Consider the following 56,123-nt stretch of genomic DNA (forward strand, 5'->3'; position numbering starts at 1 on the left):
CCCGGGGAACGGGCGAAGGGCGGGTAGGGGACGGCCCCGCGCAGCGGCACCCGGAACGCCGAAGGGGCGCCGCGGCACGCGCGACGCCCCTTCGGGTACGGGTTCAGCTCTTGTCGGCCTCCGGCGCCGACTTCGTCAGCCCCACCGGCTTCGCCTCGGCCTCGGCGGCAGCCTCCGGCTTGGCGTCCTTCGGCCCCGCGGGGGCCTCAGCGGCGTCCCCGGCCCCGGCCCCGGCCCCGCCGGCAGCCGCCGGCTTCGCGTCCCCGGCCGCGTCGGCCGGAGCCGCCCCGTCCCCGGAACCCCCGGAGGGCTCCGGCTCGACGACCTCCTCGCGGCCCGGCCGCAGCTTCGCCGAGAGGACGAAGTAGACCACCGCGAGGACGAAGACCACGATGGCCGTCCACACGTTCAGCCGCAGGCCCAGGATGTGGTGCGCCTCGTCGACCCGCATGTACTCGATCCAGACCCGCCCGGAGCAGTACGCGGCCACGTACAGGGCGAACGCCCGCCCGTGTCCGAGCTTGAAGCGGCGGTCGGCCCAGATGACGAGGGCGGCGACGCCCAGGCACCACAGGGACTCGTACAGGAAGGTCGGGTGGTAGAGGCCGGCGGCCCGGTTCGGGCCCTCGCTGATCTTCAGCGCCCACGGCAGGTCGGTGGGACGGCCGTACAGCTCCTGGTTGAACCAGTTGCCCCAGCGGCCGAAGGCCTGGGCGATGGCGATGCCGGGGGCGAGGGCGTCGGCCCAGGCCGGCAGCGGGATGCCGCGCAGCCGGCAGCCGATCCAGGCGCCCACCGCGCCCAGCGCGATCGCGCCCCAGATGCCGAGGCCGCCCTCCCAGATCTTGAAGGCGTCGACCCAGTCCCGGCCCTCGCCGAAGTAGAGCTGGTAGTCGGTGATCACGTGGTAGAGGCGACCGCCGACGAGGCCGAAGGGCACCGCCCACACCGCGATGTCCGCGACCGTGCCCGGCTTTCCGCCGCGCGCGATCCACCGCTTGTTGCCGAGCCAGACGGCGACGAAGACGCCGATGATGATGCAGAACGCGTAGCCGCGGAGCGGGATCGGCCCGAGATGGAGCACGCCGGTCGACGGACTGGGGATGTAAGCAAGGGTCATGGCAAGGCTGACGCTACCCTGCCGGGCGGTGGCCTCCGCAACCCGCCCGGCAAGCTGAAACCAAAACCACACACGGCGGTCGCCGCGGCTCAGTCCTCCGTCGTCCCCTTGGACACCGTCTTCGATCCGGCCGCGCCCGAGGCGCCCGCCTTCGGCGAGGAGCCGGACTTCCCCGAGGCCGAGGCCGAGGCCGACGGAGAAGCGGAAGCGGAAGCCGACGGCTTCGGGGTCACTCCCGCGTTGGCCTCGACCTTCTCCTTCAGCTTCTGCGGGGTCAGCGGGTTGGCCTGGTCGCCGAAGATGTCCTTGCCGTCGAGCAGGATGGTCGGGGTGCCCTTGAACTTTCCGGTCCGGAAGGCCTCGTGCGACTTGGCCACCCAGCTGTTGTGGGTGCCGCCCTCCACGCAGGAGCGGAACGCGGGGGTGTCGAGTCCGTCGACCTTCTTCGACAGTTCCAGCAGCTTGGCGTTCTTGCCGTAGGCGTCGTCCATCTCCTGCGGCTGGTTCACGAAGAGGACGTCGTGGTAGGCGCCGAACTTCCCGGCGTCCTGCGCGCACGCCGCCGCGTTCGCCGCGTTCAGGGAGCCGGTGCCGCGCATGTTGCCGTCGATCAGGGTCACCAGGTGGTACTCGATCTTGAGCAGGCCCCGGTTCTCCAGGTCGTGCAGAGTGTCCCGGTAGTTGTCCTCGAACGCCTTGCAGGCGGGGCAGCGGAAGTCCTCCCAGACCGTGAGGGTGGACTTGGCGCCGTCCTTGCCGGTCTGGATGGCGAGCGCGTCCTTGCCCGTGGCGCCCGAGGGGGCGGCGACGGGGCCCTTGGCGGACTTGTCGCCCTTGCCGGTGTTGGCCGCGATCACGCCGACGACGGCGGCGAGGCCGAGCACGCCGACCACCGCCCCGCCGACCACGAGGGCGCGCCTGCGCTTGTCCTTCCTCTTCTGCTGCTCGCGCTCCGCCTGGAGTCGCTCCCGGGCCGATCGTTTCGTCACATCGCGGTTCGCACCGTCGTTCTTCTCGCTCACGTTCCGCCAAACGAAGCGGGGAGGCACTCGCGTGCCTCCCCGCTCCCGATTCCACCCGATCGGGCTACAGAACCCCGATCCGGGCCCGTCCCGCGTCAGGACCTGCGTACGCCTTCCGCAAGGTCGCCCGCCAGCGCCCGCACGGCCTCCAGGCCCGCGGGCAGGTCCGGGGCGTCCAGCAGCAGCTTCACGAAGGCCGAGCCGACGATCACACCGTCGGCGAAGCCCGCGACCTCCTTGGCCTGGACGGCGTTGGAGACGCCGAGCCCGACGCAGACCGGCAGGTCGGTGGTGGCGCGGGTGCGGCGCACCAGCTCCTGGGCCTCGTTGCCGACGGACTCGCGGGTGCCGGTGACGCCCATGAGGGAGGCGGCGTAGACGAAACCGGAACCGGCCGCGGTGATCGTGGCGAGCCGCTCGTCCTTGCTGCTGGGGGCCACGACGAAGACGGTCGCCAGACCGTGCTTCGCCGCGTGCTCGCGCCACAGCGCGGACTCCTGGACCGGCAGGTCGGGCAGGATGCAGCCCGCGCCGCCGGCGGCGGCCAGCTCGGCGGTGAACCGCTCGACGCCGTAGCGGTCGATGGGGTTCCAGTACGTCATGACCAGGATCGGGACCCCGGTGGCCTCGTGGGCCTCGCGCACGGTCCGCATCACGTCCGCGATCTTGACGCCGCCGCGCAGGGCGATGTCGTCGGCGGTCTGGATGACGGCGCCGTCCAGGACCGGGTCGCTGTGCGGCAGGCCGATCTCGACGACGTCCGCGCCGCCGGCGATGACGGCCTTGACGGCCTCGATGCCGCCGTCGACGGTCGGGAAGCCGGCCGGGAGGTAGGCGACGAGGGCGGCGCGGTCCTCGGACTTGGCCTTGGCGAGCGTGTCGCTCAGCAGCTGGACGCGTCCGGAATTCTGATGGGTGGTGCTCACTTGTTCTCCCCCTCGGTCTCCGTGCCGTCGTACAGCCCGAAGTAGCGGGCCGCCGTGTCCATGTCCTTGTCGCCGCGGCCGGACAGGTTGACCACGATCAGGCCCTCCGGGCCCAGCTCCCTGCCCAGGTCGAGGGCGCCCGCGAGGGCGTGCGCCGACTCGATGGCCGGGATGATGCCCTCGGTGCGCGACAGCAGGCGCAGGGCCTGCATGGCGGCGTCGTCGGTGACGGCGCGGTACTCGCCGCGGCCGCTGTCCTTGAGGTAGGAGTGCTCGGGGCCGATGCCCGGGTAGTCCAGGCCCGCGGAGATCGAGTAGGGCTCGGTGATCTGGCCCTCCTCGTCCTGGAGGACGTAGGAGCGGGAGCCGTGCAGGATGCCGGGCTCGCCCGCGGTCAGGGTGGCCGCGTGCTCGCCGGTCTCCACGCCGTGCCCGGCGGGCTCGAAGCCGACCAGGCGGACGCCGGCGTCGGGGATGAAGGCGTGGAAGAGGCCGATGGCGTTGGAGCCGCCGCCGACGCAGGCCGCGACGGCGTCGGGGAGGCGTCCGGCGCGCTCCAGGATCTGGCGGCGGGCCTCGACGCCGATGACCCGGTGGAAGTCGCGGACCATGGCCGGGAAGGGGTGCGGGCCGGCGACGGTGCCGAAGAGGTAGTGGGTGCGGTCCACGTTGGCGACCCAGTCGCGGAAGGCCTCGTTGATGGCGTCCTTGAGGGTCCGGGAGCCGGACTTCACGGAGATGACCTCGGCGCCGAGCATCCGCATGCGGGCCACGTTCAGGGCCTGGCGCTGGGTGTCGATCTCGCCCATGTAGATGGTGCATTCGAGGCCGAAGAGGGCGCAGGCGGTGGCCGTGGCGACGCCGTGCTGGCCGGCGCCGGTCTCGGCGATGACGCGGGTCTTGCCCATGCGCTTGGTCAGCAGCGCCTGGCCCAGCACGTTGTTGATCTTGTGCGAGCCGGTGTGGTTGAGGTCCTCGCGCTTGAGGAAGATCCGGGCGCCGCCGGCGTGCTCGGCGAAGCGGGGGACCTCCGTCAGCGAGCTGGGGCGGCCCGTGTAGTTGACCATGAGGTCGTTGAGCTCGGCGGCGAAGGCGGGGTCGCCCTTGGCCTTCTCGTACTCGACGGCGACCTCGTCGACGGCGGCGACGAGGGCCTCCGGGATGAACTTGCCGCCGAAGTCGCCGAAGTAGCCCTCGGCGTTGGGGACGCGACCCTCCGGGTCCGGGATGAAGAACGAGCTGGTGGACATGCCACTACTCCTACGTGGTGCGGTATGCGATGCCGACGGGTGGCTGGGATGCACCGTATTGCGCCGTCGGTCCGTCGCCCGCGCACCCCGCTGGAGGGGGTGGGGGTACGGACGGAGCGGCCCTGGCCGGGAGCCGGCGGGCGGCTCGGGGCAGGGGCCGTACGCGGTCGGCCGCGCCCGGCGCCCAGGGGGCCGGGCGGGCGGAGCCGTCGTTACGACGCGGCTCCGCCGCGCCATCGCATGCCGTTGACCTGACCGGGCTCGGAGCCGATCACGTAGCGCACCCGCCGCCCGTGGACGCGCCGGGCCGGGGCGCGGCAGCCGCGGGGGCGGCAGCCGCGCGCCAGGGGCGCGTGCGCCGTCGGCACGCCGGCCGGGCCGTGGCCCGGTCGGGTGCGGACGGAGGGGCGGGAGGGGGCCATGGGAGGGGTCAGCTCCGCCCGTGGCGCAGGGCCGGGTGGGCGCCGGCGGCGACGAGGTCGGCCACGGCCGCCTTCGGGTCGCGGCCGGTGACCAGGGACTCGCCGACGAGGACGGCGTCCGCGCCCTCGTTGGCGTAGGCGATCAGGTCGTGGGGTCCGCGGACCCCGGACTCGGCGACCTTCACGATGTGGGCCGGGATCTCGCCGACGACGCGCTCGAAGGTGGAGCGGTCGACCTTGAGGTCCTTGAGGTTGCGCGCGTTGACGCCGATGATCTTGGCGCCGGCGGCGACGGCCCGCTCGATCTCCTCCTCGTCGTGGACCTCCACGAGCGGGGTGAGGCCGATGGACTCGGCCCGCTCGATGAGGGAGACGAGGGCCTCCTGGTCCAGCGCCGCCACGATCAGCAGCACGAGGTCGGCGCCGTAGGCGCGGGCCTCCCACAGCTGGTAGGCCGTGACGATGAAGTCCTTGCGCAGGATCGGGATGTCCACGCGGGCGCGGACGGCCTCCAGGTCGGCCAGGGAACCGCCGAAACGGCGCTGTTCGGTGAGGACGGAGATGACCGCCGCACCGCCCGCCTCGTAGTCGGCGGCGAGCCCGGCCGGGTCGGCGATCGCGGCCAGCGCGCCCTTGGAGGGGCTGGAGCGCTTGACCTCGCAGATCACCTTGACGCCGTCGCCGCGCAGGGCCGCGACGCCGTCCTTGGCCTGGGGCGCCTTGGCGGCACGCTCCTTGAGCTCGTCGAGGCTCACGCGGGCCTGCCGTTCGGCAAGGTCTTCGCGGACCCCTTCGATGATCTCGTCGAGCACACTCACGCGAGCGGCCCCCTTCCGGGTCGATGACGTTCGGCCGCCTTGCGGACACGTACCACTGCAAGGTCAGCACTCAAATGGTATCCGCAGGTCGCCACGGCCTCCGCACGGACTTCTCGGCGTCCCAGGGTCTGGACACTCGGAATATGGGGTTCCTCCAGTCGCGCTGCGGGCCCTTCCAGGGCTCACGGCGCCAAAGCGGATCCGATCGGTAGGTTCCGGACAATCGAGAAGCCCAGCACCAGGGTGCCGATCGCCCACCACCAGCCCGGCCGCAGGACGATCCGGGGCGCCGGGCCGCCGCGGAAGGCCCGCAGCAGCCACAGCGCCGTGAAGACCGCGAAGACCAGGTAGCCGGTGACGGCCACGGCGTTGTCCCCGAGGGCCGTGAGCAGGTCCCCGCGCGCGAAGGCGTGCGCGCTGCGCAGCCCCCCGCAGCCGGGGCACAGCAGGCCGGTCAGCCGGAACAGCGGGCAGACCGGGTAGTGGCCGGGCTCGTTCGGGTCCACGGCGCCCACGTACGCGAAGGCGGCCACGGCCCCGGCCAGGGTGAGCGCCGGAGCGGCCAGCCGCCGGGCCCGGGAGGCCCGTGCGGGGGCCGGGCCCGGCGGTGCCGGCGGCCACGGCGCGGCGGCCGGGCCGGGGGGAGTGCTGGAGGCGTCCACCCGCTGATTCTCTCCGCTCATGACAAAAGGCGCAGCCCGACCGGGCCGCGCCTTCCGTGCGCCAGGGGGCAGGCTCAGGCCTTCGCGGCGAGCTGCTTGGCGGCGATGACCTCGGCGAGGTCACGGTAGGCCGGCTTCGGCATGCCCATGCCCGCGGCCTTCATCGCGAGGCCGACGACACCGCCGAGCGCGACGACGACCAGGCCCGCCCAGAACCCGATCGGGTTCGCCAGCACCATGAAGGCGCCGGAGATGCAGAAACCGATGAAGGAAATGACGACACCGGTCCAGGCGGCCGGGGTGTGTCCGTGGCTCGTGCCCGCCATGAGTTGCTCCTCGTTGATCTGTCGGGCGTGACGTCTCGCACGCTCGGTGCCATTGTCCCGCACGCGGGGTGCGGATTCACCGGCGGGTGGCCCGTTCCAGGGGGTGAGCCGCAGGCCGGGCGCGGCCGGGCGCTCAGCCCGTGGGGTCCTCGCCCCGGTCCAGGGCCTTCCACAGGTCCTCCGGCCGGTCGGGGTCCACCGGCGCGGGCGTACGCCTGCGGGGGCTGCCGTCCCGCTCGTAGCGGCCGCCCATCGCGGGCCAGCTGCGGCCGAAGCGCAGCGCCAGCAGCCCGGCGAGCAGGATCAGGGCCGCACCCGCGGCCGTGATGTACGGCCAGGCCGTATGGCTGAGCTCCACCACCCGTGCGGCGGTGTCGGCGGTCGCCACGGCGGCCCGCTCGTCCAGCGCCCGGCGGTCGTCCGCGGCGGCCACCGCCGACAGGGCGGCGCCCAGGCCGCTCAGCGCGAGCAGCGCCGAGACCAGCAGCCGGCCCCGGCCCCGTACGGCGAACACCGCGACGAGGGCGGCGAGGCCGACGATGGCCAGGGCCGCCGGGAGGCCGGTGACGGCCCGCCCGTCGGCGGTCAGCGGGAGCGAACCGCCCCCGACGGCGGCGCTGCCCCGGGCCCAGACGCGGCCGGAGGCGAGCAGGACGACGGTGGCGCCGAGCGCGCCGAGCAGCAGGGCGACGGCCACCGTGCGGCGGCCCGCTCCGCCCTCGGGGGCGTCGGCGTTCGGGGACAGGGGTACGGCACTCACGTACCCCACTATCCCCTACGCCCTCAGCCTCGGTGGAGGCGGTTCGCCGCTCCCACCGCGCGGAGCACCGCGGCGGCCTTGTTGCGGCACTCCCGGTCCTCCAGCTCGGGCACCGAGTCGGCCACCACACCGGCCCCGGCCTGGACGTACGCCGTCCCGTCGCGCAGCAGGGCGGTACGGATGGCGATGGCCGTGTCGGAGTCCCCGGCGAAGTCCAGGTAGCCGACGCAGCCGCCGTACAGGCCGCGGCGCGAGGGCTCCAGCTCCTCGATGATCTGCATGGCACGCGGCTTGGGCGCGCCGGAGAGGGTGCCGGCGGGGAAGCAGGCGGTGAGCACGTCGAAGGCGGTCTTCCCCTCGGCGACCCGCCCGGTGACCGTGGAGACGATGTGCATGACGTGCGAGTACCGCTCGATCGACATGAAGTCGACGACCTCCACCGAGCCCGGCTCGCAGACCCGTCCGAGGTCGTTGCGGCCGAGGTCGACGAGCATCAGGTGCTCGGCGCGCTCCTTGGGGTCGGCCAGCAGCTCGTCGGCGAGGTCGTTGTCCTCCTGCGGCGTGGCGCCGCGGTGCCGGGTGCCGGCGATGGGGTGGACCATGGCCCGCCCGTCCTCGACCTTCACCAGCGCCTCGGGGCTGGAGCCGACCACGTCGAAGCCGTTCTCGAAGCGGAAGAGGTACATGTACGGGGACGGGTTGGTGGCCCGCAGGACCCGGTAGACGTCCAGCGCGGAGGCCTCGCAGGGGGTCTCGAACCGCTGCGAGGGCACCACCTGGAAGGCCTCGCCGGCCCGGATGCGCTCCTTCACGTCCTCGACGGCGGCCTGGTACTTCTCGCCGCCCCACAGGGCCTCGAAGGCCGGGAGCTCGGACTCGGGCAGCGCGGCGGGCGCGTAGGGGGCGGGCCGGGCGAGGTCGGCCTCCATGGCGTCGAGCCGGGCCACGGCGTCCGCGTAGGCCTCGTCCACGCCCGTGTCGAGGTCGTTGTGGTTGATCGCGTTGGCGATGAGCTGGACGGTGCCGTCCCAGTGGTCGAGGACCGCCAGGTCGGAGGTGAGCAGCATGGTGAGCTCGGGGAGGTTCAGGTCGTCCTCGGCGTGGTCGCCGATGCGCTCCAGGCGGCGGACGATGTCGTAGCCCAGGTAGCCGACCATGCCGCCGGTGAAGGGGGGCATGCCGCCCGCCAGGTCGCGGGGGGTGTGCAGGGCCTCGACGGTGGCCCGCAGGGCGTCGAGGGGGTCGCCGTCTACGGGGACGCCGACGGGCGGGGTGCCGATCCAGTGGGCCTGCCCGTCCCGGACGGTGAGGGTGGAGTCGCTGCGCACGCCGACGAAGGAGTAGCGGGACCAGGAGCGGCCGTTCTCGGCGGACTCCAGCAGGAAGGTGCCGGGCCGTTCGGCGGCCAGCTTGCGGTAGAGCCCGACCGGGGTGTCCCCGTCGGCGAGCAGCCGGCGGCTGACGGGGATGACACGGCGGTCGGCCGCGAGCTTGCGGAAGGTCTCGAGATCCATGGGGTGGGACCCTAACTGCCTAGTCGGCGTCGCTGAGCAGGACATCGGCGTCGAAGCAGGTGCGCGCGCCGGTGTGGCAGGCGGCCCCGACCTGGTCGACCTTGACGAGCAGGGTGTCGGCGTCGCAGTCGAGCGCGACGGACTTCACGTGCTGGTAGTGGCCGGAGGTGTCGCCCTTGACCCAGTACTCCCGGCGGCTGCGGGACCAGTAGGTGCAGCGGCCGGTGGTGAGGGTGCGGTGCAGGGCCTCGTCGTCCATCCAGCCGAGCATGAGCACCTCTCCGGTGTCGTACTGCTGGGCGATGGCCGGGACCAGGCCGTCCGCGGAGCGCTTGAGGCGGGCGGCGACGGCGGGGTCGAGGGGGGACGTACTCATGGGGCCATTGTGCCGCGCCGCGATGGCCGTTACGGATCTCCGTCCGCCTGATGGGCAGCCGCGGGCCGGGTCCCGGCCGTAGGCTGGCCGGTATGTCTACCCATGCGAAGCGCGAACGTCTGCTCCTGGCCGACCTGTTGGAGGCCGCCGGGCCCCAGGCCCCGACGCTGTGCGAAGGCTGGACCTGCCGGGACCTGGCCGCGCACGTGGTGGTCCGCGAGCGCCGGCCGGACGCGGCGGGCGGGCTGCTGCTGAAGGTCCTCAGGGAACGCCTCGACCGGGCGATGGCCGAGTACACGGCGAAGCCGTACGAGGAGCTCGTCCAGCTGATCCGCACCGGCCCGCCGAAGCTGTCGGTGTACGCGCTGAAGCAGGTGGACGAGGCGGCGAACGCCGTGGAGTTCTACGTGCACGCGGAGGACGTCCGCCGGGCCCAGCCGGACTGGTCGCCGCGGGAACTCGACCCGGTGTTCGCGGACGCGCTGTGGTCCCGGCTGGAGAAGCTGGCCCGGCTGACGGGCCGCCGCTCGCCGGTCGGGCTGGTGCTGCGCCGCCCGGACGGGCGTACGGCGGTGGCGCACAAGGGGGTGCCGGTGGTGACGGTGACGGGCGAACCGGGTGAGCTGACGCTCTTCTGCTTCGGCCGCCAGGCCGCCGCCTCGGTGGACCTGGAGGGCGACAAGGAAGCCGTCTCCCGCCTGACGACGGCCCAGCTGGGCATCTGAATTCTTCACGCGCCGCTCGCGCGGTTCGGCCGTGGCCGGCCTCACCGGCTTCGCGGCGCTGCGGCGGACTCCGTCCGCCGGCGGGCCGGACCGCGGCCGAAGCACCGCCTCCGGTCCGGGGGCGCGGCCCCCGGGCGCGGTACCGCCGGGCCGGTGAAATCGGGCATGGCGCCCCGGGGGAAAAGGTTTCCGCGCTCCGCCCCGTTCCTACGCTCCGTCACGGACGCCGACCGTTTCGGCGTCGTCACCGTGAAAGGAACGGAAACCCCCCATGCGTCTTCGCACCACCGCCGCCGCCCTCGCCGGAGCCCTCGCGCTGGTCCTCCCCGCCGGAGCCCAGGCCTTCGCCGACGACGGCAAGGTCCTCAACTACGTGTACGTGGACCAGAGCCACGCCGAGAAGAACGCCCAGCTCAGGGACACGGGCGCGGACAAATGCCACGCCCTGCCGTCCGCTTCGTCGGAGGTCGTCGAAGCGGTGAACGAGACCGACTCGGTGGCCCTGATCTTCGCGGAGGCGGAGTGCGGCGGCGAGCCGGTCGCCACCCTCCAGCCGGGCGAGAAGGCCGGCGACTTCCACGCCGCCTCCGTGGTCTTCCAGAAGGCGCACAAGCCGGAGCAGCAGCAGGCGGACCAGCAGGAGCAGCAGGGCCGCCAGGAGATGCAGAACGAGCACCCGGACGCCTCCGACTCGGTCGACGACTTCCGCTAGGCCCGCAGACCGGACGGGGGGACCGGGGGCACTCCCCCGGTCCCCCCGTCCGGCACGTGCGCGGCGGCGGTCAGCGGACCGGGTGGCCCGCCTCGCGCAGGGTCGCCTTGACCTCGGAGATCCGCAGGTCTCCGAAGTGGAACACCGACGCCGCGAGCACCGCGTCGGCGCCCGCCGCGATGGCGGGCGGGAAGTGCTCCAGCTTCCCGGCGCCGCCGGAGGCGATCACCGGGACGGTGACGTGCCTGCGGACGGCGGCGATCATCTCGGTGTCGTAGCCGTCCTTGGTGCCGTCGGCGTCCATCGAGTTGAGCAGGATCTCCCCGGCGCCCAGCTCGGCCGCCCGGTGCGCCCACTCGACGGCGTCCATGCCGGTGCCCCGGCGGCCGCCGTGGGTGGTGACCTCGAAGGATCCGCTCTCGGTGCGGCGGGCGTCGACCGACAGGACGAGGACCTGGCGGCCGAAGCGCTCGGCGATCTCCTGGATCAGCTCCGGGCGGGCGATGGCGGCCGTGTTGACGCCCACCTTGTCCGCGCCGGCCCGCAGCAGCCTGTCCACGTCCTCGGCGGTGCGGACGCCGCCGCCGACCGTGAGCGGGATGAAGACCTGCTCGGCGGTCCGCCGGACCACGTCGTAGGTGGTCTCGCGGTTGCCGGAGGAGGCGGTGATGTCGAGGAAGGTCAGCTCGTCGGCGCCCTCGGCGTCGTAGAGCTTGGCCATCTCCACCGGGTCGCCGGCGTCGCGCAGGTTCTGGAAGTTGACGCCCTTGACGACCCGGCCGTTGTCCACGTCCAGGCAGGGGATCACGCGTACGGAGAGGCTCATCGCACGGTCTCCTTGAAGGCCTCGACCTCCACCTCGACGACCATGCCCGGGTCGACGAAGCCGTTGACGATGATCATGGAGGCGGCGGGGCGGACGGCATCGAAGAGGGTCTTGTGGGCGCGGCCCACCTCGTCGACGTCACGGGCGTGGGTGAGGTACATCCGGGTACGGACCACGTGCTCGGGGCCCAGGCCGGCCTCGGCGAGCGCCTTGAAGGCGACCTCGAAGGCCTTGACCGTCTGGTCGTACGGGCCGCCCGCGTCGGCGGCGGTGCAGCCGGAGACCAGCACCAGGCCGTTGGGGAGGGCGACGGCGCGCGAGTAGCCGATCACGTCCTCGTAGGGGCCGCCGGAGGAGATCCGGCGCACGCCGGAGTCGGAGGAGCTCATGCGCGGACCGCCTCCAGGGCCTCTTCCAGGGTGAAGGCCTTGGCGTACAGGGCCTTGCCCACGATGGCGCCCTCGACGCCCGCCGGGACGAGCGCGGACAGGGCCCGCAGGTCGTCCAGGGAGGAGATGCCGCCGGAGGCGACGACGGGCCGGTCGGTGGCCGCGCAGACGTTCTTCAGCAGCTCCAGGTTGGGGCCGGTGAGGGTGCCGTCCTTGCCGATGTCGGTGACCACGTAGCGGGCGCAGCCCTCGGAGTCCAGGCGGGCCAGGGTCTCGTAGAGGTCGCCGCCCTCGCTGGTCCAGCCTCGGCCCTTGAGCGTGGTGCCGCGCACGTCCAGGCCGATGGCGATCCGGTCGCCGTGCTCGGCGATGGCCTTGGCGGCCCACTCGGGGGTCTCCAGGGCGGCGGTGCCGAGGTTGACGCGGGTGCAGCCGGTGGCGAGGGCCGCGGCGAGCGTGGCGTCGTCGCGGATGCCGCCGGACAGCTCGACCTTGATGTCCATGGCGCGGGTGATCTCGGCGACCAGGGCGCGGTTGTCGCCGGTGCCGAAGGCGGCGTCCAGGTCGACCAGGTGCAGCCACTCGGCGCCGGACGCCTGCCAGGCGAGGGCCGCCTCCAGCGGGGAGCCGTAGGAGGTCTCGCTGCCGGAGACACCGTGCACGAGGCGTACGGCCTGGCCGTCGCGGACGTCGACCGCGGGGAGGAGTTCGAGCGTGGGTGCGGTCATCACAGGGTCTCGATCCAGTTGGTGAGGAGCTGGGCGCCGGCGTCGCCGGACTTCTCGGGGTGGAACTGGGTGGCCCACAGGGCCCCGTTCTCCACCGCCGCGACGAAGCGCTCGCCGTGCGTGGCCCAGGTGACCTTGGGGCCCCTGATCCTGGGGTTGGTGACCTCCAGGGTCCAGTCGTGGGCCGCGTAGGAGTGCACGAAGTAGAAGCGGGCGTCGGCGTCCAGGCCGGCGAAGGCCTGGCTGCCGGCGGGCGCCTCGACGGTGTTCCAGCCCATGTGGGGGACGACGGGCGCCTTCAGCGGGCCGACCGTGCCGGGCCACTCGTCCAGCCCCTCGGTCTCGACGCCGTGCTCGATGCCCCGCTCGAAGAGGATCTGCATGCCGACGCAGATGCCCATGACGGGACGGCCGCCGGACAGGCGCCGGCCGATGATCCAGTCGCCGCGGGCGTCCTTGAGCCCGCGCATGCAGGCGGAGTAGGCGCCGACGCCGGGCACGAGGAGGCCGTCGGCGTCCATGGCCTTGTCGTAGTCGCGGGTGATCTCGACGTCCGCGCCGACGCGCGCGAGGGCGCGCTCGGCGGAGCGGACGTTGCCGAAGCCGTAGTCGAAGACCACGACCTTCTTGGTGAATCGAGAGGGGCTCGTTGCGCTCATTCCCAGATTCCTTGGATTCGCAGGATCCCCGCGGCCAGGCACATGGCGGAGCCGAGGGCGAGCAGAATGATCACCGACTTGGGCATCTTCTGCTTCTGGAAGGAGTAGACGCCCCCGGCCAGGAACAGGCCGAGGACGATCAGGATGGTGTTGAGGCCGTTCACGTCTAGAGGGCGCCCTTCGTGGAGGGCAGGATGCCGGCCGCGCGCGGGTCGAACTCGGCGGCGTAGCGCAGGGCGCGGGCCAGCGCCTTGAACTGGCACTCCACGATGTGGTGGGCGTTGCGGCCGTACGGGACGTGGACGTGCAGGGCGATCTGGGCCTGGGCCACGAAGGACTCCAGGATGTGCCGGGTCATCGTCGTGTCGTACTCGCCGATCATCGGCGCCATGTTCTCGGGCTCGGTGTGCACGAGGTAGGGGCGGCCGGAGAGGTCGACGGTGACCTGGGCGAGGGACTCGTCCAGCGGCACGGTGCAGTTGCCGAAGCGGTAGATGCCGACCTTGTCGCCGAGGGCCTGCTTGAAGGCGGCGCCCAGCGCGAGGGCGGTGTCCTCGATGGTGTGGTGGCTGTCGATGTGCAGGTCGCCGTCCGTCTTGACCGTGAGGTCGAAGAGGCCGTGGCGGCCGAGCTGATCGAGCATGTGGTCGTAGAAGCCCACGCCCGTCGACACGTCGACCCGGCCGGTGCCGTCGAGGTTTATCTCGACCAGGACCGAGGTCTCCTTCGTGGTGCGCTCGACCCGTCCGATGCGGCTCATGCCTGCTGCTCCTTCTTCAGTGCGCGAACCGCTTCCAGGAACGCGTCGTTCTCTGCCGGCGTGCCGGCGGTGACCCGCAGCCAGCCCGGTACGCCGTTGTCCCGGACCAGGACGCCCTGGTCGAGGATCTTCTGCCAGGCGGTGTGGGAGTCCTCGAACCTGCCGAACTGGACGAAGTTCGCGTCGGACTCGGTGACCTCGTAGCCGATGGCCCGCAGCTCGGTGACGAGGCGGTCCCGCTCGGCCTTGAGCTGCTCGACGTAGCCGAGCAGGGTGTCGGTGTGCTCCAGGGCGGCCAGCGCGGTCGCCTGGGTGACGGCGGACAGGTGGTACGGCAGGCGCACCAGCTGGACGGCGTCGACCACGGCGGGGTGCGCGGCGAGGTAGCCCAGGCGCAGGCCGGCGGCGCCGAAGGCCTTGGACATGGTCCGGGAGACCACCAGGTTCGGGCGGCCCTCGATCAGCGGGAGGAGGGAGTCGCGGTGGCTGAACTCGACGTACGCCTCGTCCACGATCACCAGGGAGGGCTTGGCCGCCTGGGCGGCCTCGTAGACGGCGAGGACCGTCTCCGCCTCGACGGCGGTGCCCGTGGGGTTGTTGGGCGAGGCGATGAAGACGACGTCGGGGGCGTGCTCGGCGATTGCGCGCTCGGCGGCCTCCACGTCGATGGTGAAGTCCTCCCGGCGGGGGCCGGAGATCCAGCCCGTGCCGGTGCCGCGGGCGATGAGCGCGTGCATCGAGTACGAGGGCTCGAAGCCGATCGCGGTGCGGCCCGGGCCGCCGAAGGTCTGGAGCAGCTGCTGGAGGACCTCGTTGGAGCCGTTGGCGGCCCAGACGTTCTCCATGGCGACCGGGTGCTTGCCGGTGCGGGAGAGGTACTTCGCGAGCTCGGTGCGCAGCTCGACCGCGTCCCGGTCGGGGTAGCGGTTGAGGGTGCGGGCGGCGTCGGCGACGCGCTCGGCGATGCGCCGGACCAGGGGCTCGGGGAGCTCGTACGGGTTCTCGTTGGTGTTCAGCTGGACGGGGACGTCCAGCTGCGGGGCGCCGTAGGGGGTCTTGCCGCGGAGCTCGTCGCGGATGGGCAGGTCGTCGATGCCGATGGTGCTCACTGGTTCGGCACCTTCCATCCGAAGCGGGCCTTGAGGGCGGCGCCGTGCGCGGGCAGGTCCTCGGCCTCGGCGAGGGTGACCACGTGGTGGGTGACCTCGGCGAGGGCGTCGCGGGTGTAGTCGACGATGTGGATGCCGCGCAGGAAGGACTGCACGGACAGGCCGGAGGAGTGGCAGGCGCAGCCGCCGGTGGGCAGGACGTGGTTGGAGCCGGCGCAGTAGTCGCCGAGGGAGACCGGCGCCCAGGGGCCGACGAAGATCGCGCCGGCGTTGCGGACGCGGGCGGCCCAGTCGGCGGCGTCGGCGGTCTGGATCTCCAGGTGCTCGGCGCCGTAGGCGTCGACGACCTTGAGGCCGTCCTCCAGGCTGTCGACGAGGACGATCGCGGACTGCTTGCCGGCGAGGGCGGGCTTGATCCGGTCCTCGACGTGCTTGGTGGCCGCGACCTGCGGCTCCAGCTCCTTCTCGACGGCGGCCGCGAGCTCGGCGGAGTCCGTGACGAGGACGGCGGCGGCCAGCGGGTCGTGCTCGGCCTGGCTGATCAGGTCGGCGGCGACGTGCACCGGGTCGGCCGTGGAGTCGGCGAGGACGGCGATCTCGGTCGGGCCGGCCTCGGTGTCGATGCCGATCTTCCCGGTGAAGTAGCGCTTGGCGGCGGCGACCCAGATGTTGCCGGGGCCGGTGACCATGTTCGCGGGGGCGCACTCGTCCGTGCCGTACGCGAACATCGCGACGGCCTGGGCGCCGCCGGCGGCGTACACCTCGTCCACGCCGAGCAGCGCGCACGCGGCCAGGATGGTCGGGTGCGGCAGGCCGCCGAACTCCTTCTGCGGCGGGGAGGCGAGCGCGATGGACTCGACGCCGGCCTCCTGGGCCGGGACGACGTTCATGACGACGGACGACGGGTACACGGAGCGGCCGCCGGGCGCGTACAGGCCGACGCGCTCGACGGGAACCCACTTCTCGGTCACGGTGCCGCCGGGGACCACCTGGGTGGTGTGCTCGGCGCGGCGCTGGTTGCGGTGGACGATCCGGGCGCGCCGGATGGACTCCTCCAGGGCGGCGCGGACGGCCGGGTCCAGCTGCTCCAGGGCGTCCTTGAGGGCCTGCGCGGGTACCCGGACCTGCGTGAGCTCGACCCCGTCGAACTTCCGCGCGTATTCGATCAGCGCCGCCGTGCCACGATGATGGACGTCCTCGCAGATGGGCCGCACCTTGTCCAGGGCGGCTTCCACGTCGAACTCGGCACGGGGCAGCAGATCGCGCAGGGCGCCACCCTCGGGGAGGGTGTCACCGCGCAGGTCGATACGAGAGATCACCTCCCAATTCTCTCAGACCGGCTCCCGTCACCGTCCGCCCGTATCAGTGGCTGATACACGCCCCGGACGTCGGCGCCTGCCTCTAGCGTTCCCTTACACGTGGATGACGGCGGGGGGCTGCCATGGCAGAGGCGCGGGTACGGGCGTACGCGGACGGGCGTCCGGACGATCTCACGGAGCCCGAGCGGCGCATGTGGGAGACCTTCCGGGCGGGCACGGTGTGCGATCTGAGCGCGCACTCGGCCGAACGGGACGATCCGCACGAGGGCCCGGCCTGGGGTCCCGAGCGGCGGGTCCGGGCGGAGGTGGTGGCCCACCTGCTGCTCGCCGGGCCCGCGCCGGTGCCCGGCCGGGTCGGCTGCCTGAAGCTGCGCGGCGCGCGGATCACGGGCCGGCTGGACCTGTCCGGGGGCACCGTCTCCCCGTACGTGGAGATCCGCTCCTGCCGCTTCGACGGCGAGATCCAGCTCTCCGAGACCCGTTTCGGCACCCTGCGGCTGGACAACTGCGCGATCCCCCGGCTGGAGGGGGCGCGGCTGCACACCGAGGGCGATCTGCACCTGGCGCGCTGCCGGGTGGCGCGCGGGATCCGGCTGACCGACGCGCAGATCGGCACCGACCTGCTGATCAGCAGCACGGTCGTGCAGCGGGACGGGCGGGGGCGGGCGATCGCCGCCGACGGGCTGGCGGTGGCCCAGGACTTCCAGGCGGAGCTGCTGGAGACGAACGGCGAGGTCAGCCTGCGCGGGGCCCGGGTCGGCGCGTCGATGAGCCTGCGCGGGGCCCGGCTGCGCAACCCGTACGGCCGGCGCGCCCTGAACGCGCCGACCCTGACCGTCGAGCGCACCCTCTACCTGACCTCCGCCGCGCTGGGGCCCGCGACCGGGGACGCGGACCGCCCGTACGACTGGAGCCGGACCCCCACCCGGGGTGTTCCGGCGCGGCCGTTCGAGTGCCGGGGCGGGCTGCGGCTGGACGACGGCCGTTTCGGGGACTCCGTCGACTTCTACGCGGCCCGCTTCGAGCTCCAGCCGGAGCAGGAGCTCTCGCTGCGCCGGATCCAGACGCCCGAGCTGCGCTTCGTCGGGGACGCGCCGGAGCAGGGCCGGGTGGTGCTGTCCGGGGCGAAGGTGGTGCGGCTGGTGGACCGCTCGACGAGCTGGCCGGGGCCGGGCCGGCTGCTGATGGAGGGCTTCGCCTACGAGACCCTCGCGCCCCGGGGGCACTTCCCGCTGGAGCGCCGGCTGGAGTGGGTCGGGGCGGCCAGCCCGGACTACTCGCCGGAGCCGTACGAGCGGCTCGCGGCGGTGCTGCGGGCCCGCGGGGAGGACGCCGACGCCCGCGAGGTGCTGCTGGCCAAGGAGCGGCGCCGGCGGGGCACGCTGTCGCCGGCGGGGCGGGCCTGGGGGCACCTCCAGGACTGGACGGTGCTCTACGGCTACCGGCCGGGGCGGGCGGCGCTGTGGATGGCGGTGCTGTGGGCGGCGGGCACCCTGCTGTTCCTGCGGCACCGCCCGGAGCCCATCAAGGCGGACGAGCACCCGGCCTGGAACGCCGCCCTGTACGCCCTCGACCTCCTCCTGCCGGTGATCGACCTGGGCCAGGAGGGGCAGTGGAAGACGGAGGGCGTCTGGCAGTGGGGGTCGGCCGCGCTGGTCCTGCTGGGGTGGATCCTGGCCACGACGGTGGCCGCGGGCGCGTCCCGGCTGCTGCGCCGGGGGTGACGGCCCGGCCGCCGCGGCCACTACCCTGTGGGTCGTGACCACCGTTCGCCTGCCCCTCTTCCCCCTGAACTCGGTACTGTTCCCGGGCCTCGTGCTGCCGCTGAACGTCTTCGAGGAGCGGTATCGCGCCATGATGCGCGAGCTGCTGAAGCTCGGTGAGGACGAGCCGCGCCGGTTCGCCGTCGTCGCGATCCGCGACGGCCGGGAGGTGGCGCCGACCGCGCCCGGGCTGCCCGATCCGACGTCCCTGCCCGAGAAGGGCCCGGCGGCGGGCTTCGGCGCGGACCCGATCCAGGCGTTCCACCGGGTGGGCTGCATCGCGGACGCGGCGACCATCCGGGAGCGGGAGGACGGCAGCTTCGAGGTCCTCGCCACCGGTACGACGCGGGTGCGGCTGCTGTCCGTGGACGCCTCGGGGCCCTTCCTCGTCGCCGAGCTGGAGGAGCTGCCGGAGGACGCCGGGGACGGCGCGGGCGCCCTGTCGGAGGGGGTCCTGCGGGCCTTCCGCAGCTACCAGAAGCGGCTGGCGGGGGCGCGGGAGCGGTCCCTGGCCTCGACGCCGGACCTGCCGGACGAGCCGTCGGTGGTGTCGTACCTGGTGGCGGCCGCGGCCGTGCTGGACATCCCGGCGAAGCAGCGGCTGCTCCAGGCGCCGGACACGGCGACGCGGCTGGCGGAGGAGCTGAAGCTGCTGCGCGCGGAGACGGCGGTCATCCGCCATCTGCCGTCCCTCCCGGCGGTGGAACTGACCCGCGCCCCGACGAGCCCGAACTGAGGCCATGGCCAAGAAGAAGCAGCAGACGGCGGGTACCCCCGCCATCACCTCCCTGACCGCGTCGGGCGTCGAGTTCACCACCCACGCGTACGAGCACGATCCTTCGCACCCCTCGTACGGGGAGGAGGCGGCCGAGGCCCTCGGGGTCTCCCCGGAACAGGTCTTCAAGACCCTGGTCGCGGAGGTCGACGGGGCCCTGACGGTCGCGGTGGTGCCCGTCTCGGGCTCCCTGGACCTGAAGGCCCTGGCGGCGGCGGTGGGCGGCAAGCGGGCCGCGATGGCGGATCCGGCGCTGGCGGAGCGCACCACCGGGTACGTCCGGGGCGGCATCTCCCCGCTGGGGCAGCGGCGGCGCCTGCCGACGGTGCTGGACGCGTCCGCCTCCGGGCACGGCACGATCTGCGTCTCGGCGGGGCGCCGGGGGCTGGAGGTCGAACTGGCCCCGGCCTCCTTGGCCACCCTCACCGGGGCCGTGATCGCCCCCATCGCCCGGGCGTAACGCGTACGGCTGGGCGGCCGCTGCGCGGAGCGGTCCCCTACCCGCCCTTCCACCGTTCCCCGGGCTCCGCCCGGACCCGTTGCGCTCAAACGCCGCGCGGGCTGGATGTGCGCAGCACAGTCCAGCCCCGCCGGCGTTTGAGGCGAATCTTTCAGCCCCGCCGGCGTTTGAGGCGGAAACGGTGAAAGGGCGGGGCGGGGAGAAAAGCTCTCAGCCCTGCGGCGGCTTCGCGTCCGCGTGGACGTGGGGCGGCGGGTACGTGCCCTCCCAGGGGACGACCGGGGCCGGGTCCCGGGGCCCGAAGGCGGCGGTCAGGCACAGGTGGACGAGGGCGGCGGCCATCGGCCACCCCAGCAGCACCCCGTACGCCAGCAACTGCATCGGCGCGTCGAACGGCACCCCCACACCGGCCTTGGCCGCCGACGCGGCCACGTCGGAGCCCGGCCCCAGCCACAGCCCCATCCGCCAGCCCAGCAGCGCGGCGAAGCACGAGCCGACCGTGAGGCCGACGACCTGCGGGACGCCCCCGCGGCGCCGCCAGAGGAAGAGCGCGAGCGCGCTCAGCGCGCCCAGCCCCAGCGACAGCAGGAAGAAGGTGCCGTCGGCGCCGATCCGCGACTCGCCCTCGGTGTTCTTCAGGAAGACGGCCTGGCCGTTGGAGACGTACTGGACGCGCGGCGCGAGCCAGACCCACAGCAGCGCGAGGAGCGCCCCGCAGACGCCCACCACGAGGGCGACGGCGGCCCCGTCCCGGATGTCCGCCGGGGTGACGGCGGGCTCCTGGTCGGGCAGGTCGACGGGCGGCAGCGGCGGGGTCACGGCTTCGGTCACCCCCACATCGTGCCAGGTGACCCCGGCGACCGCGTCAGCGGACCGCCGCCCGCCGGTACGCCCAGGTCGCGACGGCGAGGGAGACGACCCCCACCGCCCCGCACACGCCGAGGTCGGCGAGGACCGCCGCCCAGTCCGGATGCGGGTCGAAGGTCCGTGCGAAGGCCTCCACCCCGTACGTGGACGGCAGCAGGTTCCGCGCCCAGACGATCACCTCGGGCATCCGCTCGGCCGGCAGCACCCCGAGCAGCAGCGCCGCCGACATGCCCAGCTGTCCGGCCAGGGTGGCCAGCTCCTGCCGGGGTGCCAGCAGGCCCAGCGCCGCGCCGAGCCCGGCCAGCGCCGCCCCGGCCAGCGGCACCACCGCGGCCAGGATCCACAGCCCGCCCATCGGCAGCCCGAACAGCACGCACCCGAAGACGGCCGTCACCAGCGTGCCCGGCAGGGTGAAGGAGGCGTACGCGGCGGCCGCGCCCAGCACCACCGCGGCGGGCGGCACCGGCAGGGTGGCGTAGTGGTCGAGCCCGCCGCTCGCCCGGAGCTGGCCGAAGTACTGGGCCAGGAGGTTGAGCGCGACGAAGGCGACGACCAGGACCGAGGATCCGGCGACGACGGCCCGCGCCTCGGAGCCGCCGTCCACCACGCCCCGCATCAGGACCATGATGCCGACGGACTGGAAGGTGGCCACGAAGAGCAGCGGTATGCGGGCCACGCGGGCCCGGGACAGCTGGGCCCGGTAGACGGCCGCGAGGGCGGGCAGCAGCCGGGCCCGGGGGGCGAGGACGGCGACGGGGGCGGCAGCGGTGGTCACGACTTGACCAGACCCTTCATCCGGCCGCCCAGCGCGAGGTAGACGTCCTCCAGGCTCGGCGTGGCCAACGTGAAATCGTCGAGGGCGGCGAAGGCCGGTCCGCCGGTCACGGCGGCGACGGCGGCGCGGGCCTGGTCCTGGCCGAGCCGCAGCACCCAGCGGCGTCCCGACTCGGCGGCCAGCGGCGCCAGCGCGGCGACCTCGGGCACCTCCAGCGGTGCGGCGGTGCGCCACACCAGTTCCAGGCGGACCTCGTCGGAGACCCTGGACTTGAGGCCGGCCGGGGTGTCGCAGGCGATGACCCGGCCCTGGTCGATGACGGCGACCCGGTCGAGGACCGTCTCCGCCTCGATGACGTTGTGGGTGACCAGCAGCACGGTCGCCCCGTGCGCGGCGCGGCGCCGGTCCACGGCCGCCCAGACGGCGCGGCGGGCGACGGGGTCCATGCCGGTGGTGGGCTCGTCGAGGACGAGCACGGGCCGCTCCCCCACGAGCGCGGCGGCGAAGCAGGCGAGCCGCCGCTGTCCGCCGGAGAGCTTCTTCAGGGGGCGTCCGGCGATCTCGGTCAGCCCGAGCTCCTCCAGCACCTCGTCGCGGGCGGTCCGGGCGGCGCGGGCGGTGAGTCCGCGCAGCCGGCCGGTGGTCTCGGCGGCCAGGGAGACGGTGAGCTCGTCGAGGGCGGTGGACTCCTGGCCCAGGTAGGCCAGGAGGCGCGAGGCCCGCTCGGGGTGGCGTACGAGGTCGTGGCCGAGCAGGGTGACGGAGCCGGAGTCGGGCCGCATCAGTCCGGTCAGCTGGCGGACCAGGGTGGACTTGCCGGCGCCGTTGGGGCCGAGCAGTCCGAAGACCTCGCCGCGCCGGACCTCCAGGCAGATCCCGTCGGTGGCCCGGGTCTCGGGCAGGGCGGGCGCGCCGCGCCGGCCGCGTACCGCGGGGTAGGTCTTGACCAGGTCACGCACCGCGCAGACCACCCCGGAAGCCGACCCTGCGGCCTCTGCCGTGGTGTGCCCTGCCTGTGCTGTGCCCGTACTCACGAGGGAGCAGCCTACGCGGCTTCCGCCCCTACTCGGCCGCCGGGGTCATCGGCGCCACCGATGCGGAGGCTGTCGCTCCGCCCACGTGCTCGGCCGCGGCGCGCACGTCGATCTCCCTCCAGAACCCGGCGCGGATGGCGTAGCGGTCGTGCTCGTCGATCTGGTCGTCCTTGTGCGCGAGGAGCCCGAAGCGGGCGGCGTAGCGCAGCAGCTCCCCGTCGATGCGGTGCGGGACGCGCGGGTACATGGTGGCGAGCTTCTGCAGGTGGACGGATTCCGGGAGGCGTTCCATCCAGCGGCGGGCGAAGACCTGGCCGACCTCGAAGGGGTCGCCGCCGACGGTGGTGATGTCCTCCTCGCGGTCGGCCCAGCGCTGCTCGGCGCTGGTGAGCTGGGCGAGGGTGGGCAGGGAGGCCGTCTCGGCGGGTTCGCCGAGGGGGCCGGGGCGGTCGATCCAGCCCTTGTCGGAGGACCAGCGCAGGGCGCTGCCGGCCGGGCTGGGCGCGCCGTGGGCGTGCGCGGGGGCGCCGTGGCCCTGGCCGGGGGCGCGCAGGCCCGCGAGGTCCTTGGGGGTGGGGACGGCGGGTTTGGCGCCCTCGGTGGCGGGCGCCGGTACGGCCGCTCCGTTCGCGGCGGGCTCGGGGGCGGCCGGGGCTCCGTTGCGGGCGGCCTCGGCGAGTGCGGCCTCGGGGAGCGGGGCGGAGAGGATGGCGGCGATCTCGGGGCGCGGGGCGGGCGCCGGGGCGCAGAGTCCGGCGAGGTCGCGGGCGCGGACGGCGCGGGTGATCCAGGCCCGGTCGAGGACGCGGCGTTCGTCGGCCTCGGCGACGAGGTCCTCGGACTGGTTGTAGTCCCCGTCGGCGGCCTGGACGGCCCACAGGTGGACGGCGACCCCGTGTTCCTTGGCGGACATCAGTCCGGGCAGCAGGTCGCCGTCGCCGGTGACGAGGACCACGTCGGAGCAGGCCCGGTTGCGGGCGAGCTCGGTGAGCTCGGCGTGCATGGCGGCGTCGACGCCCTTCTGGGCCCAGCGGCCGTCGCTGCGGGTCAGGGCGCCGAGGCGGACGGTGACGCGGGGCATGACGCGCAGCCGGCGGTGTTCGGGCTGGGGCACCCGGTCGGGGGCGCCGTCGAACCAGTAGATCCGCAGGAGCGGCTGCTGGGTGTCGGCCTCGGCGCGTTCGCGCAGGCCCTGGATGAGGGCGGAGTGGTCGACGGTGATGCGGGAGCGCGAGGGTTCCCCCGCGAGGAGGCTCGCGGCCGCGCCCAGCAGGTATCCGGCATCCACCAGGACGACGCAGCGGTCCACGCGTTCCACCCTCTTCCGTGGGGGTCCTCGACAGGTTTTCCCCGAGTCTGCCCGACCGCAAGGGCGTTGACGGCCGGAACTGGATCAACGGCGTGGCGTATCTCCCGGGAGGCCCGGCGAGGCGCACCGCTACGCACGGCAATGATCCAAAATGCGCCGTTTGTTGCGGTGTGTGAGGGTGAAGGCGGCCCTGGCCCCTACACCCCCCACGGAGGCATCCCATGGCCAAGAACAAGAACCAGAAGCAGCCGGCGAAGCAGCAGCCGCGCTCGGGCGGGCAGGACATGGCGAAGGGCTCGACGGAGACCTCCGAGGACCGCCCCTCGCAGTCGCCCAGTCCGCTGGACATGGCGCACAAGAGCAAGTCGAAGCGCTTCGGCCACAACTGACGCCTCCGCGCGAGCGGTGATCGCGAAGGGGGCCCGCCCCGGCACTGCCGGGGCGGGCCCCCTTCCGCGTACGGGTGCCGGGCGCTTCGCCCGTCCGGGCTAGCCGGCCAGGCAGGAGGGGCCGAGCAGCACCTTGAGGTCGCCGAAGAGGGCCGGGTCGGGCTGGACCCGGTGGCGGTCCAGGCGCAGCACGGTGGTGGTGCGCGGCCCCTGGAGCTTGATCCGCACCTCGGTGTTGCCCTTGTGGTGGCGCAGGATCTCGCCCAGTCGGGTGACCATCGGCGGGGTGACCTTGACGGTGGGGATGGTGAGGACGACGGGGGCGTTGGTGCCGGCGGAGGAGAGGTCGGGGACCATCATCTCCATCGCGACCAGGCGGGGGACGTCCTCGCGCTTGTCGAGGCGGCCCTTGACGAAGACGACGGTGTCCTCGACCAGCTGGGTGGAGACGAGCTGGTAGGTGGCGGGGAAGAACATGCACTCGATGGAGCCGGCCAGGTCCTCGACGGTGGCGATGGCCCAGGCGTTGCCCTGCTTGGTCATCTTGCGCTGGAGGCCGGAGATGATGCCGCCGATGGTGACGACGGCGCCGTCGGAGTGCTCGCCGCCGGTCAGCTGGGAGATGCCGGCGTCCGTCTTGTCGGAGAGGACGTGCTCCAGGCCGAAGAGCGGGTGGTCGGAGACGTAGAGGCCGAGCATCTCGCGCTCCTGGGCGAGCAGGTAGGACTTCTCCCACTCGACGTCGGAGAACTCCACGTCGAGGCCGAAGCCGGGCTCGCTGCTCTCCTCGTCACCCATTCCGCCGAAGAGGTCGAACTGCCCCTCGGCCTCCTTGCGCTTGACCGCGACCACGTTGTCGATCATCGATTCGTGGTGGGCGACCAGGCCCTTGCGGGTGTGGCCCATCTCGTCGTAGGCGCCGGCCTTGATCAGCGATTCGACCGTGCGCTTGTTGCAGACGACGGCCTCGACCTTGTCGAGGAAGTCGGGGAAGGAGGAGTACTTCCCCTTGGACTTCCTGGTCTTGATGATCGAGTCGACGACGTTCTGGCCGACGTTGCGGACGGCGGTGAGGCCGAAGAGGATCACGTCGTCGCCCTGGGCGGCGAAGTTGGACTCGGACTCGTTGACGTTGGGCGGGAGCACCTTGATGCCCATGCGCCGGCACTCGTTCAGGTAGATCGCGGACTTGTCCTTGTCGTCCTTGACCGAGGTGAGCAGGCCCGCCATGTACTCGGCGGGGAAGTTCGCCTTGAGGTAGGCGGTCCAGTAGGACACCAGCCCGTACGCGGCCGAGTGGGCCTTGTTGAAGGCGTAGCCGGCGAAGGGGACCAGGACGTCCCAGAGGGCCTGGATGGCCTGGTCGGTGTAGCCGTTCTTGCGGGCGCCCTCCTGGAAGATCGTGAAGTTCTTCGCGAGCTCCTCGGGCTTCTTCTTGCCCATCACGCGGCGCAGGATGTCGGCCTCGCCGAGCGAGTAGCCGGCGATGATCTGGGCGGCCTTCTGCACCTGCTCCTGGTAGACGATCAGGCCGTAGGTGACCGCGAGCACCTCTTCGAGGGGCTTCTCCAGGTCCGGGTGGATCGGGGTGATCTCCTGCTGCTTGTTCTTGCGCAGGGCGTAGTTCGTGTGCGAGTTCATGCCCATCGGGCCCGGGCGGTAGAGCGCGGACACGGCGGAGATGTCTTCGAAGTTGTCGGGCTTCATCAGGCGCAGCAGGGAGCGCATGGGCCCGCCGTCGAACTGGAAGACGCCGAGGGTGTCGCCCCGGCCGAGCAGTTCGAAGGTCTTGGGGTCGTCGAGCGGGAGGGCCAGGAGGTCGATGTCGATCCCCTTGTTGGCCTTCACCATCTTGACGGCGTCGTCCATGATCGTGAGGTTGCGCAGGCCGAGGAAGTCCATCTTCAGCAGGCCGAGCGACTCGCAGCTCGGGTAGTCCCACTGGGTGATGGTGACCTGGTCGGTGTGGCGCACCCAGACCGGTACGTGGTCGGTGATCGTCTCGCTGGACATGATCACGCCGGCGGCGTGCACGCCCATCTGGCGGACCAGGCCCTCGACGCCGCGGGCGGTGTCGATGACCTTCTTCACGTCGGGCTCGTTCTCGTACATCCCGCGGATCTCGCCGGCCTCGCCGTAGCGGGGGTGCGAGGGGTCGAGGATGCCGGAGAGCGGGATGCCCTTGCCGAGGACGTCGGCGGGCATGGCCTTGGTGAGCCGGTCGCCCATGGCGTACGGGTAGCCGAGGACGCGTGCGGAGTCCTTGATCGCGTTCTTGGCCTTGATGGTGCCGTAGGTGCCGATCATGGCGACCTTGTCCTGGCCGTACTTCTCGGTAACGTACCTGATCACCTCGACGCGCCTGCGCTCGTCGAAGTCGATGTCGACGTCGGGCATGGAGACGCGCTCGGGGTTGAGGAAGCGCTCGAAGATCAGGCCGTGGGTGAGCGGGTCGAGGTCGGTGATGCCCATGGCGTACGCGACGATCGAGCCGGCCGCGGAGCCTCGGCCGGGGCCCACCGCGATGCCCTGGTTCTTGGCCCACATGATGAAGTCGGCGACCACGAGGAAGTAGCCCGGGAAGCCCATGGAGATGATGGTGTCCATCTCGTACTCGGCCTGCTTCATCCGGTCGTCCGGGATGCCTCCGGGGTAGCGGCGGTGCATGCCGCGCATGGTCTCCTCGCGGAACCAGCTGACCTCGGTGTGGCCCTCGGGGATGTCGAACTTCGGCATCAGGTTCCGGAACTTGAACATGCCCTCGGTGTCGACCTGCTCCGCCACCTTCCAGGTGTTGGCGCAGCCCTCCTGCCAGGCGTCCGAGGAGTCGATGGCGTACATCTCCTCCGTGGACTTCAGGTAGTAGCCGGAGCCGTCGAAGCGGAAGCGGTCCGGGTCGGAGAGGTTCTTGCCGGTCTGGATGCAGAGCAGGGCGTCGTGGGCGCCGGCCTCGTGCGCGTACGTGTAGTGGGAGTCGTTCGTGACCAGCGGCGGGATGCCGAGCTTCTTGCCGATCTCCAGGAGGCCGTCGCGGACCCGGCGCTCGATCTCGATGCCGTGGTCCATCAGCTCCAGGAAGTAGCGGCCCTCGCCGAAGATGTCCTTGTAGTCCGAGGCCGCCTGGACCGCCTCGTCGAACTGGCCGAGGCGCAGTCGCGTCTGCACCTCGCCGGAGGGGCAGCCGGTGGAGGCGATCAGGCCCTCCGACCACTGGGCGATGGTCTCCTTGTCCATCCGGGGCCACTTGGTCAGCCAGCCCTCGGCGTAGGCGTCGGAGGACAGCCGGAAGATGTTGTGGAGGCCGGTGCTGTTCGCCGCCCAGATCGTCTTGTGGGTGTAACCGCCGGAACCGGAGACGTCGTCCCGCTTCTGGTGCGGCTGGCCCCACTGGATGCGCCGCTTGTTGCGCCGGGACTCGGGGGCGACATACGCCTCGATACCGATGATCGGGGTGATCCCGGCCTTCTGGGCGGTGTGGAAGAAATCGTACGCGCCGTGGAGGTTGCCGTGGTCGGACATGGCGATGTGCGTCATGCCCATTTCATTGCAGGCGGCGAACATGTCCTTCAGCCGAGCGGCACCGTCCAGCAGCGAGTACTGGGTGTGGACGTGCAGGTGCGTGAACGGCTTCTTGGACACGGTGGGGGCCTCCGGGAGGAGAGAGGGGCGGCAGCTATGAATCCTACGTCCCGCCGGTGACAGATCCGGGGCACGGAGAGATACGGTCGGGCGTTGCAGAACCAGGAACACGCGTCCGACGTCCAGTCGGTCAGAACCCGTACCACCCCGTGCACCAGGAGGCATCCGCCATGGCGGTTCCCGAGACGACCGACGAGCAGCGCGCCGAGCAGATACTCGATGTGTTCGACACCGCTTTCGGTGAGCTGCTCGCCGCCGACCCCTCGGCCTTCCAGGTCAAGTTCCGGAAGATGGCGGCGTCGGCCTTCGCCTTCTACCGGGGCACGGCCTGCCTCTTCTACGCCGACCTGGAGCGCGACCGCCACGGCGGCCCCTACCTGGACGAGCGCACCGGCCGGGTGTGGATCCACGGCGATCTCCACGCCGAGAACTTCGGCACGTACATGGACTCCAACGGCCGGCTGATCTTCAACGTCAACGACTTCGACGAGGCGTACGTCGGCCCCTTCACCTGGGACCTCAAGCGCTTCGCCGCCTCCGTCGCCCTGATCGGCTACACCAAGGCGCTCAGCGACGAGCAGATCAGCTCCCTGGTGCGCACCTACGCGGCCGCCTACCGCGAGCGGATCCACCAGCTGGCGACGGGGGCGAAGAACGAGGAGGTGCCCTCCTTCACCCTGGACACCGCCGACGGCCCCCTGCTGGACGCCCTGCGCGACGCCCGCGCCCGCACCCGCTTCTCCCTGCTGGACTCGATGACCGAGATCCGCGACCACGAGCGCCGCTTCTCCGAGGGCGGCGGGGCGATCGAGCTGGACGCGGCCACCCGCTACAAGGTGCTGGCCGCCTTCGACGGGTACCTGGAGACCCTCCCGGAGGAGTCCCTGGTGCGCCCGGACTCCTACCGGGTCAAGGACGTGGTGGGCCGCCGGGGCGTCGGCATCGGCTCGGCCGGGCTGCCCTCGTACAACATCCTGCTGGAGGGGCACAGCGACGCCCTGGAGAACGACGTCGTGATCTACCTCAAGCAGGCGCAGACCCCGGCCGTCTCCCGGCACATCACCGACCGGGCGGTCCGGGAGTACTTCCAGCACGAGGGCCACCGCACGGTGATCTCCCAGCGGGCCCTCCAGGCGCACGCCGACCCGTGGCTGGGCTGGACCGAGCTGGACGGCGCCGGGCAGCTGGTCGCGGAGGTCTCCCCGTACGCGGTGGACCTGGACTGGTCGGACCTGGACGACCCGGAGGAGATCGCGGCGGTCGTCGCGGACCTCGGCCGGGCCACGGCCACCATGCACGCCTCGGCCGACGAGGCGGAGAGCGGCCAGTCCCTGGTCCCCTTCTCCACCGAGCGCGCCATCGACGCGGCCATCGCCGCCGACGAGGAGGGCTTCCCCAAGCTCCTGGTCGACTTCGCCCACGCCTACGGGGCCCGGGCCCGCGCCGACCACCAGATCTTCGTGGACCTCTTCCGGAACGGCCGGATCATGCCGTAGCCCCTCCGGGGCCGGGCGGAGGGGGCCCGCGGCCCGTGCGGGCCTGGCCGACAAGGCACCCCGTGATCCCTCCCTCACAGGAACCCATGACAGACTCGCGGCGATGGACATATCAGGGGCGGGACTCCGGGGGCTGCGGGCCGCGCTGTTCAGCGCGCTCGTCGTGCTGCTCTCGGCCGCCTCCCACGTGCTCCTGTCCCGGGTGCCCCTGCCGCCCGCCCTGCTGGGCGGGGCCTTCGCCTCGGTCTTCGCGCTCGCCTACGCCCTCGCGGGCCGCGAGCGCGGCTTCGGCGCGATCGCCGGGCTGCTGGTCCCGCTGGAGCTGGCGGCCGACACCGTCTTCACCGCCGGCCAGCGCGTCTGCTACGGCCCCTCCGGCGGGCCGGTCGCCGGCCCGCTGCACGCGCTGGGCCTGGACGGCCTGTGCGGCGGGACCCCGGTGGGCGGCCCGCTGGCCGAGGTGGCCGGACCCGCCGGCGACCCGGCCGCGCTGCTGGCCGCGCCCGGGCCGTGGACGCCCTGGCTGCTGCTCGGCGCGCACGTCGGCGTCGGGCTGCTCGCCGCCGCCTGGCTGCGCCACGGCGAGCGGGCCCTGGGGCGGCTGCTGCGGGCCGTCGCCGCCCTCGCCTTCCGGCCGCTGCTGCTGGCGGCGGCCTCGGTGGCGGCGGTGCCCGGCCGGGCCCGGCGGGCGCTGCGCCCCCGCCACCCCGGGGCCGTGGCCCGCACCCGCTTCCCCGCGCACTCCGTGGGCCGGCGGGGACCTCCCGTACGGACGGCGACGCATCTGAGCGTCTGACGGCCGCGTACGGACAGTCCCCCCTTTTTTCCACCTCCCCGGAGATCACCATGAGTGCACGCAACAGCCAGCAGAACAAGGCCGCCGCCCGCGAGAAGCTGCGCGTCGAGCGCGAGAAGCAGGCCAAGAAGGACAAGGCCCGCCGGCAGGTGTTCGTGGCCGGCGGCGTCGTCGCCGCCCTCGCGCTGGCCGGCGGCATCGGCTACGCGGTCGTGCAGACCAACCAGCCCGGCTACTGGGAGAAGGCCGCCGAGGCCACGCTGGTCAAGCCGAAGAACACCGAGGGCGCGGACGGCCTGACCGTGGTCATCGGCAAGCCCGAGGCGAAGAAGACCCTGGAGCTCTACGAGGACCCGCGCTGCCCCGCCTGCGCCGCCTTCGAGCAGACGGTCGGCGACCAGGTCCGCAAGGACGTCGACGCCGGCAAGTTCAAGCTCCGCTACTTCGGCGCCACCTTCATCGACAACGGCGCCAAGGGCGTGGGCTCGAAGAACGCGCTCAGCGCGCTCGGCGCGGCGCTGAACGTGAGCCCCGAGGCCTTCCTCGACTACAAGGCCGCCCTCTACTCCAAGGCGCTGCACCCCGACGAGACCGTCGACAGCTTCGCCAAGGACGACTACCTGATCAAGGTCGCGGACACCGTCCCCGCCCTCAAGGGGAACGCCGAGTTCAAGAAGGCCGTCGAGGACGGCACGTACGACCGGTGGGCGATGGACATGTCGAACGCCTTCAACAAGTCCGGCGTGACGGGCACCCCGACGCTCAAGATGGACGGCAAGAAGATCGACACCCCGGCCACCCCGGAGGCGTTCACCGCGGCCATCGACAAGGCGATCGCGGGCTGACCGGCCGCCAGGCCGCCCCTTCTTCCGCATTACCGCCAAAACGGGCGGGCGAACTCTCAAAGTTCGCCCGCCCGTTGTCGTCCGGTGACTATTCCCGGCCACATACCGATCAGTAATATGACCACCCGTGACCAGTCATCTCACCCCCCTTTCCCCTGCGCCGGATTCCGCCGCGGGTGCCGCGCACCCGCGCCGCCGCACGGTCGTTCTGGCCGCCGCGGCCACGGCGGCCCTCGCGCCGATCGCCCTGGGCGCCTCCGCGGCCCGGGCCGCCGACTCCGCCCCCGCCTTCCTGCACGGCGTCGCCTCCGGCGACCCGCTGCCCGACGGCGTGCTGCTGTGGACCCGCGTCACCCCCGTCCCCACCGCCGTGCCCGGCTCCGGGCTGGGCCCGGACACGGCGGTGGGCTGGGAGGTGGCCGAGGACAAGACCTTCTCCAGCATCGTCGCGCGGGGCTCCGTCACCGCGAGCGCCGCCTCCGACCACACCGTCAAGGCGGACGTGCGCGGCCTGCGCCCGCACACCCCGTACTGGTACCGCTTCACCGCCGGCACCACCGTCTCGCCGGCCGCCCGCACCCTCACCGCCCCGGCGGCCGACGCGGCCACCCCGGGCATCCGCTTCGGCGTGGTCTCCTGCTCCAACTGGGAGTCCGGCTACTTCTCGGCGTACCGGCACCTGGCCGCCCGCACCGACCTGGACGCGGTGCTGCACCTGGGCGACTACATCTACGAGTACAAGACCGGCGAGTACCCGGCCGCGAAGTACGTCGTGCGCCAGCACGAGCCGAAGAACGAGATCATCACACTGGCCGACTACCGGACCCGGCACGGCCAGTACAAGACGGACCGCGACACCCAGGCGATGCACGCGGCCCACCCCATCGTGGCCATCTGGGACGACCACGAGTTCGCCGACAACGCCTGGTCCGGCGGCGCCAACAACCACACCCCGGCGACCGAGGGCGACTGGGCGCCCCGCGCGGCCGCGGCCAAGCAGGCGTACTTCGAGTGGATGCCCGTGCGCGCCTCCATCGCCGGTACCGTGTACCGTCGCCTGCGCTTCGGCAACCTGGCCGACCTGCACCTGCTGGACCTGCGCTCCTTCCGCTCGGAGCAGGCCAAGGCCGGCACCGGCGCGGTGGACGACCCGGAGCGCACCATCACCGGGCGGGCGCAGCTGGACTGGCTCAAGGCCGGACTGGCGGCCTCGACCGCGACGTGGAAGCTCGTCGGCACCTCGGTGATGATCTCCCCGGTGGCCTTCGGCTCGCTGCCCGCGCACCTGCTGCAGCCGCTCACCCACCTGCTGGGCCTGCCCGAGGGCGGGCTCGCGGTCAACACGGACCAGTGGGACGGCTACACGGACGATCGCAAGGAACTCCTGGGCCACTTGAAGGACCGGAACATCAAGAACACGGTGTTCCTGACCGGCGACATCCACATGGCCTGGGCGAACGACGTCCCGGTGAACATGGCCACCTACCCGGGATCGGGCACGGTGGGCACCGAGTTCGTGGTCACCTCCGTGACCTCCGACAACATAGACGACACACTGCACGTACTGCCGCACACGGTGTCGCTCGTGGCCGAATCGGCCATCAAGGCCGCGAACTGGCACGTGAAGTGGCTGGACATGGACTCGCACGGCTACGGCGTACTGGACGTGACGTCCGAGCGCTCGCAGATGGACTACTACGTGGTCTCGGACAAGCGGCGCCAGGACGCGACCTCCTCGTGGGCCCGCTCGTACCGCACGCTGAACGGGACGCAGAAGGTGGAGCGGGTCGACCAGCCCGTCCGCTGAATCATCTGATAGACCGTCAAATCTCCTGCACGAAGGGGCCTCTGGTGCAGACCAGGGGCCCCGGGTGTACCGCAGGCAACAAATCTTTAACTTCCGGGTACTTGCGGAATGAATGACATGCACACATAAACTTCCGGCCAGCGTGAGGAAATACCTCACCCCCCACCACGCTTGCCGAGGAGTCACCGTGCGCGCTGCCGCCCGCATATCCCCCCTTCTCCGCCGCCGCCTCATGGGTACGGCCGTCCTGGCCTCCACCCTGGCCTTCGCCCCGCTGACCGCCCCCACCACGGTCGCCGCCGCCGCCCCCAAGACCGGCGCCGAGGCCTGTGCCCAGGAGGCCTCCGCCCCCGCCAACGCCCGCGTCGCCAAGCCCAAGGACAATCACGCGGCCGAGCCCAATGAGCTGTCCGAGTCCCAGACCAAGGCCATGGACGCGGACCTCACGAAGAAGCTCAGCCAGATGCAGCTGTCCCCGCAGCGCGTCTTCGGCGCGCGCGAGGGCGTCACCTCCCTGGCCGCCGTCACCACCATCCCGGTGTACGTCCACGTCATCACGAACGGCACCCAGGGCAAGCTGACCGCCACGGACATCAGCAACCAGATCAACGTGCTCAACGCCGCCTACAGCGGCAAGGGCAACGGCAACGTCGACTCCGGCTACCAGTTCTCGCTGGCCGGCACGGACTACACCGACAACGCCGCCTGGTACACCGTCTCCGACGGCACCCAGGCCGAGACGGACATGAAGAACGCCCTGCGCAAGGGCGGCAAGAACGCGCTCAACCTCTACACCGCCAACCTCGGCGGCGGCCTCCTCGGCTGGGCGACCTTCCCCAGCTCCTACGCCTCCGCCCCGAAGATGGACGGCGTGGTCATCCTCAACTCCTCGCTGCCCGGCGGCTCCGCCACCAACTACAACGAGGGCGACACCGCCACCCACGAGGTCGGCCACTGGATGGGCCTCTACCACACCTTCCAGGGCGGCTGCACGGGCAGCGGCGACTCGGTCTCCGACACCCCGGCCGAGAAGAGCGCGGCCTTCGAGTGCCCGACCGGCCGTGACTCCTGCACCAGCAAGCCGGGCGTGGACCCGATCCACAACTTCATGGACTACACCTACGACTCCTGCATGTACCAGTTCACCGCGGGCCAGGTGGCGCGCATGAAGAGCATGTGGACCGCCTACCGCGGCTGACCTCACACGGCTCCGCACACACGACACGGCAGGGCCCGGCGCACCGCGCGCCGGGCCCTGCCCGTCGTTCCGCGTCCCCCTACAGGCTGTCGAGGAAGGCCAGCGCGATCCGCCAGACCTCCGCGGCGGCGTCCGCGTCGTAGTCGTCCAGGTCCGGGTCCGTGAACAGGTGACCGGCACCCGGGTAGCTGTGGATCTCCACGTCCGCCCCGGCCCGCCGCATCCGCAGGTACCAGGCGGTCAGCCAGTCGTGCGTCTCGAAGGGGTCCGGGTCGGCCATGTGCAGCTGCACCGGCAGCTCGTCGGCCGACGCGCCGTCCTCCAGGTCCGCCGTGCCGTGCAGGAGCAGCAGCCCGCGCGCCTTGTCGTCGGCCAGCGCCAGGTGCTGGGCGACCGAGCCGCCGAAGTCGAAACCGGCGTAGACCAGGCCCTCGTCGGAGAACGGCGCGGAGGCCAGCACCGCACGCTTGAGCAGCTCGTCGCGGCCCACCTCCTCCAGGTGGGCCACGCCCTCCTCGAACGTCTCGAACGTACGGCCCTCGAAGAGGTCGGGCACCTGCACCCGGTGTCCGGCGGCGCGCAGCCGGTCGGCCGCCGCGTGCACCGCGGGCCGCAGCCCGTACGTCGAGTGGAAGAGCATGATGTTCATGCGTCCCATCGTGCCATTGGTTCGGAAAGGCAGGAGTCCGGCAGCGCCCCGCCGATAGGTTCTCCCGCATGGAGATGGAGAACGTCCTGCGTCCCGCCGTCGTCGTCTGTGCCGTCCTGATCCTCACCCTGCTCGCCGGCCGGCTCCTCGACCTGCTGCTGCGCCAGGCCGACGCCCGGCACACCGAGACCCCGCTGTGGGGGCTGCTGCGCCGCTGCAACCCGCCGTTCCGGCTGGTACTGGCCACGGCCGCGCTCCAGGCCGCGTACCGGCCCGCGCGCCTCCTCCCCGGCCACGCGGCCGCCGTGGGCCACGTCCTGACCCTGGTGCAGATCGCCGGGGCGGCCTGGCTGCTCGTCCGCATCGCCACCGCCGTCGTCGACTCCGCCTACGCCCGCTACGCCGCCTCCGCGCCGGACGACCCCCGGGTGCGGCGCGTGCGCACCCAGGTCACGCTGATCCAGCGGGCGCTCACCGCCGTGGCCGTCGTGGTCGCCGCCGCCGCGATGCTGCTGACCTTCCCCACGATGCGCACCGTCGGCGCCTCCGTGCTGGCCTCGGCCGGGGTCCTCGGCATCGTGGCCGGCATCGCCGCCCAGGCCACCCTCGGCAACCTCTTCGCCGGACTCCAGATCGCCTTCGGCGACACCGTCCGCATCGGGGACACCGTCGTCGTGGACAAGGAGTGGGGCAAGGTCGAGGAGATCACCCTGACCTTCCTGGTGGTCCGCACCTGGGACGAGCGCCGGATCACGATGCCCGTCTCGTACTTCACGAGCAAGCCGTACGAGAACTGGTCGCGCGGCGGCGCCCAGATGACCGGCACCGTCTTCCTCCACCTGGACCACTCGGCGCCCCTCGCCCTGATGCGGGACAAGCTCGCCGAACTCCTCAAGGAGACCCCCGAGTGGGACGGCCGCACGGGCGGCCTGGCCGTCACGGACACCACCCCGAACACCATCCTGGTCCGCGCGGTCGTCTCCGCGAAGGACGGCGACGACCTGTGGACGGTCCGCTGCGCGGTCCGCGAGCGCCTGATCACCTGGCTGGCGGCCGAGCACCCGTACGCCCTCCCCCGCGTCACCACGGCGGAGGCCCCGCCGAGGGACTGACCGGGGTGTCCGGTCACGCGCTGCGCAGGCTGCGCACGTCCAGGTGGCGCAGCACCCGGTCGACGATCTCCGGATCGGCCCCCGGCTCGCTGCGGGCCGACAGCACCTCGTGGCGGGCGGCGGACATCATCTCCCGCTGGATCCGCTGGACCTGGCGGATCCGCTCGACCCGCTTCGCGTACGCCTCCCGCCGCTCCTCGTCGACCAGGTCGGGGCTGATCCTCGCCCCCACGTCGTACGCGCGCCGGTACAGGACCTCGACCAGGTCCTCCGGGAGGTCCTCGACCTCCTCGATCTCCCGCAGCCGCCGCTTCGCCGCCTTCGCCGCGCGCAGGGCGAGCGCCCGCTCGGTGTCCCGTTCGACGTCCGTGTCGGCCTCCACCCCCAGCCGCCGCACCAGCCAGGGCAGGGTCAGCCCCTGGAACACCAGGGTCGCCATGATCACGGCGAAGGCGATGAAGACGATCTCGTCCCGGTCCGGGAAGGGGTCACCGGCCTCCGTCCTGAAGGGGATGGCCAGGGCGAGGGCCACGGAGGCCACCCCGCGCATCCCCGCCCACCACATGACCACGCTCTCCCGCCAGCTCAGCGGGATCTCCTCGTCGTAGTCGCGCCGGCCGTGCAGCCGCTTCGCCAGCCAGCCGGCCGGCAGCAGCCACGCCAGCCGTACGGCGACCACCACCGCGATCACGACCGCGGCCCAGCCCGCCATCTCCCACTCGCGGCCCTTCGCGACGCCGAAGACGTTGTGCAGCTCCAGCCCGATCAGCCCGAAGGCCACGCCCGTGACGAGGACGTCGATGACCTCCCAGAAGGTGTGCCCGGCCAGCCGGCCCAGCACGTCGTCGGCGTCGGTGGCGTACTCGGCGAGGAACAGGGCGGTGGTCAGCACGGCCAGCACCCCCGACCCCCGCAGCTCCTCGGCCACCACGTACGCGACGAACGGCACCAGCACCGTCAGCCCGATCTGGAGGGTGGCGTCGCCGAGCCGGCCCATCAGCCGGTTCGTGGCCCAGCCGAGCGCGAACCCGACGGCCACCGCCACGACGGCGGACAGCACGAACTCCCCGAGCGCGTCGGGCCAGGAGAAGCTGCCGCTCACGGCGGCGCCGACGGCCACGTGGTAGAGGACGATGGCGGTGACGTCGTTGAAGAGCCCCTCGCCCTCCAGGATCGACACCATGCGGCGCGGCAGCCCGAGCGACCCGGCCACGGCGGTCGCCGCGACGGGGTCGGGCGGGGCGACGAGCGCGCCGAGCGCGACGGCCGCCGCGAGGGGCAGCCCGGGGACGACGGCGTTCGCGACGGCCGCCACGGCGGCGGTGGTCACGAAGACCAGGGCCACGGCCAGCAGCAGGATCGGCCGGACGTTGGCCGCGAACTGCCGCCAGGAGGTGCGCTGCGCGGAGGCGTACAGCAGGGGCGGCAGCAGCAGCGGGAGGATGTACTCCGGCGGGATGTCCACGTTGGGCACGGCCGGCACCAGCGCCAGCGCGACCCCGCCGAGGGTCATCAGCACGGGCGCGGGCAGCCCGAGCCGGTCCCCGAGCGGAACGGTGACGACGGCTCCGAGCAGCAGCACGAAGAGGAGGGCGAGCTGATCCACTCGTACACCCTGCCGCACCGCTGCGCCCGCTCCGGGGATTGAGCCGCCGCCCGTTCCCGGGGGCTCCGCCCCGGACCCCGCGCCTCAAACGCCGGCGGGGCCGTCCACAGCCCCTACTGGCTTTCGGCGCGGATGACGTCCAGGGCGTGCTGGAGGTCGGCGGGGTAGCCGCTCTCGAACTCCACCCACTGCCCGTCGGCCGGGTGCTCGAAGCCCAGCCGCACCGCGTGCAGCCACTGACGGGTCAGACCGAGCCGCTTGGCCACCGTCGGGTCCGCCCCGTACGTCAGGTCGCCCACGCAGGGGTGGCGGTGCGCCGACATGTGCACGCGGATCTGGTGCGTGCGGCCCGTCTCCAGCTTGATGTCCAGCAGCGACGCCGCGCGGAAGGCCTCGATCAGGTCGTAGTGGGTGACCGACGCCTTGCCGTCCTGGGTCACCGCCCACTTGTAGTCCGCGCTGGGGTGCCGGCCGATCGGCGCGTCGATGGTGCCGCTCATCGGGTCCGGGTGCCCCTGCACCAGCGCGTGGTACCGCTTGTCCACGACCCGCTCGCGGAACTGGTTCTTCAGCGAGGTGTACGCCCGCTCCGACTTGGCCACGGCCATCAGGCCGGAGGTGCCGACGTCGAGGCGGTGCACGATGCCCTGCCGCTCGGAGGCGCCCGAGGTGGAGATCCGGTAGCCGGCCGCGGCGAGGCCGCCGATGACGGTGGTGCCGGTCCAGCCGGGGCTCGGGTGGGCGGCGACGCCCACCGGCTTCATGATGACCACGATGTCGTCGTCGTCGTGGACGATCTCCATGCCGGGCACCGGCTCGGCCACCAGCTCGATCGGCCGCGGCGGGGCGGGCATCTCGACCTCCAGCCAGGCGCCGCCGTGCACGCGCTCGGACTTGCCGACGACGCTGCCGTCGACCGAGACCTTCCCCTCCGCCGCCAGTTCGGCCGCCTTCGTCCGGGAAAAACCGAACATACGGGCGATGGCGGCGTCGACGCGCTCGCCTTCCAGGCCATCGGGAACGGGCAGGGTGCGGATCTCGGGAATCGTACTCACCCGTCGAGTATGCCGGACCCGGCGGAAGACCATTCCCGCGCGCGCCCCCGCGATCAGTCCTTGTGGACGGTGCCGTCCGGGTCCAGGCCCTTGAAGGACAGCAGGACGATCAGGATCCCGCCGCACACGATCGCCGAGTCGGCGAGGTTGAAGACGGCGAAGTGGGCGGGCGCGATGAAGTCGACCACGGCCCCCCGGAACACGCCCGGGGAGCGGAAGATCCGGTCGGTCAGGTTGCCCAGCGCGCCGCCCAGCAGCAGGCCCAGGGCGATCGCCCACGGCAGGCTGTACAGCTTGCGGGCCAGCCGGACGATCACCACGATCACGGTCGCCGCGATCACGGTGAAGATGATCGTGAAGGCCTCGCCGAAGCCGAAGGCCGCGCCGGGGTTGCGGATCGCGTCGAACTTCAGCAGGTCCCCGGCGATCTCGATCGGCGGCCGGTGCTCCAGCCGCGCCACGACCAGCATCTTGCTGCCGAGGTCGAGCAGGTACGCCAGCACCGCCACCACGAGCAGCGCGGCGATCCGCCTGCGCCCCCGGGGCGCCGCGGACTCCGACTGCGGCTCGGCGTCGTCCCCGACTTCCGGCGTACCGATGATGCGCTCCGCCTCTGCCACGTGAGTCCCTCGAACTAGCCCGATCCCGACGGACACGAGGGTACGTCAGTGTGCGTACGTCCTGGCTAGTGCCTTCGCTCCTGCCGCTGCTTGCAGTCCACGCACAGCGTGGCGCGCGGGAAGGCCTGCATCCTGGCCTTGCCGATGGGCTTGCCGCAGTTCTCGCAGAGCCCGTAGGTGCCCGCCTCCAGCCGTTCCAGCGCCCGCTCGGTCTGCTCCAGCATGGAGGTGGCGTTCGCGGCGAGGGCCAGCTCGGACTCCCGGGTGATGTTCTTGGTCCCGGTGTCGGCCTGGTCGTCGCCCGCGCCGTCGCCGGAGTCCCGCATCAGGCCGGAGATGGCCAGCTCGGAGGCCTCCAGCTCCACGCGCAGCCGCATCACCTCGGTGAGCAGCTCCGTACGGGCCTCCGCGACCTCCTCGGCCGTCCAGGGCTCCTCCCCGGGGCGTACGGCGAGCTCTCCCGGGGCCGTGGCCGCGAGCCCGCCGGCGGTGTCGCCGGCCGTCTTGCGGGCCGTACCCGCGGTCTTCTTGGCAACCACTTTCCGAGCTCCCGTCTTCCGCGCGGCCGGTGCCGCCCCCTCGCCCGCCACCCCGGTGACGGCCGCCTTCTCGGCCGGGGCCCCGGGGGCCGAGGCCTCGTCAACGGCCGCCTTCTTCACGGCCGCCTTCTTGGCCACCGCCTTCTTCGCCGCCGCCTTCTTGGCCACGGCCTTCTCGGCCACGGCCTTCTCGGCCGGCGCCTTCTCGGCCACGGCCTTCTTCGCGGCCGCCTTACCGGCCGGGGCCTTCTTCGCGGCAGTCTTCTTCGCGGCAGTCTTCTCGGCGACGGCCTGCTCGGCCGGCGCCCCCTCTGCCGGCGCCGTCCCGGCCGCCGTCTTCTTCGCCACCATGGGCGCGGCCCCTTTTCACCGGATGTGGCCTTTTTAGCCAAATCGTGCCGGAACGATAAATCGCCTCCGACCCCACGGCAACGGGGCACGCGTCCATCGAGGTCAACCTGCATCCGTTGTGCCCAGCGGGAGCCCCCGCGAATCCGCCCCACCCGCCCCAGCCGCTCCCCGTACGGCCCATCGGGCCGTACGGGTCACCCCGGCTCCCTCCCCCGGGCCCGCCGCGCCCCGCCGTAAACCGGTCTGCCGAGCCGCGCCCCGGCCCGTACACTGGGCGCAGCGAGAGGCATGGATGGGGACGAGTAGCGTCGGACGCAGCCAGGAGCGACCCGGGGACGGTGAGAGCCCGGGGGCGAGCGCGACGTGAAGGATCACCCCGGAGCCGCCGGAAGAAAGCCCGCACGGGATTCCCGTAGGGCCGGTAGAACCGGCTTCGCACCCCAATGAGGGGGCCGCCGGACCCGTCCGGAGGCCAAGGAGGGTGGTACCGCGGGAGCAGCAGACGCTCTCGTCCCTCCGGACGGAAGTGACACCCCGCCGGAGGAAGAGTTCAGCCTCATGACCACACCGCCGCAGTACCGCCCGGTACCCGCCCAGGTCGACCTGCCCGCCCTCGAACACGCCGTCCTCGACTTCTGGCGTGAGAGCAAGACCTTCGCCAAGACGCTGGAGCAGTCCGAGGGACGCCCCGAGTGGGTCTTCTACGAGGGCCCGCCCACCGCGAACGGCATGCCCGGCGCGCACCACATCGAGGCCCGCGTCTTCAAGGACGTCTTCCCCCGCTTCCGCACCATGCGCGGCTACCACGTGGCCCGCAAGGCCGGCTGGGACTGCCACGGCCTGCCGGTCGAGCTCGCCGTCGAGAAGGAGCTGGGCTTCAACGGCAAGCAGGACATCGAGGCGTACGGCATCGCCGAGTTCAACGCCAAGTGCCGCGAGTCCGTGACCCGCCACACCGACGCGTTCACCGAGCTCACGACCCGTATGGGCTACTGGGTCGACCTGGACGACGCGTACCGGACCATGGACCCCGAGTACGTGGAATCGGTCTGGTGGTCGCTGAAGGAGATCTTCAACAAGGGCCTGCTGGTCCAGGACCACCGCGTCGCCCCCTGGTGCCCCCGCTGCGGCACCGGCCTCTCGGACCACGAGCTGGCGCAGGGCTACGAGACGGTCGTCGACCCCTCCGTGTACGTCCGCTTCCCGCTGACCTCCGGCCCGCTCGCGGGCGAGGCGGCGCTGGTCGTGTGGACGACGACCCCCTGGACCCTGGTGTCCAACACCGCCGTGGCCGCGCACCCCGAGGTCACGTACGTCGTCGCCACCGACGGCGACGAGAAGCTGGTCGTGGCCGAGCCGCTGCTGGAGAAGGCGCTCGGCGAGGGCTGGCAGGCCACCGGCCAGAGCTTCACGGGCAAGGAGATGGAGCGCTGGACGTACGAGCGCCCCTTCGCCCTCGTCGAGTTCCCCGAGCCCGAGGCCGCGCACTACGTGGTCAACGCCGAGTACGTCACCACCGAGGACGGCACCGGTCTGGTCCACCAGGCCCCGGCCTTCGGCGCCGACGACCTCGCGGTCTGCCGCTCGTACGGCATGCCCGTCGTGAACCCGGTCCGCGCCGACGGCACCTTCGAGGAGGAGGTCCCGCTGGTCGGCGGCGTCTTCTTCAAGAAGGCCGACGAGAAGCTGACCGCCGACCTCGACGCGCGCGGCCTGCTCTTCAAGCACATCGCCTACGAGCACAGCTACCCGCACTGCTGGCGCTGCCACACGGCCCTGCTCTACTACGCGCAGCCGTCCTGGTACATCCGCACCACCGCCGTCAAGGACGCGATGCTGCGGGAGAACGAGAAGACCAACTGGTTCCCCGAGTCGGTCAAGCAGGGCCGCTTCGGCGACTGGCTGAACAACAACATCGACTGGGCGCTCTCCCGCAACCGCTACTGGGGCACCCCGCTGCCGATCTGGCGCTGCGAGGAGAACCACCTCACCTGCGTCGGCTCGCGCGCCGAGCTGAGCGAGCTGTCCGGGCAGGACCACTCCGCCCTGGACCCGCACCGCCCGTACATCGACGACGTGACCTTCACCTGCACGGCCGAGGGCTGCTCCCTCGAAGCCTTCCGCGTCCCGGAGGTCATCGACGCCTGGTACGACTCGGGCTCGATGCCGTTCGCGCAGTGGGGCTACCCGTACAAGAACAAGGAGATCTTCGAGAAGCGCTACCCGGCGCAGTTCATCTCGGAGGCGATCGACCAGACCCGCGGGTGGTTCTACACCCTGATGGCGGTCGGCACGCTGGTCTTCGACAAGTCCTCGTACGAGAACGTCGTCTGCCTGGGCCACATCCTCGCCGAGGACGGCCGCAAGATGTCCAAGCACCTGGGCAACATCCTCCAGCCGATCCCGCTCATGGACCAGCACGGCGCGGACGCGGTCCGCTGGTTCATGGCGGCCGGCGGTTCCCCGTGGGCGGCGCGGCGCGTGGGCCACGGCACCATCCAGGAGGTCGTCCGCAAGACGCTCCTCACCTACTGGAACACGGTCGCCTTCCAGGCCCTGTACGCCCGCACGTCCGAGTGGGCCCCCTCGGCGGCCGACCCGGCGCCGGCGGACCGCACGGTGCTGGACAAGTGGCTGCTGTCCGAGCTGAACACCCTCGTCTCCGACGTCACGGAGGCGATGGAGGCGTACGACACCCAGCGGGCCGGCAAGCTGCTGTCCGCGTTCGTCGACGACCTGTCCAACTGGTACGTCCGCCGCTCGCGCCGCCGGTTCTGGCAGGGCGACAAGGCCGCGCTGCGCACGCTGCACGAGGTCGTCGAGACGGTCACCCGGCTCATGGCCCCGCTGACCCCGTTCATCACGGAGCGGGTCTGGCAGGACATGATCGTCCCGGTCACCCCGGGGGCGCCGGAGTCGGTGCACCTGTCGACCTGGCCGGTGGCGGACGCCTCGGCGGTCGACCCGGTCCTCTCGCAGCAGATGCTGCTGGTCCGCCGCCTGGTGGAGCTGGGCCGGGCGACGCGCGCCGAGTCCGGCGTCAAGACCCGTCAGCCGCTGTCGCGCGCGCTGGTCGGCGCGGTCGGCTTCGACGCGCTGTCGCCGGAGCTCCAGGCGCAGATCACGGAGGAGCTGAACGTGTCCTCCCTGGCCTCCCTCTCCGAGGTGGGCGGCTCGCTGGTGGACACGACGGCGAAGGCCAACTTCCGTGCCCTGGGCAAGCGGTTCGGCAAGGGCGTCCAGGACGTGGCGAAGGCCGTGGCCGCGGCGGACGCGGCGGCCCTGTCCCTCGCGCTGCGCTCCGGCTCGGCGGTCGTGACGGTGAACGGCGAGGAGGTCGCCCTCACGCCGGAGGAGGTCATCATCACCGAGACCCCGCGCGAGGGCTGGTCGGTGGCCTCGGACTCCGGCGCGACCGTCGCGCTGGACCTGGAGATCACTCCGGAGCTGCGACTGGCGGGTCTGGCCCGTGACGCGATCCGGCTGATCCAGGAGGCCCGGAAGAACTCCGGCCTCGACGTGGCGGACCGGATCGCCCTGCGCTGGTCGTCCGCGTCGCCGGAGGTCGTCACGGCCCTCACGGACCACGCGGCCCTGATCGCGGACGAGGTCCTCGCGACGGACTTCGCCTCCGGCGAGGCCGACGCGTCGTACGGCACCCCGTTCGAGGACGAGCCCCTCGGCCTGACGTTCCGCCTCCGCAAGGCGTAACCCCCGGCCCCGACGAAGCGGCGCCCTCCCCGTGCGGGGGGGGCGCCGCTTTCGTGTTCCGCCTCGCTGCAATCAGCCCCGCCGGCGTTTGAGGCGCGGGGTGTGGGGCGGAGCCCCACGGAAACGGGCCGGGCCCGGTGCCCCCTCAGGGGTACCGGGCCCGGCCCGTGGTGACTGCCGACGGCTACGTCAGTTGTCGTCCTCGTCGATCAGGAAGCCCCGCATGGGCGACGGCGCCTGCTGCATCGGCTGCGGAGCGACGGGCCGCACCGGAGCCATCGGCTGCGTCATCGCCGGGGTCATCTGCTGCTGACCGCCGTAGGACGGAGCACCGCTCATCGGGGAGGGGCCGCCCATCGGGGAGGGCCCGCCCATCGGGGACGGTCCGCCCATGCCCATCGCACCGGCCGGAGCCATCGACGGGGACGGCGACGGCGGCAGGGCCGGGCCGGTCGGCGTGCGCGGCGGGGCGAGGGAGTCGTCGGCCTGGGTCTCCAGCTGGCGCAGCTGCGACTCCAGGTAGGACTTCAGACGCGTGCGGTACTCGCGCTCGAAGCCGCGCAGGTCCTCGACCTTGCGCTCCAGCGTGGCGCGGGCGGACTCCAGGGAGCCCATCGCGACGCGGTGCTTCTCCTGCGCGTCCCGCTCCAGCGCGTCGGCCTTGGCGCGGGCGTCCCGCTCCAGGCCCTCGGCGCGCGAACGGGCCTCGCCCACGATCTTGTTGGCCTCGGAACGGGCCTCCGCGATCGCCTGGTCGGCGGTCTGCTGCGCGAGCGACAGGACGCGGGCGGCGCTGTCGCCGCCGGGGCCCTGCTGCGGGAGCTGCGGCTGCTGCATGGGCTGCATCTGCTGGCCCATCGGCTGCATCTGCTGGCCCATGGGCTGCATCTGCTGCGGCATGGGCTGGCCGAGCTGGTTCTGGCCGCCCATCGACTGCTGCTGCATCTGCTGCTGCATGGGCGGCTGGCCCATCTGCTGCTGCGGGGCCATAGGGTGCTGGCCGCCCATGGACTGCTGCTGCATGGGGCCGCCCATCGGGCCCGGACCCTGCGGTCCGTGTCCGCCGGGGCCCGGAGGCAGCTGGGGCTGGCCGCCCGGCAGCTGCGGGGGACCCATCTGCGGCTGCTGCGGCTGCGGCGGGCCGGATATGGCCGCCGGCACGGGGGCGCCCGGGCCTCGCTGGTCCTGGGGCTCCGGCTTGCGCATGTTGGCCTGCTGCTGGCTCTGCGCGGCGGCGCGCGTCGCGGCGGCCAGCTTCGCGCGCAGGTCCTCGTTCTCGCGCAGCAGGCGCGTCAGCTCGCCCTCGACCTCGTCGAGGAAGGCATCGACCTCGTCCTCGTCATAGCCTTCTCGCAGGCGGACGGTCGTGAACTGCTTGTTCCGCACGTCCTCGGGAGTCAGCGGCATGTCTTCTTCACCTCTACGTAGTCGTCGGCAGTCGGCAGGACCGTATCGGGACTGTCCCCGCAGGCGCGGGGGAGCTCATCGTTCACACGCTTCTCGCAGCGGTGCTCACGAAGCTGATGAGGATGTAAACGATGATCATCAGAACGAAGAAGGACAGGTCGAGCGCCACGCCCCCGAGACGCAACGGCGGGATGAACCGCCGAAGGAGTTTGAGCGGTGGATCGGTGACAGTGTAGGTGGCCTCCAGAACGACCACCATCGCCTTGCCGGGTGTCCATGAACGTGCGAACTGGAACACGTAGTCCATGACCAGTCGGAAGATCAGCACGATGAGGAAGCACATCAGCGCGATGTAGACCACCTGCAGTGCGATGCCCATCCCGCGCTTCCCTCTCCCCTGCTCCCGCCCTGTTCCCGGTCCCGTATCTGACGGATCGGTCTAGCTTTGGTTGAAGAACCCGCCCTCCGCGATGCGGGCCTTGTCCTCCGCCGTGACATCGACGTTAGCAGGCGACAGCAGGAACACCTTCTGTGTCACGCGTTCAATACTGCCGTGCAGACCGAAGACGAGACCGGCCGCGAAGTCGACGAGACGCTTCGCATCGGTGTCGTCCATCTCCGTGAGATTCATGATCACCGGAGTGCCCTCACGGAAGTGTTCCCCGATGGTACGGGCCTCGTTGTAGGTCCGGGGGTGCAGCGTCGTGATGCGGTACGGCTCCCGCTCGGAGACGACCTTGGGCATGATCACGGGGGCGTTCTTCTCCAGGTTGGTGCGGTCAGGTGTGATGGATGCCACGGGGGCAATTCGCGCGGGACGTCCGTTTTCTGACGGAATTGGGAGGGGTTCGCGCGGAGCCGGCGGCTGCACTGCTCGTACCGGTTCGTCCGTTACGGGCGATTGGTGCACGGGCTGCTGCCGCCGCTCCCTCTCCCGGGGGCGCTCGGGCTCGGGCTCGGGCTCGAATTCGTCATCGGGGTCGTACCCCGGGTTGTCGTACCGGTCGTCCTCCACGAGGCCGAGGTAGACCGCCATCTTGCGCATCGCGCCGGCCATTCTCCGAGTCCTCCGCTCTGTGGTGGATCGCCCTGTCGCAGGTGTCGCTGTGTCACCAAAGTCACCAACTGCCCGCGATCCACGTGGCCTGTCCGCTCATCTGCGGAAATGACCATATTTTCTGCTGTGGTCCGACTTTCTTCGCGACGTTACCCGAGCCGGGGTCTCGCGCCGAGTACCGCAGTGCCGACGCGTACATGTGTCGCACCGGCCAGGACGGCCTGTTCCAGGTCGGCGCTCATTCCCGCCGACACCATCGTGGCAGCCGGATGGTCCGCGCGCAGGCCGGATGACAATTCCATCATCCGCTCGAAGGCCGCCTGTTCGCGCCCCGCGTAGAGCCCGGCGAGCGGGGCGACGGTCATGAGACCGTCGATCCGCAGTCCCGGCGCGCCGGCGACGAGGTCCGCCAACTCGGCCAGCTGCTCGGGCGCCGCACCGCCCCGGGCCCCGCGCTCGCCCGACTCGGCGTCGAGGGCGATCTGCACGAGGCAGCCGATCTCCCGGCCGTGCGCCACCGCGGCCGCCGAGAGGGCCGTGACGAGCCTCGCCCGGTCGACCGACTGCACCACCTGCGCGTATCCCGCCACCGAACGGACCTTGTTGGTCTGCAACTGGCCCACGAAGTGCCAGTTCAGCGACAGGTCCGCGCAGGCGGCCGCCTTGGGGGCCGCGTCCTGGTCGCGGTTTTCCGCAACATGACGGACTCCCAGGTCCGCCAGGAGGCGTACGTCGGTCGCCGGGTACGTCTTGGTGACCACGATGAGGGTCACCTCGTCCCGCTTCCGGCCCGCCGCCGCACAGGCGGACGCGATCCGCTCCTCCACCCGCGCGAGGTTCTCCGCGAGCTCGGACTTACGATCCGTCATGACTCAGTCCAACCAGACATATCCGGCAAGCCGCCCGGTCACCCGGTCGCGGCGGTACGAGAAGTGGTCCCGCGACTCCAGTGTGCAGACCGGGGAGCGGTGGCCGTGCGCCACCCCCGCCTCCGCGAGCTGGGCGTGCACCCCGGCGACCACGTCGACGGCCGGCGTCCCCCAGCTGGTCTCGGCCCACGCGGCCGGCACCACCCCGGCGACCGCCTCCCGCATCTCGGCCGGCACCTCGTAGCAGTGCCCGCAGACGGCGGGTCCGGTACGGGCGACGATCCGCGCGGGGTCGGCGCCGAGGGCCGTCATCGCCTCGACGGCGGCGGGCACCACCCCCGCGACCAGCCCGGGCCGCCCGGCGTGGGCGGCCCCGGCGACCCCGGCGACGGGGTCGGCCAGCAGGACGGGGGTGCAGTCGGCGGTGAGTACGGCGAGGGCGAGCCCCCGGCGGGCGGTCACCACGGCGTCCACCGAGGGGATGTCCGCGACGGAGCCCCAGGGCCCGTCGACCACGGCAACGTCCCGCCCGTGCACCTGGTTCATCCAGACCACGAGCTCCGGGTCGATGCCCAGTTCCTTCGCGGCGGCGGCCCGGTTCGCGCGAACGGCGGCCGGGTCGTCACCGACCGCGCCGCCGAGATTGAGCTCCTCGTACGGAACGGCGCTCACCCCGCCCCACCGGTCGGTGAAGGCGAAGTGGGCGCCGCTCTCGTGATGCTGCTCCAGCGTCACTTCAAGAAGTCCGGAACGTCCAGCTCTTCGGCCGGGCTGTCCTGGTAGGGCCGGGCCGTCGGGACCTGCGGCGGGGCCGGGGCGGTCTCGACCGGGATCTCGACCGGGGCCGGGGGCTCCTCGCGGGGGGTCACGGTGCCGAGTCCGCCGAAGGCCGGGCGGACCGGCTCGGGTGCGCGGACCGGCGCGGGGGCCGGCTCCTCGCGCTTGGTGGACGCGGCGCCGATGACGTTGTCCCGGCGGGCCGGGGGCTGGCCGCCGTCGAAGCCGGCCGCGATGACCGTGACGCGGACCTCGTCGCCGAGGGCGTCGTCGATGACGGCGCCGAAGATGATGTTCGCCTCGGGGTGCGCGGCCTCGCTCACCAGCTGCGCGGCCTCGTTGATCTCGAAGAGACCGAGGTCCGAGCCGCCGGAGATGGAGAGCAGCACGCCGCGGGCGCCGTCGATGGACGCCTCCAGCAGCGGCGAGGAGATCGCCATCTCGGCCGCGGCCACCGCGCGGTCGTCGCCGCGGGCGGAGCCGATGCCCATCAGGGCCGAGCCGGCCTCGGACATCACGGACTTGACGTCGGCGAAGTCGAGGTTGATCAGACCCGGGGTGGTGATGAGGTCGGTGATCCCCTGGACGCCGCTGAGCAGGACCTGGTCCGCCGACTTGAAGGCGTCGAGGACCGAGACCTGGCGGTCCGAGATGGACAGCAGGCGGTCGTTGGGGATGACGATGAGGGTGTCGACCTCTTCGCGGAGCTCGGCGATGCCGTCCTCCGCCTGGTTCGCGCGGCGCCGGCCCTCGAAGGTGAACGGCCGGGTGACCACACCGATCGTCAGGGCGCCGAGCGAGCGCGCGATGTTGGCGACGACGGGCGCGCCGCCCGTGCCGGTGCCGCCGCCCTCGCCGGCGGTGACGAAGACCATGTCGGCCCCCTTGAGGACCTCCTCGATCTCCTCGCGGTGGTCCTCTGCCGCCTTGCGGCCGACGGCCGGATTGGCTCCGGCGCCGAGGCCCCGGGTGAGTTCGCGGCCGACGTCGAGCTTGACGTCGGCGTCGCTCATCAACAGCGCCTGGGCGTCGGTGTTGATGGCGATGAACTCGACGCCCTTGAGACCGACCTCGATCATTCGGTTGATGGCATTGACACCACCGCCGCCGACACCGATGACCTTGATGACTGCGAGGTAGTTCTGCGGTGCTGCCACGTCGAAGGCCTCTCGCCTCGAGTTACGTGTCGCCGCCTCGCGGGCCTGCGGTGCGACGACTGATGCCGAAATGTGGGACGGTCCGCTACGCGCCGACCCGAACCCTAACCCTGAAGTTTAGGGTTAGGGGTGTGTCTGTTCCTTGGACTCTTCCGAACAGGACACTAAGTCGACAAGTAGCGCGTGTTCAACGAACACGCCGAACCTCCCGTTTTTCTTTTCACCCTATGTGATCACCCGTATCGGTGGCCAACCAGGGTGCGTCGGGCCTCGACCCGACGTCAACTCCCGGACACCGCCGGGGCGGTGGGAACGCTCACGTCGAAGTGGTCGGCCTTGGGCGCGGCTTTCAACAGGGCGGTCAACGCCCGGCCTTTGGCCTCACCCAGTTCGCCGCTCCCCCACACCACGGTGCGGCCCTTCGTCAGCTCCAGCACGACCGAGTCGAACGACCGCACCTTGACCTGCACCGTTTCCTTCGCGACTGCGTCGGGAAGGCTTCCCGCGATCCCCACGGCCTCGCGCAGCAGCCGCTCCTCGTCGAAGCGGCGGGCGCTCGGCGAGCGGTCCGCGGCCATTTCGAGGAGCGGAACGCCGACGGGTGCTTTCGCAACGGTGTCGAAGCGCACCCCCCTCGCGTCCACTTCGGTGAAGTCCGCGCCCTTTTTGATGAGCAGGACCGGTTTGCGTTCCGTCACTTTCAGCCCGATCCCGTGCGGCCAGGACCGCACCACATCGACCGAATCGATGCGTGACAGCCGGCCGCGGACCCGGCTCGCGATCTCGTCCGTGTCCACGCTCACCAGGGGCGCGCCGACGGGAACGGCCGCGGCCGAGAGGACCTGCTCGGGGGTGAGCACCTCGGTGCCGGAGGCCGTGACCTTCTCGACGCGCAGCCAGGCGGAGCCGTAGAGCGCCCAGGTGCCGCCGCCGGCGAGGAGGGCCGCGGCGGCGAGGGTCGCCAACAGGCGGACCCGGCGCGGTCTCCCGCCGCCGGACCCGCGTGGACCGGTGCCCTTGGGCGACTTGGGCGGGCGGGGCGGCCGGGGCACGCCCGCGCCCTTGCCGCCCTTGCCCGCCCGGCCGGACGGTCCGCGTCGTGCCGTCGTCGCTCCGGCCACTCCTGCGCCTCCTGGGTCAGCGGTTACCCGCGTGCGGCCGCGATCGCCTCGTGGACGAGGCCGACGAGGAGCTCGTCGGCGTCCCGGCGGCCGAACTCGGCGGCGGCGCGGGACATCTCGTACAGGCGGTGCGGATCGGACAGCACCGGGAGGATCTGGCCGAGCACCCATTCGGGCGTCAGTTCCGCGTCGTCGACGAGGAGCCCGCCGCCGGCCTTGACCACCGGCTGGGCGTTGAGCCGCTGTTCGCCGTTGCCGATGGGCAGCGGTACGTAGGCGGCCGGCAGTCCGACGGCGGAGAGTTCGGCGACGGTCATCGCGCCCGCGCGGCACAGCATCATGTCGGCGGCGGCGTACGCGAGGTCCATCCGGTCCACGTACGGTACCGGGACATAGGGCGGCATCCCGGGCATGTTGTCGACACGCGGCAGTTCGTTCTTCGGGCCGACCGCGTGGAGGATCTGGATCCCCGAGCGCTGGAGGGTCGGCGCGACCTGCTGGATGGTCTCGTTGAGCCGGCGCGCGCCCTGCGAGCCGCCGGAGACGAGCAGCGTCGGCAGGTTGAGGTCGAGGCCGAAGGCGGCCCGCGCCTCGGGGCGGACGGCGGCGCGGTCGAGGGTGGAGATGGCGCGGCGCAGCGGGATGCCCACGTAGCGGGCGCCGCGCAGCTTGCTGTCGGGGGTGGAGACGGCGACGGCGTGCGCGTAGCGGGAGCCGATCTTGTTGGCCAGTCCGGGCCGGGCGTTGGCCTCGTGGACGATGATCGGCACGCCGAGCCGCTTGGCGGCGAGGTAGCCGGGCAGGGCCACGTAGCCGCCGAAGCCGACGACCACGTCGGCCTTGGTGCGGACGAGGATCTCCTCGGCGGCCTTGATGGTCCCGCGCAGCCTGCCGGGGACGGTGATCAGTTCCGGGGTGGGCTTGCGGGGCAGCGGTACGGCGGGGATGAGGCCCAGCTCGTAGCCGCGCTCGGGCACCAGGCGCGTCTCCAGGCCGCGTTCCGTGCCCAGGGCGGTGATGCCCACGGTCGGGTCCTGCCTGCGCAGGGCGTCCGCGAGGGCGAGCGCCGGCTCGATGTGGCCGGCGGTCCCCCCACCGGCGAGTACGACATGCACCGAAATTCACCGCTCTCCGGACGGACGCCTCTTGACGCGCCGTCTCATCGACTTCCATATCGGCCCGCTCCGCTTCCAGCCGGCTCTCGGCTGTCGCATCGCGAGCGCCGCGCGCGCCGCCGGCTCCTCCCGCGCGAACGCGATGAGCAGTCCGACCGCGAACATGGTCGGCAGCAGGGCGGACCCCCCGTAGGAGAACAGCGGGAGGGGCACCCCTGCGATCGGCAGCAGACCGAGCACCGCACCGATGTTGATCACGGCCTGGGCCGTGATCCAGGTGGTCACGCCTCCCGCGGCATACCGTACGAAGGAGTCCTCCGTGCGTCCGGCCACGCGGATACCCGCATAGCCTAGAGCCGCGAACAGGGCGAGCACCGACAGCGTCCCCGCCAGGCCCAGTTCCTCACCGGTGATGGCAAAGATGAAGTCGGTATGGGCTTCGGGCAGTTGCCCCCATTTTTCCACACTCGCACCCAGGCCGGAACCGAACCATCCGCCGGATGCGAGGGCGTAGATCCCGTGCACGCCCTGCCAGCAGAGGTCGTTCTTGCCCGGGTCCGTCGCCCCGAGGCAGGCGAGCCGGTCCATGCGGTGCGGGCTGGTCTTGATGAGCAGTGCGACGATCACACCCGCGAAGGCGAGCACGGCGGCGAACATCCGCGTGGGCGCTCCCGCGAGCCACAGCAGCCCGAACAGGACGGCTCCGAGGATCATCGCGGTGCCCATGTCCCCGCCGAGCATGATCAGCCCGAGCAGCAGGAAGGCGACCGGGACCAGCGGCACCAGCAGGTGCTTCCACTGGGTCAGCAGCCCCTTGTCGCCCTTGCGGGCCAGCAGGTCGGCCCCCCAGAGGATCAGCGCCAGCTTGCCGAACTCGCTGGGCTGGAGCATGAACGGGCCGCCCAGGGAGATCCAGTTCGTGTTGCCGTTGATGGAGACCCCTATCCCGGGGACCTGGACCAGGACCATCAGGAAGAGGGTGCCGGCGAGCACCGGATAGGACAGCGCGCGGTGCAGTTTGACCGGCATGCGGGAGGCGGCGAACAGCAGGACGCCGCCGATCGAGGCGGCCAGGAACTGCTTCTTGAAGAAGTAGGCGTCTCCCAGGCCCAGCTGGAGGGCCTTGATCATGGACGCCGAGTAGACCATCACCAGGCCGAGCACGGTGATGAGCAGCGAACTGCCGAAAATCAGGTAATACGCGGTGAGCGGCCGGTCCCAGGCCTTCGTCAACTGCCCCCGCGTACGGCGCAGCCGCTCCAGCGGACCGCGCCGGGCGGTCCGCCCGGCGCCGGCCGCGGGACGTTTGCGGCCCTGCGCCTTGACGGCGGAGGGCCGCCGTCCCGGCAGCATCTGTTTGGCCGGCATCTGTGATCTTCCCCTCCACTCGTACGAGGCGAGCAGCCGGCCGGAGGGAACCTGTCGGGCGCCCTCGGCTAGGCCGTGTCCGCGGCGCTCCCGGAGGCGAGTTCGCGCACCGCGCCGGCGAACGCGTCGCCCCGCTCGTTGTAGTTCGCGAACATGTCCATCGAGGCGCACGCGGGCGCCAGCAGGACGGTGTCTCCGGGTTCCGCGAGCCGGGCCGCTTCCCGGACCGCTGCGAGCATCGCCCCAGTGTCGGTCCGGTCGAGGTCGGTCACCGGGACCTCGGGCGCGTGTCGCGCCAGCGCCTCGGCGATCAGCGCCCGGTCGGCGCCCATGAGGACCACGCCCCGCAGCCGCTTCGCGGACTTCCGCACGAGCTCGTCGAAGGTCGCGCCCTTGGCGAGGCCGCCGGCGATCCAGACGACCGGTTCGAAGGCCGCGAGGGAGGCCTCGGCCGCGTGGGTGTTGGTGGCCTTGGAGTCGTCGACATAGCGGACCCCGTCGACCTCGTCCACGTACGCCACGCGGTGCGCGTCGGGGCGGAAGTCGCGCAGCCCGTCGCGGACGGCCCGCGGCTCGACGCCGAAGGCGCGGGCCAGGGCCGCCGCCGCGAGGGCGTTGGCGATGTTGTGCGGGGCGGGCGGGTTGACGTCGTCGACGTGCGCCAGCTCCTGCGCGTTCTTCTGCCGGTTCTCCACGAACGCCCGGTCGACGAGGATCCCGTCGACCACGCCGAGCATGGAGGGCCCGGGGGCGCCGAGGGTGAAGCCGATCGCCCGGCAGCCCTCCTCGACGTCGGCCTCCTCGACCAGCCGCTCGGTGGCGGGGTCGGCGACGTTGTAGACGCAGGCGATGGTGTTGCCCTCGTAGATCCGGCCCTTGTCGGCGGCGTACGCCTCCATGGAGCCGTGCCAGTCGAGGTGGTCGGGGGCCAGGTTGAGCACGGCCGCCGAGTGGGCGCGCACCGAGGGCGCCCAGTGCAGCTGGTAGCTGGAGAGCTCCACGGCGAGGACGTCGTACGGCTCCTCGCCGGTCACCACGTCGATGATGGGGGTGCCGATGTTGCCGACGGCCGCGGTCTTCAGACCGGCCGCCCGCAGGATCGAGGCCAGCATCTGGGTGGTGGTGGTCTTGCCGTTGGTGCCGGTGATGGCGAGCCAGGGGGCGGCGTTCTCGCCGCGCAGCCGCCAGGCGATCTCGACGTCGCCCACGACGTCCACGCCCGCCTCGGCGGCGGCCGCGAACAGCGGGCTGTCGGGCTTCCAGCCGGGGGAGGTGACGACCAGATCGGTGCCCGCGGGCAGGGTCTCGGCGTCACCGAGGCGTACGGTGACGCCCTTGGCCTCGGCCTCCAGCTCCGCGGCGCGGGCCCGGTGGCCCTCGCCGTCCCCGCCGTCGACCACGGTCACGACGGCGCCGAGGCCGGCCAGGGCGCGGGCGGCGCTGATGCCGCTCACGCCGAGGCCGGCGACGGTGATGTTCTTGCCCTGCCAGGGGGTCACTTGTCCGCTGCCCATCCCGCGTAGAAGAGGCCGAGACCCACGATCACGCACATGCCCTGGATGATCCAGAAGCGGACCACGACGAGGACTTCGGACCAGCCCTTGAGTTCGAAGTGGTGCTGGAGCGGGGCCATTCGGAAGACTCGCTTGCCGGTCATCTTGAAGGAGCCGACCTGGATGACGACCGACATCGTGATGAGCACGAAGAGGCCGCCGAGGAGCGCCATCAGGAACTCCGTCCGGGAGCAGATGGCGAGACCCGCGAGCGCGCCGCCGAGCGCGAGCGAACCGGTGTCGCCCATGAAGATCTTGGCGGGCGAGGTGTTCCACCACAGGAAGCCGAAGCAGGCTCCCATGAGGGCGGAGGCGACGACCGCGAGGTCCAGCGGGTCACGGACCTCGAAGCAGGCGTTGGGGTTGGTCAGGGTCACCGCGTTGGCGCAGGACTCCTGGAACTGCCAGACGCCGATGAAGGTGTAGGCGCCGAAGACCATCACGGCGGCGCCGGTGGCGAGGCCGTCCAGACCGTCGGTCAGGTTCACGCCGTTGGACATGGCCAGGATCATGAACAGGGCCCAGACCACGAACAGCACGGGTCCGATGGACCAGCCGAAGTCCGTGACGAACGACAGCTTCGTCGAGGCCGGGGTGAGCCCGCGCGAGTCCTTGAACTGGAGCGCGAGCACCGCGAAGGCGATGCCGACGATCAGCTGGCCGGCCATCTTGGCCTTGGCCCGCAGACCGAGCGAACGCCGCTTGACGATCTTGATGTAGTCGTCGAGGTAGCCGACGAGGCCCATGCCCGCCATCAGGAACAGCACCAGGAGGCCCGAGAAGGACGGGTCCTCGCCGGTGATGACCTTGGTCAGGGCGTACGCGATGATCGTGGCCAGGATGAAGGAGATACCGCCCATGGTGGGCGTGCCCTTCTTGCCGGCGTGGCCGCGGGGGCCGTCGTCGCGGATGAACTGGCCGTAGCCCTTGCGGGCCAGCAGCTTGATCAGCAGCGGGGTGCCGATGACGGTGAGGAACATGCCGATGACACCGGCGAACAGGATCTGCCTCATCGGCCGGCGACCTCGCCCTCGCCCTGGAGCAGCGCCAGCGCCACCCGCTCCAGACCGACCGACCTGGAAGCCTTCACCAGCACGACGTCCCCCGGGCGCAGTTCACTGCGCAAAAGGTCGACCGCCGCCTGCGCGTCGGACACGAGCACCGACTCCTCACCCCACGAACCCTCGTTATATGCGCCCAGCTGCAGCCAGGACGCTTCCCTGCCCCCGACTGCCACGAGCCTGCTCACGTTGAGCCGGACGGCGAGCCGCCCCACCGCGTCGTGCTCGGCCAGCGACGCGTCACCGAGCTCGGCCATGGGGCCGAGCACCGCCCACGTACGTCCCCCGTGCTCCTTGCCGGCGCCGCCCATCGCGGCCAGTGCGCGCAGGGCGGCCCGCATGGATTCGGGGTTCGCGTTGTAGGCGTCGTTGACGATCGTGACGCCGTCCGCCCGCTCGGTGACCTCCATGCGCCACCGGGACAGGGTGCCGGCCCCGGAGAGCGCGGTGGCGATCTCCTCGACTGGCATGCCCAGGACATGGGCGACGGCGGCCGCGGCGAGCGCGTTCGACACGTGGTGCTCACCGTACAGGCGCAAGGTCACATCGCTGCACCCGGTCGGTGTGTGGAGTGTGAAGGAGGGCCGTCCCCCGGACGTCATCCGCACCTCGGTGGCGCGTACGTCGGCGTCCTCGGCCTCGCCGAACAGGACCGTACGGGCCTTCGTGCGGACGGCCATCGCGCGCACCAGCAGGTCGTCGGCGTTGAGGACGGCGACGCCGCCCTCGGCCTCGGACGGCAGGGCCTCGACCAGCTCTCCCTTGGCCTGGGCGATGGCCTCGCGGCCGCCGAACTCGCCGATGTGGGCGGTGCCGACGTTCAGGACGAGGCCGATGCGCGGCGGGGTGAGCCCGGTGAGGTAGGCGATGTGCCCGATGCCGCGGGCGCCCATCTCCAGGACCAGGTGCCGGGTCTCCGCGGTGGCCTTCAGCGCCGTGAGCGGCAGGCCGATCTCGTTGTTGAGGGAGCCGGGCGTCCACACCGTGGGCGCGTGGTGCTGGAGCACCTGGGCGATCAGGTCCTTGGTGGAGGTCTTGCCGGCCGAGCCGGTCAGGGCGACCACGTCGGTGCCGAGCCGTCCGACGACGGCGCGGGCGAGGGCGCCGAGGGCCTTCTCCACGTCGTCGACGACGATCGCCGGAACGCCGACCGGCCGGGCGGCCAGCACGGCGGCGGCGCCGGCGGCGACCGCGCGCTCGGCGTAGTCGTGGCCGTCGACGTGCTCGCCGGCGAAGGCGGCGAAGAGGCTGCCGGGCTCCACCTGGCGGGAGTCGATGACGACCGGGCCGCTGATCAGCACGGCGGGATCCGGTATGTCGTGGGGCCGCCCGCCGGTGATGTCGGCGATCTCGGCGAGGGAGAGGGCGATCACTGGTTCACCTCGGCCTGTCGGGCGCTGTCCTGGCGGTTCTCGATGG

At 72.1% G+C, this 56,123-nt stretch carries 54 protein-coding genes and 1 pseudogene (1 of these 55 running past the window's edge); 13 read left to right on the forward strand and 42 right to left on the reverse strand.

From position 1 onward, the window contains the following. Positions 1 to 103: 103 nt before the first annotated feature. From lgt to hisI, 11 genes are all read right to left on the reverse strand, one after another. Positions 104 to 1,120, reverse strand: a complete 1,017-nt coding sequence (gene lgt / locus AB0O29_RS10465) for a prolipoprotein diacylglyceryl transferase (protein ID WP_365149151.1) — start codon at positions 1,118 to 1,120, stop codon at positions 104 to 106. Between the two features lie 89 nt (positions 1,121 to 1,209). Continuing rightward, positions 1,210 to 2,142, reverse strand: a complete 933-nt coding sequence (locus tag AB0O29_RS10470) for a thioredoxin domain-containing protein (protein WP_365149153.1) — start codon at positions 2,140 to 2,142, stop codon at positions 1,210 to 1,212. 95 nt (positions 2,143 to 2,237) lie between these two features. Then, entirely contained in the window at positions 2,238 to 3,068 is an 831-nt protein-coding gene (gene trpA, locus AB0O29_RS10475) for a tryptophan synthase subunit alpha (RefSeq protein ID WP_365149156.1), read from the reverse strand. Next, entirely contained in the window at positions 3,065 to 4,318 is a 1,254-nt protein-coding gene (trpB, locus tag AB0O29_RS10480) for a tryptophan synthase subunit beta (RefSeq protein WP_365149159.1), read from the reverse strand. The genes trpA and trpB overlap by 4 nt, the downstream gene beginning before the upstream one ends. A gap of 212 nt (positions 4,319 to 4,530) precedes the next feature. Beyond that, positions 4,531 to 4,740: a tryptophan biosynthesis modulator TrpM gene (locus AB0O29_RS10485; RefSeq protein ID WP_045950210.1), complete on the reverse strand. Its 210-nt coding sequence runs from the start codon at positions 4,738 to 4,740 to the stop codon at positions 4,531 to 4,533. A gap of 8 nt (positions 4,741 to 4,748) precedes the next feature. After that, positions 4,749 to 5,558 carry an indole-3-glycerol phosphate synthase TrpC gene (gene trpC, locus AB0O29_RS10490; RefSeq protein ID WP_365149162.1) on the reverse strand — a complete coding sequence of 270 codons (810 nt, stop codon included), beginning with the start codon at positions 5,556 to 5,558 and terminating at the stop codon, positions 4,749 to 4,751. A 182-nt stretch (positions 5,559 to 5,740) separates the two neighbouring features. Then, entirely contained in the window at positions 5,741 to 6,241 is a 501-nt protein-coding gene (locus tag AB0O29_RS10495) for a DUF2752 domain-containing protein (protein ID WP_365149165.1), read from the reverse strand. Between the two features lie 53 nt (positions 6,242 to 6,294). Next, on the reverse strand, positions 6,295 to 6,546 hold the full coding sequence (locus AB0O29_RS10500; protein WP_365149168.1) for an HGxxPAAW family protein: 252 nt from the start codon (positions 6,544 to 6,546) through the stop codon (positions 6,295 to 6,297). Positions 6,547 to 6,679: 133 nt separating this feature from the next. Next, positions 6,680 to 7,315, reverse strand: a complete 636-nt coding sequence (locus tag AB0O29_RS10505) for a TIGR02234 family membrane protein (protein ID WP_365149171.1) — start codon at positions 7,313 to 7,315, stop codon at positions 6,680 to 6,682. 14 nt (positions 7,316 to 7,329) lie between these two features. Then, positions 7,330 to 8,820: an anthranilate synthase component I gene (locus AB0O29_RS10510; protein ID WP_365149173.1), complete on the reverse strand. Its 1,491-nt coding sequence runs from the start codon at positions 8,818 to 8,820 to the stop codon at positions 7,330 to 7,332. Positions 8,821 to 8,839: 19 nt separating this feature from the next. Then, positions 8,840 to 9,196, reverse strand: a complete 357-nt coding sequence (gene hisI, locus AB0O29_RS10515; RefSeq protein WP_365149176.1) for a phosphoribosyl-AMP cyclohydrolase — start codon at positions 9,194 to 9,196, stop codon at positions 8,840 to 8,842. Positions 9,197 to 9,288: 92 nt separating this feature from the next. Here hisI and AB0O29_RS10520 point away from each other — a divergent pair, with 92 nt between their 5' ends. Both AB0O29_RS10520 and AB0O29_RS10525 read left to right on the forward strand, forming a co-directional pair. Next, entirely contained in the window at positions 9,289 to 9,921 is a 633-nt protein-coding gene (locus tag AB0O29_RS10520; protein ID WP_365149179.1) for a TIGR03085 family metal-binding protein, read from the forward strand. Between the two features lie 271 nt (positions 9,922 to 10,192). Beyond that, the gene (locus AB0O29_RS10525) at positions 10,193 to 10,633 is read left to right on the forward strand and encodes a hypothetical protein (protein ID WP_365149182.1); all 441 of its coding nucleotides are present in this window, start codon (positions 10,193 to 10,195) and stop codon (positions 10,631 to 10,633) included. 70 nt (positions 10,634 to 10,703) lie between these two features. On the opposite strand, the gene hisF is transcribed toward AB0O29_RS10525, so the two are convergent. Genes hisF through hisD form a run of 8 tightly spaced genes read right to left on the reverse strand, consistent with a single transcriptional unit; the run spans position 10,704 to position 16,423 of the window. Continuing rightward, entirely contained in the window at positions 10,704 to 11,459 is a 756-nt protein-coding gene (hisF, locus tag AB0O29_RS10530) for an imidazole glycerol phosphate synthase subunit HisF (protein WP_365149185.1), read from the reverse strand. Then, positions 11,456 to 11,848 (reverse strand): RidA family protein, encoded by a 393-nt coding sequence (locus AB0O29_RS10535; protein WP_365149188.1) that lies wholly within the window; start codon positions 11,846 to 11,848, stop codon positions 11,456 to 11,458. The genes hisF and AB0O29_RS10535 overlap by 4 nt, the downstream gene beginning before the upstream one ends. Then, positions 11,845 to 12,576: a bifunctional 1-(5-phosphoribosyl)-5-((5-phosphoribosylamino)methylideneamino)imidazole-4-carboxamide isomerase/phosphoribosylanthranilate isomerase PriA gene (gene priA / locus AB0O29_RS10540; RefSeq protein ID WP_365149191.1), complete on the reverse strand. Its 732-nt coding sequence runs from the start codon at positions 12,574 to 12,576 to the stop codon at positions 11,845 to 11,847. Before priA ends, AB0O29_RS10535 begins: the two co-directional genes overlap by 4 nt. Then, positions 12,576 to 13,235, reverse strand: coding sequence for an imidazole glycerol phosphate synthase subunit HisH (gene hisH, locus AB0O29_RS10545; RefSeq protein ID WP_365149194.1), 660 nt, complete (start codon positions 13,233 to 13,235; stop codon positions 12,576 to 12,578). Before hisH ends, priA begins: the two co-directional genes overlap by 1 nt. Next, complete coding sequence (locus AB0O29_RS10550; RefSeq protein ID WP_365149197.1) at positions 13,232 to 13,399, reverse strand: hypothetical protein; 168 nt, start codon at positions 13,397 to 13,399, stop codon at positions 13,232 to 13,234. Before AB0O29_RS10550 ends, hisH begins: the two co-directional genes overlap by 4 nt. 2 nt (positions 13,400 to 13,401) lie before the next feature. Further along, a complete protein-coding gene (gene hisB / locus AB0O29_RS10555; RefSeq protein WP_344154077.1) occupies positions 13,402 to 13,995 on the reverse strand; it encodes an imidazoleglycerol-phosphate dehydratase HisB in 594 nt (197 codons plus the stop codon). Next, entirely contained in the window at positions 13,992 to 15,104 is a 1,113-nt protein-coding gene (locus AB0O29_RS10560) for a histidinol-phosphate transaminase (protein WP_365149200.1), read from the reverse strand. The genes hisB and AB0O29_RS10560 overlap by 4 nt, the downstream gene beginning before the upstream one ends. Continuing rightward, positions 15,101 to 16,423, reverse strand: coding sequence for a histidinol dehydrogenase (gene hisD / locus AB0O29_RS10565; RefSeq protein WP_365149203.1), 1,323 nt, complete (start codon positions 16,421 to 16,423; stop codon positions 15,101 to 15,103). The genes AB0O29_RS10560 and hisD overlap by 4 nt, the downstream gene beginning before the upstream one ends. 122 nt (positions 16,424 to 16,545) lie before the next feature. Here hisD and AB0O29_RS10570 point away from each other — a divergent pair, with 122 nt between their 5' ends. Genes AB0O29_RS10570 through ybaK form a run of 3 tightly spaced genes read left to right on the forward strand, consistent with a single transcriptional unit; the run spans position 16,546 to position 19,421 of the window. Then, positions 16,546 to 18,147 (forward strand): oxidoreductase, encoded by a 1,602-nt coding sequence (locus tag AB0O29_RS10570; RefSeq protein WP_365149206.1) that lies wholly within the window; start codon positions 16,546 to 16,548, stop codon positions 18,145 to 18,147. 34 nt (positions 18,148 to 18,181) lie between these two features. Further along, positions 18,182 to 18,922 carry an LON peptidase substrate-binding domain-containing protein gene (locus AB0O29_RS10575; RefSeq protein WP_365149209.1) on the forward strand — a complete coding sequence of 247 codons (741 nt, stop codon included), beginning with the start codon at positions 18,182 to 18,184 and terminating at the stop codon, positions 18,920 to 18,922. A gap of 4 nt (positions 18,923 to 18,926) precedes the next feature. Further along, positions 18,927 to 19,421 carry a Cys-tRNA(Pro) deacylase gene (gene ybaK, locus AB0O29_RS10580; protein ID WP_365149212.1) on the forward strand — a complete coding sequence of 165 codons (495 nt, stop codon included), beginning with the start codon at positions 18,927 to 18,929 and terminating at the stop codon, positions 19,419 to 19,421. 210 nt (positions 19,422 to 19,631) lie between these two features. Here the strand turns inward: ybaK and AB0O29_RS10585 are convergent, their stop codons facing one another. The 4 genes from AB0O29_RS10585 to AB0O29_RS10600 all read right to left on the reverse strand — a co-directional run bounded on the left by AB0O29_RS10585 (position 19,632) and on the right by AB0O29_RS10600 (position 23,415). Continuing rightward, positions 19,632 to 20,252: a hypothetical protein gene (locus tag AB0O29_RS10585; RefSeq protein WP_365149215.1), complete on the reverse strand. Its 621-nt coding sequence runs from the start codon at positions 20,250 to 20,252 to the stop codon at positions 19,632 to 19,634. A gap of 34 nt (positions 20,253 to 20,286) precedes the next feature. Beyond that, positions 20,287 to 21,063: an ABC transporter permease gene (locus AB0O29_RS10590; protein ID WP_365149218.1), complete on the reverse strand. Its 777-nt coding sequence runs from the start codon at positions 21,061 to 21,063 to the stop codon at positions 20,287 to 20,289. After that, positions 21,060 to 22,034, reverse strand: coding sequence for an ABC transporter ATP-binding protein (locus AB0O29_RS10595; protein WP_365149302.1), 975 nt, complete (start codon positions 22,032 to 22,034; stop codon positions 21,060 to 21,062). Before AB0O29_RS10595 ends, AB0O29_RS10590 begins: the two co-directional genes overlap by 4 nt. Before the next feature lie 91 nt (positions 22,035 to 22,125). Continuing rightward, the gene (locus AB0O29_RS10600; protein WP_365149221.1) at positions 22,126 to 23,415 is read right to left on the reverse strand and encodes an NYN domain-containing protein; all 1,290 of its coding nucleotides are present in this window, start codon (positions 23,413 to 23,415) and stop codon (positions 22,126 to 22,128) included. A gap of 212 nt (positions 23,416 to 23,627) precedes the next feature. On the opposite strand from AB0O29_RS10600, the gene AB0O29_RS10605 reads away from it, so the two are divergent. Continuing rightward, the gene (locus AB0O29_RS10605) at positions 23,628 to 23,795 is read left to right on the forward strand and encodes a hypothetical protein (protein ID WP_365149224.1); all 168 of its coding nucleotides are present in this window, start codon (positions 23,628 to 23,630) and stop codon (positions 23,793 to 23,795) included. A gap of 99 nt (positions 23,796 to 23,894) precedes the next feature. On the opposite strand, the gene dnaE is transcribed toward AB0O29_RS10605, so the two are convergent. Beyond that, entirely contained in the window at positions 23,895 to 27,434 is a 3,540-nt protein-coding gene (gene dnaE / locus AB0O29_RS10610; protein ID WP_365149227.1) for a DNA polymerase III subunit alpha, read from the reverse strand. 170 nt (positions 27,435 to 27,604) lie between these two features. On the opposite strand from dnaE, the gene AB0O29_RS10615 reads away from it, so the two are divergent. The 5 genes from AB0O29_RS10615 to AB0O29_RS10635 all read left to right on the forward strand — a co-directional run bounded on the left by AB0O29_RS10615 (position 27,605) and on the right by AB0O29_RS10635 (position 33,576). Continuing rightward, complete coding sequence (locus tag AB0O29_RS10615) at positions 27,605 to 28,930, forward strand: DUF2252 domain-containing protein (protein WP_365149229.1); 1,326 nt, start codon at positions 27,605 to 27,607, stop codon at positions 28,928 to 28,930. Positions 28,931 to 29,033: 103 nt separating this feature from the next. Next, complete coding sequence (locus AB0O29_RS10620; protein WP_365149232.1) at positions 29,034 to 29,726, forward strand: hypothetical protein; 693 nt, start codon at positions 29,034 to 29,036, stop codon at positions 29,724 to 29,726. Between the two features lie 50 nt (positions 29,727 to 29,776). Beyond that, entirely contained in the window at positions 29,777 to 30,571 is a 795-nt protein-coding gene (locus tag AB0O29_RS10625) for a DsbA family protein (RefSeq protein WP_365149235.1), read from the forward strand. A gap of 127 nt (positions 30,572 to 30,698) precedes the next feature. After that, the gene (locus tag AB0O29_RS10630) at positions 30,699 to 32,378 is read left to right on the forward strand and encodes an alkaline phosphatase D family protein (RefSeq protein WP_365149237.1); all 1,680 of its coding nucleotides are present in this window, start codon (positions 30,699 to 30,701) and stop codon (positions 32,376 to 32,378) included. A 232-nt stretch (positions 32,379 to 32,610) separates the two neighbouring features. Further along, positions 32,611 to 33,576, forward strand: a complete 966-nt coding sequence (locus tag AB0O29_RS10635; protein ID WP_365149305.1) for a zinc metalloprotease — start codon at positions 32,611 to 32,613, stop codon at positions 33,574 to 33,576. 79 nt (positions 33,577 to 33,655) lie between these two features. On the opposite strand, the gene AB0O29_RS10640 is transcribed toward AB0O29_RS10635, so the two are convergent. Next, complete coding sequence (locus tag AB0O29_RS10640; RefSeq protein WP_365149240.1) at positions 33,656 to 34,234, reverse strand: dienelactone hydrolase family protein; 579 nt, start codon at positions 34,232 to 34,234, stop codon at positions 33,656 to 33,658. 65 nt (positions 34,235 to 34,299) lie between these two features. Here AB0O29_RS10640 and AB0O29_RS10645 point away from each other — a divergent pair. Continuing rightward, positions 34,300 to 35,334, forward strand: a pseudogene (locus tag AB0O29_RS10645) (mechanosensitive ion channel domain-containing protein); the annotation flags it as partial. A gap of 16 nt (positions 35,335 to 35,350) precedes the next feature. Here AB0O29_RS10645 and AB0O29_RS10650 read toward each other — a convergent pair. From AB0O29_RS10650 to AB0O29_RS10665, 4 genes are all read right to left on the reverse strand, one after another. Further along, positions 35,351 to 36,943: a Na+/H+ antiporter gene (locus AB0O29_RS10650; protein WP_365149243.1), complete on the reverse strand. Its 1,593-nt coding sequence runs from the start codon at positions 36,941 to 36,943 to the stop codon at positions 35,351 to 35,353. A 113-nt stretch (positions 36,944 to 37,056) separates the two neighbouring features. Continuing rightward, on the reverse strand, positions 37,057 to 37,998 hold the full coding sequence (locus AB0O29_RS10655) for an RluA family pseudouridine synthase (protein WP_365149246.1): 942 nt from the start codon (positions 37,996 to 37,998) through the stop codon (positions 37,057 to 37,059). 53 nt (positions 37,999 to 38,051) lie between these two features. Then, the gene (gene lspA, locus AB0O29_RS10660) at positions 38,052 to 38,618 is read right to left on the reverse strand and encodes a signal peptidase II (protein ID WP_365149249.1); all 567 of its coding nucleotides are present in this window, start codon (positions 38,616 to 38,618) and stop codon (positions 38,052 to 38,054) included. A gap of 65 nt (positions 38,619 to 38,683) precedes the next feature. After that, entirely contained in the window at positions 38,684 to 39,508 is an 825-nt protein-coding gene (locus tag AB0O29_RS10665; RefSeq protein WP_365149252.1) for a TraR/DksA C4-type zinc finger protein, read from the reverse strand. 558 nt (positions 39,509 to 40,066) lie between these two features. Between AB0O29_RS10665 and ileS the strand changes: the two genes are divergently transcribed. Next, entirely contained in the window at positions 40,067 to 43,219 is a 3,153-nt protein-coding gene (gene ileS, locus AB0O29_RS10670; protein WP_365149255.1) for an isoleucine--tRNA ligase, read from the forward strand. Between the two features lie 189 nt (positions 43,220 to 43,408). Here the strand turns inward: ileS and AB0O29_RS10675 are convergent, their stop codons facing one another. The 13 genes from AB0O29_RS10675 to AB0O29_RS10735 all read right to left on the reverse strand — a co-directional run. After that, the gene (locus tag AB0O29_RS10675) at positions 43,409 to 44,626 is read right to left on the reverse strand and encodes a DivIVA domain-containing protein (RefSeq protein ID WP_365149258.1); all 1,218 of its coding nucleotides are present in this window, start codon (positions 44,624 to 44,626) and stop codon (positions 43,409 to 43,411) included. Between the two features lie 82 nt (positions 44,627 to 44,708). Beyond that, positions 44,709 to 45,005 carry a YggT family protein gene (locus tag AB0O29_RS10680; protein ID WP_079426090.1) on the reverse strand — a complete coding sequence of 99 codons (297 nt, stop codon included), beginning with the start codon at positions 45,003 to 45,005 and terminating at the stop codon, positions 44,709 to 44,711. A gap of 60 nt (positions 45,006 to 45,065) precedes the next feature. Then, positions 45,066 to 45,683: a cell division protein SepF gene (gene sepF, locus AB0O29_RS10685; RefSeq protein ID WP_045949551.1), complete on the reverse strand. Its 618-nt coding sequence runs from the start codon at positions 45,681 to 45,683 to the stop codon at positions 45,066 to 45,068. A gap of 149 nt (positions 45,684 to 45,832) precedes the next feature. Further along, complete coding sequence (locus AB0O29_RS10690) at positions 45,833 to 46,552, reverse strand: YggS family pyridoxal phosphate-dependent enzyme (protein ID WP_365149261.1); 720 nt, start codon at positions 46,550 to 46,552, stop codon at positions 45,833 to 45,835. A gap of 3 nt (positions 46,553 to 46,555) precedes the next feature. Next, a complete protein-coding gene (gene pgeF / locus AB0O29_RS10695; protein WP_365149264.1) occupies positions 46,556 to 47,287 on the reverse strand; it encodes a peptidoglycan editing factor PgeF in 732 nt (243 codons plus the stop codon). Further along, on the reverse strand, positions 47,284 to 48,486 hold the full coding sequence (ftsZ, locus tag AB0O29_RS10700; protein WP_007263607.1) for a cell division protein FtsZ: 1,203 nt from the start codon (positions 48,484 to 48,486) through the stop codon (positions 47,284 to 47,286). Before ftsZ ends, pgeF begins: the two co-directional genes overlap by 4 nt. A 281-nt stretch (positions 48,487 to 48,767) precedes the next feature. Continuing rightward, complete coding sequence (locus tag AB0O29_RS10705) at positions 48,768 to 49,454, reverse strand: FtsQ-type POTRA domain-containing protein (protein WP_365149308.1); 687 nt, start codon at positions 49,452 to 49,454, stop codon at positions 48,768 to 48,770. 176 nt (positions 49,455 to 49,630) lie between these two features. Then, positions 49,631 to 50,722: an undecaprenyldiphospho-muramoylpentapeptide beta-N-acetylglucosaminyltransferase gene (gene murG, locus AB0O29_RS10710; RefSeq protein WP_365149267.1), complete on the reverse strand. Its 1,092-nt coding sequence runs from the start codon at positions 50,720 to 50,722 to the stop codon at positions 49,631 to 49,633. A gap of 6 nt (positions 50,723 to 50,728) precedes the next feature. Then, entirely contained in the window at positions 50,729 to 52,090 is a 1,362-nt protein-coding gene (ftsW, locus tag AB0O29_RS10715; protein ID WP_365149270.1) for a putative lipid II flippase FtsW, read from the reverse strand. 68 nt (positions 52,091 to 52,158) lie between these two features. Next, positions 52,159 to 53,604, reverse strand: a complete 1,446-nt coding sequence (murD, locus tag AB0O29_RS10720; RefSeq protein WP_365149273.1) for a UDP-N-acetylmuramoyl-L-alanine--D-glutamate ligase — start codon at positions 53,602 to 53,604, stop codon at positions 52,159 to 52,161. Beyond that, positions 53,586 to 54,656 carry a phospho-N-acetylmuramoyl-pentapeptide-transferase gene (mraY, locus tag AB0O29_RS10725; RefSeq protein ID WP_365149276.1) on the reverse strand — a complete coding sequence of 357 codons (1,071 nt, stop codon included), beginning with the start codon at positions 54,654 to 54,656 and terminating at the stop codon, positions 53,586 to 53,588. Before mraY ends, murD begins: the two co-directional genes overlap by 19 nt. Continuing rightward, a complete protein-coding gene (gene murF / locus AB0O29_RS10730; RefSeq protein ID WP_365149279.1) occupies positions 54,653 to 56,077 on the reverse strand; it encodes a UDP-N-acetylmuramoyl-tripeptide--D-alanyl-D-alanine ligase in 1,425 nt (474 codons plus the stop codon). Before murF ends, mraY begins: the two co-directional genes overlap by 4 nt. After that, positions 56,074 to 56,123 carry the 3' end of a UDP-N-acetylmuramoyl-L-alanyl-D-glutamate--2,6-diaminopimelate ligase gene (locus tag AB0O29_RS10735; protein WP_365149282.1) on the reverse strand. Its footprint extends 1,645 nt past the window's final position, so 50 of the gene's 1,695 nt are visible here — the last part of the coding sequence; the start codon falls outside the window, past its right edge; its stop codon occupies positions 56,074 to 56,076. The genes murF and AB0O29_RS10735 overlap by 4 nt, the downstream gene beginning before the upstream one ends.

It is taken from the genome of Streptomyces sp. NPDC089915 (assembly GCF_040684675.1).
GTDB lineage: Bacteria > Actinomycetota > Actinomycetes > Streptomycetales > Streptomycetaceae > Streptomyces.

What these genes read in the sequence shown, in the direction of transcription:
- murD (WP_365149273.1), bottom strand. Translation starts at nt 53,604, where the DNA reads ATGGGCAGCGGACAAGTGACCCCCTGGCAGGGCAAGAACATCACCGTC.
- ybaK (WP_365149212.1), top strand. Translation starts at nt 18,927, where the DNA reads ATGGCCAAGAAGAAGCAGCAGACGGCGGGTACCCCCGCCATCACCTCC.
- lgt (WP_365149151.1), bottom strand. Translation starts at nt 1,120, where the DNA reads ATGACCCTTGCTTACATCCCCAGTCCGTCGACCGGCGTGCTCCATCTC.
- hisI (WP_365149176.1), bottom strand. Translation starts at nt 9,196, where the DNA reads ATGAGTACGTCCCCCCTCGACCCCGCCGTCGCCGCCCGCCTCAAGCGC.
- sepF (WP_045949551.1), bottom strand. Translation starts at nt 45,683, where the DNA reads ATGGCCGGCGCGATGCGCAAGATGGCGGTCTACCTCGGCCTCGTGGAG.
- AB0O29_RS10620 (WP_365149232.1), top strand. Translation starts at nt 29,034, where the DNA reads ATGGACATATCAGGGGCGGGACTCCGGGGGCTGCGGGCCGCGCTGTTC.
- AB0O29_RS10615 (WP_365149229.1), top strand. Translation starts at nt 27,605, where the DNA reads ATGGCGGTTCCCGAGACGACCGACGAGCAGCGCGCCGAGCAGATACTC.
- AB0O29_RS10640 (WP_365149240.1), bottom strand. Translation starts at nt 34,234, where the DNA reads ATGGGACGCATGAACATCATGCTCTTCCACTCGACGTACGGGCTGCGG.
- AB0O29_RS10570 (WP_365149206.1), top strand. Translation starts at nt 16,546, where the DNA reads ATGGCAGAGGCGCGGGTACGGGCGTACGCGGACGGGCGTCCGGACGAT.
- hisF (WP_365149185.1), bottom strand. Translation starts at nt 11,459, where the DNA reads ATGAGCCTCTCCGTACGCGTGATCCCCTGCCTGGACGTGGACAACGGC.
- AB0O29_RS10500 (WP_365149168.1), bottom strand. Translation starts at nt 6,546, where the DNA reads ATGGCGGGCACGAGCCACGGACACACCCCGGCCGCCTGGACCGGTGTC.
- AB0O29_RS10625 (WP_365149235.1), top strand. Translation starts at nt 29,777, where the DNA reads ATGAGTGCACGCAACAGCCAGCAGAACAAGGCCGCCGCCCGCGAGAAG.
- AB0O29_RS10675 (WP_365149258.1), bottom strand. Translation starts at nt 44,626, where the DNA reads ATGCCGCTGACTCCCGAGGACGTGCGGAACAAGCAGTTCACGACCGTC.
- AB0O29_RS10635 (WP_365149305.1), top strand. Translation starts at nt 32,611, where the DNA reads ATGGGTACGGCCGTCCTGGCCTCCACCCTGGCCTTCGCCCCGCTGACC.
- AB0O29_RS10485 (WP_045950210.1), bottom strand. Translation starts at nt 4,740, where the DNA reads ATGGCCCCCTCCCGCCCCTCCGTCCGCACCCGACCGGGCCACGGCCCG.
- AB0O29_RS10535 (WP_365149188.1), bottom strand. Translation starts at nt 11,848, where the DNA reads ATGAGCTCCTCCGACTCCGGCGTGCGCCGGATCTCCTCCGGCGGCCCC.
- priA (WP_365149191.1), bottom strand. Translation starts at nt 12,576, where the DNA reads ATGACCGCACCCACGCTCGAACTCCTCCCCGCGGTCGACGTCCGCGAC.
- hisB (WP_344154077.1), bottom strand. Translation starts at nt 13,995, where the DNA reads ATGAGCCGCATCGGACGGGTCGAGCGCACCACGAAGGAGACCTCGGTC.
- AB0O29_RS10495 (WP_365149165.1), bottom strand. Translation starts at nt 6,241, where the DNA reads ATGAGCGGAGAGAATCAGCGGGTGGACGCCTCCAGCACTCCCCCCGGC.
- ftsW (WP_365149270.1), bottom strand. Translation starts at nt 52,090, where the DNA reads ATGCCGGCCAAACAGATGCTGCCGGGACGGCGGCCCTCCGCCGTCAAG.
- mraY (WP_365149276.1), bottom strand. Translation starts at nt 54,656, where the DNA reads ATGAGGCAGATCCTGTTCGCCGGTGTCATCGGCATGTTCCTCACCGTC.
- AB0O29_RS10605 (WP_365149224.1), top strand. Translation starts at nt 23,628, where the DNA reads ATGGCCAAGAACAAGAACCAGAAGCAGCCGGCGAAGCAGCAGCCGCGC.
- ileS (WP_365149255.1), top strand. Translation starts at nt 40,067, where the DNA reads ATGACCACACCGCCGCAGTACCGCCCGGTACCCGCCCAGGTCGACCTG.
- AB0O29_RS10520 (WP_365149179.1), top strand. Translation starts at nt 9,289, where the DNA reads ATGTCTACCCATGCGAAGCGCGAACGTCTGCTCCTGGCCGACCTGTTG.
- AB0O29_RS10510 (WP_365149173.1), bottom strand. Translation starts at nt 8,820, where the DNA reads ATGGATCTCGAGACCTTCCGCAAGCTCGCGGCCGACCGCCGTGTCATC.
- AB0O29_RS10690 (WP_365149261.1), bottom strand. Translation starts at nt 46,552, where the DNA reads ATGACGGATCGTAAGTCCGAGCTCGCGGAGAACCTCGCGCGGGTGGAG.
- AB0O29_RS10665 (WP_365149252.1), bottom strand. Translation starts at nt 39,508, where the DNA reads ATGGTGGCGAAGAAGACGGCGGCCGGGACGGCGCCGGCAGAGGGGGCG.
- trpB (WP_365149159.1), bottom strand. Translation starts at nt 4,318, where the DNA reads ATGTCCACCAGCTCGTTCTTCATCCCGGACCCGGAGGGTCGCGTCCCC.
- hisH (WP_365149194.1), bottom strand. Translation starts at nt 13,235, where the DNA reads ATGAGCGCAACGAGCCCCTCTCGATTCACCAAGAAGGTCGTGGTCTTC.
- AB0O29_RS10525 (WP_365149182.1), top strand. Translation starts at nt 10,193, where the DNA reads ATGCGTCTTCGCACCACCGCCGCCGCCCTCGCCGGAGCCCTCGCGCTG.
- AB0O29_RS10680 (WP_079426090.1), bottom strand. Translation starts at nt 45,005, where the DNA reads ATGGGCATCGCACTGCAGGTGGTCTACATCGCGCTGATGTGCTTCCTC.